This is a genomic window from Microbacterium enclense (genome assembly GCF_004022425.1).
In the GTDB taxonomy this organism is placed as follows: Bacteria; Actinomycetota; Actinomycetes; order Actinomycetales; family Microbacteriaceae; genus Microbacterium; species Microbacterium enclense_A.
In genome coordinates this window covers 1-45,092 of sequence record NZ_RBZY01000032.1, presented here as the reverse complement: position 1 = coordinate 45,092, position 45,092 = coordinate 1, and the positions used below count along the sequence as shown (strand labels likewise).

Below are 45,092 nucleotides of genomic sequence, written 5' to 3'. Positions count from 1 at the left end.
GGCCGCCAGGGTCGCGGCGGCCGCCAGACCGTTCGGACCGCTGCCCACGACCACCGCACGCGTCACTTCGGGACCCGTTCGCCCCGCCTGCGCGAGACCGTGCGGACGCTGTTCGTCACGTCCGCCACCCGGCCCTCCGCGTCGGCACGCCAATACTGCTCGAGCGGAATGGGGCCGTCCGCGAGCCACGGCTGTGCCGCCACGGCATCCGCCACGCGCCATCTTCCCCGCTCGATCACACCGCGGGCCGCGTCGATCACTTTGTACTCCTGGAAGTTCGCGTGGATGGCCTGAGACTCCACCCATACGACCACGAATTCGCCGGGTTCGAAATGGCAGCGGCTCTGCAGGGCGCGGATGAGCGACTCGTCGTGGAGGTGACCGTCGCCGAAGTTGAACCCGATCACCGAGTTGCAGGCGAACTCCCCCTCGCGGATCGTGCGGGTCTCGATGTCGGGCAGCGCGCGGTAGAGCACCGAGAAGAGGCCGCGACCCTGGCTGTGCATCGAGCGCCACGCCAGCGTCTGCTGCATCGTGATCTCGGCGATCTCGGGCGCGTAGCCGAGCTGCGTGAGCTGGTCGACCTGGTTCGAGGTCGGCCTGATGACGGCATCCAGCTTCTTCTCCGCCCCGGGTGTGAAGGTCCACAGCGCCGACGCCCAGTTGCCCGCGTACTGACGCATCGACGGCAGGAACGAGACCTTGTCGGGGCGGAGGTTGCCGAGCACGGGGAAGAACAGCAGGGCCGCAACGATCCCGGCGAGCAGCCACCCGTTCGAGAAGTCGGTGACTGCGTATCCCGCCTGCGCGGGGAAGCCGAGGAAGAGGAACACCGCGGCGTAGCAGAACAGGGTGTTCCACTCCAGCGGGACGGCGAGCGGGAAGGTCGAGAAGATGAAGAGGTGGAAGCCCACGATGAGGACGACCGCCGCGAGCGTGACCCAGAAATTCTGCGAGAACAGCAGCACGAGCGGAACGGCGATCTCGACCGTGGTCCCCATCGCGTGCGCCATGAACTGCGCGAGCTTCGACGGGCGCACGTCCCGAGGGAAGTCGCGGTACAGGGCGCGCTTGAGCCATCTCGGCGGCCAGAACGGCGTGTTGCTGAGCATCGGCGGGATGACATTGACGAAGTGCTTTCCGAACTTCGAGATGCCCGCACAGACCCACACGGCAACGATGAGCAGTTTCAGCGCGATGATCATGTCCACGAACGACAGCACCGAGAAGAACACCAACGCCGGCAGGTACTGCTCGATGCGCGACGCGACCGCGATCGTCTTGTCGCGCACGCCCACGATCACCAGGAGCGCGATCGCGACGATCACGGGGGTGGTCTGTACCAACCCGCTCGTGTTCTCGGGGAGCGCCGCAGCGAGCGCAGGGGTCACCGTGCCGGGGAGCACGAGCGCCGTGGCGAGCGCCGCGAGAAACCCGAGGTAGACGACGACGTCGAAGATCGTCCGGGTGTCGCCGGCCGTCCCCGGCACCCAGGCCCACGGCCGCAGCCGGATCGTGCCCGGCCGCGCCCAGAACTGGATGCCGCCGGTCATGGGCTTGAATTTGCCGGCCGTCGGCCCCCACGATCCGGCGAGGCCGATCGCTTCGAGCAGCATGGTCCAGATGATCGCCTTCTGGTAGACGATCGGCTGGTTCCACCACTGGTCGACCTGCCAGAACCATCCCACACCGCTTGTCGCCGTGATGATGATGCTGCCGATGAGGAACCACAGCACGGCGATCTTGACGAGGTAGGTCGCGGCGATCATGCGGGGCGATCCGAATCCGTACTCCACCCAGTGCAGGGTCAGGGCCTTGATCCGCTCGCGCAGCGGCTGGTGCAGGAACGTGGTCGTGTCGAGGGGCGGGAAGTCCGCGGTCTTGAATCCCATGATCAACTCCTTCGGTGACGGGATGAGGGCAAGAGAAGTGTTCAGACGGCGGCCGCGGCGAGCGCCCGGCGCATCGCCGGTTTGTCGACCTTGCCGACCGGGTTGCGTACGAGATCCGTGACGATGCGAATCTCGGCGGGCACCTTGATCTTGGTGAGACCCTGCGCGCAGTGGGAGCGCAGTTCGTCCTCGGTGACCGCCTCGCCGGGGTGGAGGACGACGTCCGCGATCGGGACCTCGCCGTACACGGGGTCGGGACGCCCGATGACCGCGGCCTCGAGCACCGCTGGATGCGTGGCGAGGAAGGCCTCGATCTCCTTGGGGTACAGGTTCTCGCCGCCGCGGATGATCATGTCCTTTGCCCGATCGACGAGCGTCAGGTAGGCATCTTCGTCGAGGATGCCGATGTCGCCCGTCCGCAGCCACCCTCCGCGGAGCACCTCCGCGGTGGCATCCGGTCGTCCGAGGTACCCGCGCATGACCGTGGGGCTGAGGACGGCCACCTCGCCGCGCACGCCCGGGGGCAGGAGATGTCCCTCCTCGTCGAGGATCGCGATCTGCTGGCCGGGCAGAGCTCGACCGACGGTGCCCGGCTTCCGCTCGCCCCACAACGGATTGCACGCCGAGGCGCAGGTCGCCTCGGTGAGGCCGTATCCCTCGAGGATGGGGATGCCGAAGCGTTCCTCGCTGAGGGCGAGCAACTCAGGGCTGGCCGGGGCGGCGCCGCAGATCGCGAGTCGCAGCGAGGGCAGGCGGGGGATCTGTTCACGCGGTACCTCGGCGAGACGAGCGAAGATCGCCGGGACTGCTGAAAAGTAGGTGGGCTCGTACCGCTGTGCTGCGGCGAGGAATGTGGCGGGGGCGAACCGCTCGAGGATCGACACGCTGCCCCCCGCGCTGATGGGCGCGAGGAAACTCACGCAGAGCGAGTTAACGTGGAACAGCGGGAGGACCAGGAGAGCCTGGTCGTCGGGCCCGAGCTCGATGTGGCGACGCAGGGAGACCGCCATGGCACTGAGGTTCGCGTGGTCGAGCATGACGCCCTTGGGCTGGCCGGTCGAGCCGCTCGTATACACCAGGAGGGCGAGCGTGTCGGGGCTGAGGGTCGGGTCCGTCAGCGGGCCGCGCAGGGTGTGCGGAAGGTCGGCCGGCGCCAGCGTCTCGACCTCGACGTTCGGTGTCCCCGCCGTGACGAGCAGACGCGCTCCCGAATCCTCGAGCTGATAGCGCAGCTCTCGTTCGGTGAAAGTGGGGTTCACGGGCGTCACCGCGGCGCCCACCCGCCACGCGCCCAGCATCGCGGCGAGGAAAGCGACGGAGTTCGGCAGCATGATCGCCACGACGTCACCCCGACCGATGCCCCGCGAGGCGAACAGCTCGGCGCAGGCGGCCGCTCGGCGCTCCAGCTCCCGGTAGCTGAGATCGACGGTGACGTCCCGCACCGCGGGCCGCGAGGTGCCCGCCGAGGGACTGCGCCACGGCAGGTGCTCCAGTCCGGAGCCGGCGCGCCGCGTCGTGGCCCGACTGTCGAATTCGTCGAAGGACATCATCGTTCACCTCCCCGCGCCGACCACTGCGTCGGGCGCGATTCGAGCGTCTTCGTGCGCGTCTTCGCGCTCCCCTCACGCTAGGAACATCGCGCGGGTGGCACAGTGGCGCGGGTGGCGAACTTCACACCGGCGAGTGTGCACGGTGCACGGGTAGGCGGACGACGAGAGAGAGCGCCGTGTCCGACCGCGCTTCCCGACGGATGGCCCGTGACGCACGGCGCCGGCGCAGACGTCAGGAGCGTCAGCGAACGGGTTGCCGGAGGATGGTGCGGAGCTTGTCGGGAGAGCTTCGGCGGACGTCGCTCAAGTAGATCTCGTGGTGCTTCCCGCTCAGGCTGAGCCCCTGACCGGGGATGAACGCGTGGTGCAGCTCGTCCAGCACGTCTGCCTCATCGTCGAAGGAACCGAGGTGCAGCGTCTGCACGCACAGTCCTTCGGCGAGGGTCTCCATCCGCACTTCTTCCGGCCGACCTGTGGATCCTGCAGCGCGCACGGTCTCGACGGCGGAACGGAACATCGCCTCGTCGATCCAGTCGGGAACCAGGAGCATCATCGTCCAGTCCCACTGCGACTTGTCCCTCGCCACGGTGAAGGCATCCATGTCGTCCGCCCACCACAGGCCCTCCAACGGAGGCACCACGTAGTCGCGGCCGAGTTCGCGTTTGCTCGCGAACTTCAGCTTGTACGCGACGGGGTACAACGCCTGCAGGGCCTGCGTGTAAGCCGGCGCCGTATTGGGGTCGCCGTGCCCGTCGATCATCAGATATCGCAGGTCGGGAATCTCCACGATCCTGAACTCGCCGACCCTGGCCTGATAACTGTCGAGAGACTTCTTGAAATCGACCTTGGCCGTCATGGTGCTCCTCCCCTCGCTCCGCCAGCCTGGCAGGCCACCGCGATCCGAGGTAGTGGCACGCGCCTTGATCGATGCCCCGTTTCCTGTCAACGCCCGCGCGCACACCGCGCTCGGCGACCTACCGTGCCGCCATGGCAGTGGAACGACTCTGGCTCATCCGACACGGCGAGAGCGAAGGCAACGTCGCGGCTTCGAGGGCCGAGCACGACGGCTCGCCGGTGATCGCGCTCGACACCCGCGACAGCGACGTGGAGCTCTCCCCCGTCGGCGTGGAGCAGGCGACGGCGCTCCGGGCGTGGGTCGATTCCCTCGACGTCCCCGTCGACGAGTACTGGGTGTCGCCCTACTGGCGCGCGCGGCAGACGCTCGCGCTCGCGCTCGGCGATCGGCCGACGTCGGTTCCCACGCTCATCGACGAGAGGTTGCGCGACCGGGAGCTCGGCATCCTGGATCTCCTCACCACCCGCGGAGTGCAGGAACTGCATCCGGAAGAAGCGGCCCGCCGGCGCCACCTGGGCAAGTTCTACCACCGGCCCCCGGGCGGAGAGTCGTGGGCCGACGTCACGCTGCGGCTCCGGTCGTTCCTCGGCGAGCGCCTCGACGCGTCGCCCGCCACCGTGTTGGTCGTAGCGCACGACGCCGTGATCATGCTGGTGCTGTACGTTCTGCTGCGGATGACCGAGGCCGAGCTGCTCGCGTTCAGCGCCAGCCACACGGTCCGCAACGCCTCGGTGACCGAGCTCGTGCGCACCGACGACGGCTGGAAGCTCGCGACGTTCTCGTCCGTCGACCACCTCGCGGCCGAGGGCGCCGACATCACCGTGCACTCGGGAGGCGACGATGTCCACCACGCCTGAAGAGGTCACGCTGGCGCTGCTGCGCGAGTGGGGTCGCCCCGACCCGGCCGGGTCGAAGAAGTCCCGCGGGCAGGTGGTCGTGGTCGGCGGATCGCCGCGCTCCCCCGGCGCCGTGCTGCTCTCCGCCGAAGCGACGCTGCGCGTCGGCGCCGGGCGCACCGCCCTCGCCGTCCCCGCCGAGATCGCGCCGTACCTCGGACCCGCGATGCCCGAGGCTGGCGTCCACTCCCTCCCCACCGGCTCCGCGCCCGTCGACGACGCCTTACGCGCCACCCTCGAATCCGCGGATGCCGTGCTCCTCGGCCCCGGATTCGACGACCCGGATGCCACCCGCGCGGCCCTGCACGCCATCGCCGAGGCCGACATCGACCGACTCGTGCTGGACGCGTTCGCGCTCGGCATCCTGGGGTCGGTCGACCGCGGCATCCTGCCCGCGGAGCTGATCCTCAACGCCAACGAGGAGGAGGCCGCGCTGCTTCTCGAACGCGACCTCACCGAGGATCGCGCCGCCGACATCCGGGAGATCGCCGAACGCTACGCGGCCGTGGTGCACTGCTTCGGCACGGTGGCACACCCGGACGGACGCACGTGGCAGGCCGAGCCGGGCAGCTCGGGCCTCGGCACCGCCGGGAGCGGCGACGTGCTGTCGGGCGCGATCACCGGGTTCGCCGCGCTGGGTATGGAACCCGAACGCGCCGCGGTGTGGGGCGGGTGGACGCACGCCCGTGCCGGCGACCGGCTGACCGAGCGGGTCGGCATCGGCTTCCTCGCGCGGGACCTGCTGCCGGAGCTGACCGCTGTGGTGCACGAGAGCTGAGGCGCTCAAGAGATAAAACGTAGGCAGATAGCTCTATCTGGGTACGATCCGTTCCGCCATCCTTCTCACCCCGTCAGAACCGCCGCGCCTCGCCCCCGAGCAGCCCCGCGTTCAGCGCCCCCCGGCGAGCGTCACCAGCACGATCGCCCCCGTCATCGCGAGCAGCTGAATCGGCTCGGTCAGGATGCCGAGACTCACGATCAGCGTCGTCGCACCGGCCGGAGGGTGCGGGGTCTTCAGCAGTGTCAGCACGACCGTCGTGAGGGCCACGGACAGCGCCCCGGCCACCAGATATCCCGGTGTGAGGCCCCCGACCGGCGCGGGCGGCTGTCCGCTCAGCCCCAAGGCGTAGAAGCAGGCCACACCGACGAGCAGCCCCACCGCGTGCCCGATCAGCGCGTTGCGCGGCCACGACGCGGGCTGCTCGGGCGACTCGAAGAACAGCATCACCGTCGGCCCGAGGCTCGGGAACAGCCACGGTTGATGCAACGCCAGGCCCATGGCGCCGGTGAGCGCGAGCACGACGAGCGACAGCGCGCCGGCGTACGCCGCCGCGCCCGCTCGCCCCTGCCGGACCCGCTCGCCGATCATCACGACGCCACCAGCAGCGCCTGCGGTGCCGCCTGCTTCAGCCGGGTCGAGAGCCAGTCCTGCTGCAGCTTCGTCTGCCGTTCGCAGTCATCGATGATCGCGAGCAGTTCCTCGTCACGCAGCGCGAGCGCGGCCTGCTTCACCACGGTCCACGTCGTGTCGACGAAGCCGACGAGCGCGTGCAGGTCCTGCAGGTCGCGCAGCAGCCCGAGCGGCCCGCTCCGGCTCTCGCTCATCGCGTCGGCGTGGAAGCGTTCGGGCTCGGCATCCGGCGTCTCCCCGTACCGCTCGACGACCGGACCCAGCCGCCGTCCGTGCTCGTCGCACTGCTTCGCGAGCGTGTGACAGAGGTGGAAGACGTCGGGCTCATCGCCGTGCCCGTCGGCGAGCTGGCGGAACGACTGCGCGAGAACCTCCTCCCCCGCGTGCAGGAGGCCGATGTACGACGCCAGATTCATGCTTCCTCCCGGGTGGCAATGCGCGGCGGCTCGACGGGCCGGAGCGACTCCTCGGCTTCGCCGTCGGGTCCGCCGACGGTGGCGGGCACGCGCGCCGGATCGACGGGACGGGATGCCGTCGTGGTCGGCGCCGGCGCGGGTCCGGTGGCATCCGCGATCTTCTCGATCTGCACCGCGGCGACCTTGAAGATCGGCTGCTTCGAGACGGGATCCCATTCGGTCATGGTCAGCTCGTTCGCGGCGGTGGGGTGCCCGTCGGGTCCGGTGCGCCCGTCCTCCCAGTACCCGTAGTGGAAGGGGGCGAAGACGCATCCCTCGCGCACCTGGCCGATCCGCGCCGGAACGACGATCTCCCCGCGCGCCGACCAGACGCGCACGAGGTCGCCTTCGTGGATGCCACGCGCCTCGGCATCCATCCTCGAAAGCTCGACCCACGCCGACGGAGCCGCCTTCTGCAGCTGCCGCGCGCGGCCGGTCTTCGTGCGCGTGTGGAACTGGTAGACGGTGCGGCCGGTGGAGTACTGCAGCGGGTATTCTTCGCTCGGCGTCTCGTGTGGAGGGTTGTACGCGGCGGCCTTGAGGATCGCGCGGCCGTCGACGCGCATGGCTCTGTAGTTCGTCGGGCCGATCGTCGCGCCGGTGAGCAGGTCGTGGCCGAAGGTCTCGGCGCGGTCGACGTCGGTGGGGAAGATGCCGTCGCCGTACAGGCGGACGGTCCCGTCGGGGTGCTCGTCGTTGCACGGCCACGGGATGCCACTTCCCCCGCGCAGCTTGTCGTAGCTCAGGCCCGTGTAGTCGCAGAGTCGCCCGCGGGTGCACTCCTGCCAGGCGCGGAAGCCGTCCTCGGGGCCAGTCCAGTCGAGCAGCGGCGAGCCGTCGTCGCGGCGGAAGTCCATGCGCCGGGCGTAGTCGAGGAAGATGTCGAGGTCGCTGCGCGCCTCCCCCGGCGGCTCGACGGCCTTCTCCGACAGGTGCACGGTGCGGTTGACGTTGGTGAACGTGCCCTGCTTCTCGCCCCAGCCCGCGGCCGGCAGCACGACGTCGGCGAGCATCGCGGTCTCGGTGAGATAGAGGTCTTGCACGACGAGGAACAACTCGGGCTTTGCGAGGATCTGCCGGATCCGCTCGGACTGCGGCATCGACACCGCGGGATTCGTGGCCTGCACCCACAAGAACTCGATGCTCCCCTGCTCGGCGTACCGGAAGATCTGCATCGCGTGCGTCGGCGGCGACCAGTGCGGAATTCTGTCGACGTGCACGCCCCACAGCTCGGCGAGCTGGCGCACGTGCTCGGGGTTCTCCCAGTTGCGGAAGCCCGGCAGGTCGCCGTCGGCACCGCACTCCCGGGCGTTCTGGGCAGTCGGCTGCCCGTTCATCTGCAGGATGCCGGCTCCCGGCCGCCCGATCTTCCCCGTGAGCAGGTGCAGGTTGTTGACCTGGCACGCGGATGCCGTGGCATCCGACGCTTGATAGAACCCCTGCAGCACCGTGGAGAGGACGCGCGGCGACTGGGCGTAGATCCGGGCCGCGGCTCGGACGTCGTCGGCATCCACCCCGCAGGTCTCGGCGACGGCCTCGGGTGTCCACGGCTCGACCGTGGACTTCAGCTCGTCGAAGCCGATCGTGTGCGCGGCGATGTAGTTGTAGTCGACCCAGTCGTTCACGAGCAGCTCGCGGATGAGCCCGTTCATCAGGGCGAGGTTCGTGCCCGGGCGCACCGCGAGGTGCACCTCGGCGCGGCGCGCGACCTCGGTCAGCCGCGGGTCGACGCACACCACTAGCGGCGGATTGAGCCCGGCGAGCCGGTCGAGCACGCGCGTCCAGAGCACCGTCTGCGTCTCGGCCATGTTGTGGCCGAAGAGGAAGATCGCGTCGCATTCGTCGATGTCGGCGTAGCTTCCGGGTTGGCCGTCCGACCCAAAGCTTTCCTTCATGCATGCCGCGGCCGTCGCCGTGCACAGCCGGGTGTTGCCGTCCATGTGCGGGGTTCCGAGGCCCGCTTTGCCGATGATGCCGAGGGCGTAGTACTCCTCGAGGAACAGCTGACCCGACGTGTAGAAGCCGAGACTGAGCGGGCCTTTCTCTTGCAGCAGGTGCTGGCTGCGCTCGACGATGCGCGACATCGCGCTGTCCCAGTCGGTCTCGACCAACTCGCCGTTTTCGCGGATCAGCGGGCGGGTGAGTCGGTCGGGGCTCGCCATGCCCTGCCAGCTGCCGAACAGGCCCTTCGGTCCGAGGCGGCCGTGGTTGACGATGTCGACCGCGCGGCCGCGGACGCCGACCATTCGGCCGTCCTTCACGGCGATGTCGGTGGCGCAGCCGTTGCTACACAGCACGCAGGCGGACTGGACCCAGCGGTCGACGTCGAGCTCGGTGAGCCCGTCGGCGAGCTTCAGGTCGACGCGGACCGGCCACCGCTCCCCTCGCGCGAACGTGTGCGCGTGCCCCAGATGTGCTCGATGCGATCGACCATGATCGTTCCCTCCCTGCGGTCCGCGGGAGAACGTACGGCGGAGGATCGCGATCACCGAGAGCCTCGACAGGCGGTGGGCGCAGTGCCAAGGTTCGCCCGGCTGACAGACTCTTTCGTGGTTCACCGCCACGAATGGGAGACGCCTGCATGGAGATCGAGCCCGGCATCTACGAGCACTTCAAGGGCCAGCGGTACGAGGTGTTCGGAATCGCTCGGCACTCCGAGACCGAGGAAGTCTTCGTGTCGTACCGGAAGCTCTACGACGACTACTCGTACTGGGTGCGCCCGGTGGAGATGTTCCTGGGAGATGTCGAGCGGGACGGGTACGCGGGGCCGCGGTTTCGGCGGGTGGGGTGAAGGAGCGCGCACTGGCCCCACCCCCTAAACGCGGTGGTGCAGTCAGACGAAAAGCTCTAGGACGGCGTCTCGATTCCAGCCCCCTGGAGGAACTTGCGGACCTTTGCGGAGGGCTTTTCGCTAGACCTGGCTGCCCCTGAACTGCTGGCTACACCGTCGGACGCAACGTTTAACGCCTCAATCTATGGGATCAGCTCCCGGACCGATTGATGCCGCATCTCCGCCTGCGAATTGATGCACTTCTGAACAATGCGGTCCACTTGGGTACCGCTACGGTGTCGGGATCGGCCTCGATCTCGCCCGATGCGATCGGCTCATCAAGGTCCCGCGCCGTTATACGTCCACGGTAGACGGGAGCCGGCGCGGTGCCTCATCCTTTCGCGGACGAAACGCGGCCCGCCAAGAAGGCTGATTCCTACCGCGGATTCTGCGTTTCCTATGGACACGCTGAGCGAATCTTGCGTAAGACCAACCTCGGAATCACACGTTTGTAATTCCTTGCGCTTGCGAGTCTGGACGGGAGATCCGGACTGACCTAGCTTGATCGACACGGAACGTAGAACGACCCCGGGACAGTCCTGGGGGCTGCCGGTCCGGGGTCAATCACCACACTTGCCAGAGAGCGGTCTTACGACTCTATACCGGACCTGAACGCGCCAGATGCGCTGGGAGGGTGAGCCACGAGAGCTACGTCCGGGAAGGTAAGACAATGGGCAAGACGAGCCCCTGGCATTCCATCCTTCGGAATGTGCACCACAACAACACCAACTGCAACACCGGGAACAACATCGAGCGCGAGAACCGCCGCTCGGGCACGGGCGGCAAGCCGCTGTGTTCCGAGTGCGCCGGTCTGAGCTAGTTCCCTCGCAGGCGAGCGTTGGGAGCATCCCTCCCAACGCTCGCCCACGGGTGAGTGTGGACCACATGTGAGCAGCACAGCCGGGCTGCCCTCACCGCATGCTCGTGGCAGCGCTGGACCCGAATAGGCCGCACGCGGCACCCGGCGATGCCGACCCGCTCGACCGCGCACGCTGTACCACGCGACACGACCCCACCTTCGCTCGTGTTCCCGCGGGTCCCCGGCTGCCACGCGCAGATCCGCCGCTGAGTTGAGGGCCTGCCCCGTATGGTGGCTCTATGAACGGTGGAACAGAGCAGGGATGGGAGACGATCAGCCGCGCAGAAGTGGATGCGGGCCGGGTTCGACTGGTCGATCACACCGTCGTGCTCGGGGACGGGACCCGGTCGAGCTACGAGGTGGACGAAAGTATTCCGTTTGCCGTGGCCACGCTTGTCGTCGATGACGAGCACATCCTCCTGACTCGTCAATATCGGTATCCACTTGACCGGTGGATCTACGATCTCCCCGGTGGGGCCGGTGCCGAAAATGAGACTCCAGAGGCCGCGGCAGGCCGTGAACTGGAGGAGGAGCTCGGACTCATCCCGAACAAGCTGACCCGACTCCACACGTTCTACATGAATCCAGCGCGCGCACCTTTGCCCACCCACCTCTTCCTCTGCGACACCGGCACAGCAGCAGGAACCGTCGACACCTCAGACCCGGCAGAACAGGTCGACCAAGCCCGCGTGAAGCTGGCTGAACTGGACGCGGCGATCGCGAGCGGAGAGATCGTAGACCCATCACTAATCGTGGCTCGCGCCTGCGCGGCCGCGAGAGGCCTCCTGCCACCCCTGATGATTAGTAACACGCCCTAGTTCCTTTAGCTAGGTCCAGCTCGATCTCGCAACTGTGCCGTACCGCTTCTCGCTTCGAGTCGTACGTGCCGTGCGTGACTTGCTCCCCGTTCGGCAGTCGATACCGAACCTGGATGCGCCCGCTCGGAAGGTGCGATAGCTGACGCTGGGTGCCGTCTTGCCCATGATTCTCACAGTCGTGACCCGCGCGGGGCCGGGCGACGCTACAGCATCGCCGAAAGCCGTTCTCGGTAACGGCAAGGCACGCGATAACCCCGATCCCAAAAAAGGCCGGGTCGCGGTGCGAAAGTAGGTGGAGGTCCTATCAGCCGTTGACGGTGGAAACTGGTCGACGGTACTTCAGGAGCTCACACGCTTGGAGATTGTGAATGCGAACTCAACATCTACGTCGCCACCGTTCGTAGATTATGAAGTAGTCGACCACATCTGCCAACAGCAACGACGTCTCGCGCCTCAGCAAATTGAGGAACTCGTTCAGCTGTTCAAAGCAGGCAAGAACACTACGGAGCTCGCCAGTCACTTCCGTTGTAGCCGCTCGACGGTGAGCAAGCATATTCGCAACTCGGGGCTTTCAGTACGAGAAAAGCGCTTCAGTGAAGCGGACTTGACCCGCATGCAGCAGCTATATGAGTCTGGATTGTCGCTCGACAGGGTGGGTCAAGCCCTCGGGACGTCGGGTACCACGGTGACCAAGTACCTATGCGCTAATGGCGTGAGAGTCAGGGGCAGGCACGAATGGGAACAGGACTGACCTGCGGTCACTCTCTTCGCGGCGAAGACGAACGCGCGCCACGAGCGGCCAGTCTGTGTCAGAGGGGCTGCCAGGAGGTTAGACGAAGTTGTTGCGCAGGTGACCGTGAAGAGAGAAGTATCAGCGGATGAGCACGCACAGCCGCGGCCCCGCTAAGAAGCGTACGCCTCCGACGTGGGAGCAATTTAAGACTGCGGTTCGGAGACACGACCGTGACAGCCTTCTGTTGGTTTTGGCGAGCCTCAGTGCTGCAGACGCCCGAGACGAGATGCCGGAAGTAGCGGCCAGGTACGGGCTAAACCCGTGGAACCTTGCCAGTGTTGCGCGAACCGCGCTCGCATGGGGCGGATTTCAACGACCCGTCGCAACCCCGGAGAACGCTGCCTATCTCGGAATGGTGGATGCGAACATCGGCGACGAGGCGGTGGTCACCGGGGACGTCAAGGACGAGAGCGAGCGGCTTTCGAAGGTGCTCACTCGCATCTTCTTCGAACAGTTTCCGGGCCAACGCCACGCGCCTGCTGAGGTGGCGCGATCTATCCTCCTCTTCGGGTCAGCAGGCGAGCAGCCCCCAGACTTCGCCCCAGAGGCTATGGTTCCCGGCTGGTTTGAGGAAATCACCAGTGGCATGTCGATCGACGACTACGTCGCTTCGGTGTTTTTGATCTTCGTCGGGGCCAGGATGAACAGGGGCATATTCGATCTTCGCTGGTTAGAGGGTGCGCATTTCGCTGAGCTCGGTGAGGTGATCGACCTAGATGCCGTGCGACGGACGTTCAATGAGTATCTCGTGACCACGCCGAAAGCGTTCAAGGCAGAGAACCGAAAGTGGCAAGACCCGCTCCCGTCTCCTCAGAAGAAGTACGCGTTCAATCCTCTCCAGGACAAACCCTTCATCGAGATAGAGGCAGGCACAACGGTAGCGCCGTGGGTGCAAGCAATCCTGATGAAGGCTCTTCCCCCGTCGATCTACTTCATGGGCCTACGCGCCTACAGGAACGCGTTCTCACGCGACCTCGGCCATATCTATCAGCACTACGTCGGCAGGCAACTTCGACAGATAGGGGGACTATCATCCGTCATTCCCGAGGTGGCATATGGGCCAAAAACCTCGCGGCGTGATTCCTGCGACTGGTTTCTTGATCTACCCGGGGTGCTTGTGCTCATCGAATGCAAGGCTCGGCAACCGATTGAGTCGCTTCGTGTCGGCGGCGATGACTGGATGCGGTCTATCGAGGAGAGTATCCATAAGGGCATCAATCAAGTTAACCGTTCGAATGCCGACATCGAAAAGATTGCCGCCTTGAACCCCGAAATCGATGTCGAGAAGCCGCGCGTGGGCCTTGTTATCACGCTTGAACCTTTCTACATCAACAACAACCCCTTACTGCAGGAAGAGCTTCCGGCGGCCGACGTTCCGGTGGCCATCATCTCCGTGGGGGAACTTGAGATGCTCGTGTGCGCGGATGCGGACGAAATCGCACGCGTGCTGCTCGAGGCCCCACGATTAGCTGCCAACGAAATCATGCGACTGGCTCCGGCCCTTGACGTCCCGACCAACTCGGAGAATAGCCTGTTGATGCAGACATGGGATTCGCTGCCGTTCTTCCGGCGGCTTGAGAGCTACGTAACCGAAACGACTCCATCGACAACCCCGGACCCGTGATCACGTGATGCCGTGCTCGCATCGACCGTCCAAAAGTCGGCAGCCGCGGGATCGGCTCAACGTCTGCGGGTACACGGTGTATATGCTGCGCGTCCGTCCGGTTCTTCGAAGGACGTAGCGCGGCCGCGATACCATTCGACCGATGAGCACCGAGGAACTGACCGCGGCGGAGGCCGCGTTAGAGGCCGCGCGGCTTGGGCTGATTGGCACGATCACCGTTGGTGTACTCGCGACGCTGGGAACGCTGGCCGGAACCTTGCTTGCGCCGTTCCTCATACGTCGGTCGGAGGCGAAGAGCACAGCAGCCCAGCGACGGCGTGACGAGCTGGCCGAGGTTATACCCCAGGTAATCTCGAGGGGAATGCGTGGCGCAGGCTCAAATGCGAGCGCCGACGCGATGGTGGCATCGATGGAGGCCCATGCTCGGCTGGGCGTTCTTCTTCGCCCGGACGAGTGGCAGATTGCGGCCATTGCCAAGGACGCCCTCTCGAGCGGCGACGGCAGCACGGCGGCGATGAAGTCTGCGGGCACCGCCGCCACGCTGATTCCGATGTGGGCGCGTGGTGAGATCACCTCGGAGCAGGCGGCGGCGATCTACGAGCGCGATGGCGGCAAGAAGGTGACACGTCCGACCCCGCCGTGATCAGACCCGATGTTCTCAAAGCGGGCGGGGCGGTCTCGCCATAGGCGGATGACGGCAACAGGAGATTACTCATCAACATCGTCGATGGTTACCGCCCCATCGATGACAGCCCGCACCTCGTCCTCCAACGTATGGAGCCCGCGCGCGCCAAGCTCATTCATGAACGCGTCCGCCTCCTCAGCGAGCTCCGCATCTCCACTCGTGATCGCGTTCGCGATCACCACGGGAACCGCGTGGCGGCTCATGTCGTAGTACACGCGACTTCCCGCACTGCGTTGGTGGAGGAGAAGTTTGAGCACGGCGAGCGCAGTCGCGGGGTCGTCTTTCGATGACTCGGCCAACTCCTTAGAGATCATGTACCGTTCGGTCGCGATGCTGGGTTCGAGCTCGAGAGCCGCTCGCAGGCGCGGCAGCCACCAATCGGACGAGAATGCTTGCCCCTTGGCGAGCCAGAAGATGCCCTCAAGTTCTTGGCTCTCATCTGGGTGCGCCTGAGCGTGAGCGATCCGCTCATCCCACAGGCGCCCGAACCGGTCACGAATCTCATCGTCCACGTGCGTTGCGCGCGAGAAAGACCAGGCCACTTTGCCGAGAGCTTCGGCGCGAGTCTTCGGACTCATTTCCGAGAAGAACGCTTGGAACAGCTGGCCTTGAGTCGTGCGGTGCCCGAAGATCACGGCGTCTATGACCCATTCGCCGATTCGCGTTAGCGGCTCACTTTCACCGCTCCATCCGGCGCGCAGCGAATTACCGACTCGGAGGGCCGCTTGCATTGCGTCATCAAAGAGGTCGTACAGGTCGGGATGGTATCCGTGCGTTGCCATCGCCGTGGTTAGCACCACCTGCTGGTCGGTGGAGATCTCCGATTGCGTGCCCACGAGCAGCTGCAGGCGAGTGTCGAGCCAAGGGCGCGCGTGGAGGTAAAGTTGCCCAAGTTTCTCCCCGATGGCTGCGCGTCCGGCACCATGGCGATCGACCCTGGCGAGCTCTTTGTCCAGCGCGGCTAGCGCCTCCTGCTTCCACGGGGTGTCGCCGGGGTGTGTGGCCGCGACGGCGAGGGCACGAATCCGACTGGGCCATTGCCAGTTGAGAGACATGGTGAGCGGATCCCAGCCGCCGCCGCTAGGGATGTACGCGTCATACTCAGTCCACGCCGATTCATCGTCGGCGTCTCGCATGAGCAAACGGGCGAAGCGCTCGGCGTACACGTCGTTCATCGCCGGAGTTTCGCGTGGCTTCACGAGTTGCTTCAGCAGGTCAACGGCCGCGTCCTTAGCGCCGCGGAAGTTTTTGTCGTCATCGAAGTCATCGCCCTCGGCTGGCAGGGTGGACTCCAGATCATGCCCGAGGACGAACTCAACGAGTTCAGCGACTTGTCGCCAATCGAGTTCCAGATCAGCCTTGAGCGCGGCATCCCAACCTTGCAGAATCGCGCGAAGGTAGGTCGGGCGCAGCTTCTCACCAAGCGCAGGAACCCCGTGAAACGCCATAGGGTACGTTGCCAGCAGCGCCGCAAGCGCTCGCCCCTGGCCCTCGTGAGAAGGATTAGGCCCCCACCGGCCGTCCGTATCGTGCCAGCCCGCGAGACAGGCGACAAGTTCCAGCGGTGCCATCTCTGCCATTTCCTCTTGGCTCGTGTGAGCGTTAGGACCGGTCCAAGTCGTCACCTGACCAAGTGGTTCCAGTGGCTTCTCGATCTCGCCGTGAGTCGCGTCCAACTTGGCTAGCTCTTCTTGCAGTTCAGGAGGGAGCGCGTCGTGGCCGATGGCAGCGAGCCAACCGTGGCGGTAGCGATCGGCCTTGTCCTGGATCTCCGCTTCTGCCTGTCCAGGGTCGGTGCCTTCGGGCACAAGTCGCTCGCGCATCCATGCCAGGTCGGCACGGTAAGCCTGTTCAAGAAATGGTGTGATGACCGAACTCACTGAGTAGTCGATCTGCGTCGCGATACGCGCGAGGTGTGCGTACTCGACCCGCAGGTACTCATCATCAGACTCGGACTCGCTCAGCAGGCGACGTGCCGCCGCGACGAATCGATGAGCGTCACCGCCACTCTCTACTTCACGGTGCATGCACTCACGGACGACATAGATGGCGATCTTGCGAAGTAGCTTGACCCTTGGTTTTAGGAACAACTCGATCGTCTCGTCGGGCTCGCGGCTCGCGGCGATCATGCCCTGGTCGCGGGCGGCATCGATGAGTGCGTCCTCGGGTCGGTCGTAACCGCTTCGCGGCTCCGCAATCGAGGGTCGGTCCATTCCGCTGAAGTCCTGCGCGCCGGACGCGTGGCCGTTGATGGCCACATAGCTGCGCAGCCACCCGATGAGCGCTTTCAACGCGTCAGCACCAAGCGCCGGCACGATCTTCGGCAATGCGTCGGCGTACCAATAGTCGTCGAGGCCAACTACAGGCTTGTGGGGCTCATCGGCGCTATCAGCTCGGCGCGGCTCGAAGAGCGTATTGGCGAGCCACCGCCCTTCTTTGCGGCGCCCCCCTTCAAGAAGTGTGACAGCGAACGCGACGAGATCGTGAGAGTCCGTGCGCCAGCCGAACCCGGACGCCTGCCACTTTCTAAGGAGCGGAATGAGCCGAACAGCCTCATCCGCTGGTATGCGCGCGCCGATCTCAAACACGGCCCGCCTGACCCACGGGTTTGAGCTGTGTTCGAGGGCGAGGAACACATCAACGACGTCGGCCGGAACTTCCGAGGAAATGCGCGTGAGATACGAAATCTCCGGCCAGTACGGGTCGTAGATGTATCCGTCGCTCGTTGGACGCGGCTCAGGTGGCTTCGAGAATGCGCCCGCATTAAGAAGGGGACGCACCCAAAGGGGATTCTTCAAGCCCTCGAAGAAGACCTGCCGCAGTTGCACGGTAGGTATCTTGAGGAGAGCCGATTCGACCACTTCTGGTGTCGGCGCCTTGTATCTACTCATCAGCTGACCCCTCCGTGGCATTGATCTCGGCGAGCAAGTCTTGGACTGCATGTTTTCTAGCAAAGAAGGCCGTGATCACACCATCGAACAGCTCCTCGAAGATGGCGATGTTCGCAAGCATTTCGTGATCACTAGGCAGCGACGCGGGATCAACTTCATGATCATGCAAATGCGCCCACTTGACGAAGAATGCTTTTGCCTCGACCCATCGCTCCACGGCGGCATGGCCGTCGTTACCGTCGTCGGTGAGCAGGGCAGCGACGTCGCCGCGAACTCGACGTTTCTCATGAACCGCCGCTTTGAAGAGCTTTACCATAGCCGAGGCGACCTCAGCGGGCACGACTACCTGGCTGTCGCCCTCACGTTCAAGGTCGAGCTCGGGATGGCGTACCAGAAGCTCCGGAAGCTTCTTGATCTGATCCGATGACGTCGGCTTGAACACCGGCGTCGTCGGGCGCCCCATTGCGCTGAGCACGCGATTCATCACCTCTCGCATCGCGTGTGAGATGAGGGAGACTCGTGTGCGCTCACCCATCCATTCCGGTCTTGACTCAAGAAGCGCGAGTGCGGATTCATACGCGTTGGCCAGTTCAGGGCGCCGTTCATCGAGCGCGGCGACAAGTCGCAGCCGACGCTCGTCCAACCGGGGTCGGCGCTCCGCGTTCACGCCTCGCGACCATTCTGAGAGTATGTCCGTCGGATATTCATCAACGCTTCCTACTTTGCGTCATTGTACTTTTATCGTCAAGACCCGTTGCTTCGCCCGCAGGCTATGCATCAATACGTCGGAGGTCACCCGACACTTCGTGACGCCACTCTCGACCATCAATTAGATACGTAACGGACCCCGAGTATCGGGGCACCGGTTGATCGCTCAGCTCATCCGGTCCTGCTGGAACTTCTTCGATTTCAACCAGGCTGTGCCAGGTCTCGCCTGGTTGCACGCGGATAGGGAAGGAAAGAGGTCGCTTCAGGCGTAGGAGTTCGTCGAGCTCTATGTTGTAGATGCTCACTCGCTGATCCGAATCGTTGTGAACTCGAATGTGAAGGCTGGTCATCACTTGATCCGGGATATTCCCATACCCGCCACCGCCTCGTAGCTCCAAGACGACCTTCTTGGCCACCGAACGAATCAGGACTTCACGAGCGTCAGCCGCTGCGACGTGCTCCTGCTCGCGGCGCTGGATGTCAGCGTCGCGTGACGCTTGGTCAGCGCGGAATGTCTGCACAGCCCACAACAATGCGAGGACCGTGGCTATCCCCCCGAACCAGGTACCAGCAGCCTCTACCCAGTTCGGATCGGAGCCCCCGATAAGCAGTGTGGTTGCGGACACCCCGACCGCTCCGCCCCCGAGCGCCCACATCGAGCGCGCGATCCATGAGCTACGTCGCCGTCCCATTACTGCACCGTAGCGAAAATAGAGCGCGTGCTCGGGAGCCGTGTCAGACTCGTGACATGGAGACAGCTCGACCATGTTCCAGTGAGCACCACGCGTGATGCCTGCGGTCCCTGCCTCCTCATTCCCCCATGATTCTCGACTGCTCGACACTCGTGAAGCCGATTCGCATATCGAAGTCGCGAACGTCCTACTCAAGGACGTCGGCGCCCGTCTGCAGGCCCTCGAGTCGTATCTCGAGGCGGCCCGCACATCTCCCGCTGCAGGGAGCAAGCTGGCGGCTGCGGACGACCTCACACCGTACAACCCTTTGAGCTTCCAGGTGCGGAGCTGTCTGAGCGTTGGTGTGGACTCGATCCGCATGGTGTGCCGATTCATCGAGGTCGCGAAGGAGCTCCCGATGTTGGCTCACTATGCACCGCTCCGCGTTGCAGTGGAATCAACCTCGCTCGGGATTTGGCTTCTCGGCAGCGGCACGAAGCAGAAGCGTGCATGGCAATCGCTTCGGCTGTCGTACCGGAACAATGAGGATCTGGAAGGGCTGGAGTCTGTTCTCGAAGCCGCCAACGAGACCAGGCCCGATCGACAATGGGTTCGCGAACGGTTGCGAGGCCTGCAGGCCGATCTTCCGGACTACCGCAACCACGACCTCACCAAGTTCCCGAACAACACCGACCTTGTGATCGAGGCGGACCGCCGCGTCGCGGCAAAGCGGATGGCGTTGAACGGACTACAGGTCTGGAAGTCATGTAGCGGTGTGGCTCACGCGAATGACGACGTGATCCGCACACTCCTAGAGCGGGTGCCCATCGAGCGCACGGAACGTGGATACATCTTCCACATGACCTCGAGGATGCTGCTCACGGCTGCCTTTGCCGTCACCGCGGTTGAGAACGCCGAGGTACTCCGGGACCAGATCGAGGAAGCGTCAGCATCCGCCGGATCGACCTCGGGAGCACGAAGGGGCGGATGAACGGTCCCGAGTCCGCCGGATCAGGAATCTGGCCAGTCCTCGGGATCGCCCGGGTAGTCCTCGCCGTGTTGCGCGTAGATGTCCTCAGCCGAGAGATGTGAGTCAACTGGCTCAGGCAGGATGCTCGGCACGTACTGCTCGTCGTCCGGGTGATGGTAGAGGCGCTTTCGTGCGTTGAGGGCGGTGCTGAGGTTGACCGCTCGTTCGTCCTTTGTGGTGCCGGGCCGTGCAAGGTCCCAGGCACCGGTCATGACCTCCTCGACACTGACGCCGCCTCTGATGAACGGTTCGGGAGAGGAGAGGAGGAGGGCGTGGCGTCTATCCACGGGGAAGGCGAGGCCGCGCGCGGTCTGCAAACCCATCCGCATGTGAGGCGGCATCTTCGGGTCCGGAATCATGTAGACGGGAGCATCCGACGTGATCAGACCACGGCGTTCAAATCGCACGAGCGCCCACGGCCGACCGTGAATGTACTTGAGAAGTCTCGGGAGCAGGTAGCCGAGGTGGCCGATATGTGTAGCCGCGGAGATGGTGACGTCGAGGGCACCGTCGGCGCTGAGCTGCTCCCACGTCTTCTTTGCCTCGGCCGCGGAGAGATCCTCACCGTGAGCCGCCGCAAGACGCTGGAGTCCGTGAGGTCCTGACGCACTGATGATCAGCCGCGCCACTGCAAGTGCTGTCTGCTTCAGCTGCTCACGTTGGGCCGGGCCACGGAGAAGCTGCAGGGTGATGAAGGTGGCAAGCGTCTCGCGGTCCACCGGATGGAGCGGCCACATGTTCTCCTGCGTGACCTGCCGAAACACCTGCGACGCCTCAGCTTCGATGCGGCCAAGCGCCCGCTCGAAGACGTCCCCACCCTCGGGATGGCTCTCGACGGTGTAGTAGTCGTTCTCGACCGTCGCGCTTGTCACACTCTGTGTGAACCGGTTATCGCCGGGGAGGTCGACGACTCGGAGGAGACGGGCCTTTGCGAAGCCTTCGAGGTAGAACCGCGGAACGACGTGGTGGCGTCTCGGAGGCCGCGAGGTGCCCACGGTGGGCGAAGCCGATCAGTGGCTGGCTTCGTATGCCTCGATGACTGGCTGCGGGACTCGACCACGGGAGCTCACGGTGCAGCCGTTCTCGTTCGCCCACGCCCGGATGGCCGCGAGGTCAGCCGACCGACCGGTCGACCGCGTAGCGCCCGACCGCGTAGGGCTCGCCGTGCCCGAGGTGGGGCGAGCGGCTGCGATGAACGGGCCGAGCGCGTCTCGAAGCTTCGCCGCGTTGGCATCCGACAAGTCGATCTCATGCGAGCGGCCCTCGAGCGAGAACCGAAGAGAAACGCCGTCGCCTTCTTCGAGGATGCTGCCGTCGAGATCGTCAATCAGCTGGGTGATCTGCTTCTTCGCCATATCCGACACCTTAGCGACGGCACCGCGCCGTACCGCTGACCGCGCCGGCGATGGTCAGAGGCGAGTCGAGGAGCACAGCGACCACCTCAGCGAACCGAAGTCGCATATTCTTTATCGCCGACAGTTTTCCAGTAGATGACAACAGGATCTCCATCGGGTACGAGTTTATCGCCTCCTGTCATGCTCGTACATCGGGATCGCGGGGATTCGGATGGCGTCCCACTTCGCAAATCCCGCGTAATCGACAATGAGGCCGGATGACGAGTGCGTCGGCCGGGGCACATCGGTATCACCACGGGAGCTGTCGACGTAGCGACCGCGCTTTGAGACGGTTTGACGGCGCCTGCCGACGGCGGAGGCGTCTCCGCCGGAGACCCGCAGGCCGAGCTGGTGAAGCTGACCGCTATAACTGTAGCGACGGCGAGTACGCCGCGAATGGTTCGTGCTTTCGCTAGCACTGCGTTGCTCATTCCTTTCGGCGCCTAGGAACTGCACCGCGCCAAGCCCGATTCCGTTCTCTTCACGAGTTGGAACTCAATTCAGTCGAGCGTGGATGAAGCGTTTCTCCGCGCCTGATCGAGAATCTCGGGCGGCTGCTTGCCCCAGACGATCTTGTCGTCACCCGCGGTCAGGTTGACGATGCTGTACACGCGGTAATCGTTCACCTTGGACCATTCGAGCGTCCATTTTGGATAGATCGTGTTGCCCAGTCCGTCGTCGGTCGCGTACTCGAGCACGTAGAGGTTCCGGCCGTCGGACAGCCATCCTCCAGCGCTCTGCCGCGTGATATTGGACATATTGCGAAACGGATCGGACACCTCCAGGCTGGTTCCGCGGTCGGAATCGAACACCGTTCCCAGCAGCTTGAAGCCGCTCGAGTCGGTTCCTGACGTGAGGCAAGACCTCCCGCCCCGTGTAACGCTCACGTAAACTCCCCCTCTCCCCCATTCCCGCCCCCGGTGAGCACATCGTTACCCCGCCGCCCCACCCGACGCGGTCCCGGGTAACGCCTCCTTCCTACGCTGGCGGCACGCCTCGTCGATGCGGGGCGCTGCACCTCCCCCATCGCTGACCGGAGGATCCCTGTGACCGTCACCGACCCGCGCCCCGAAACTGCAACGCCGCCCGCGGCCGCCACGCAAGAAGCTGCGCCGCAACTCGTCCACCGCCCCGGCCGCTGGATCGATAACTGGAACCCCGAGAACGCCGCCCAGTGGGCCACCGAGGGCAAGGCCATCGCCGCCCGCAACCTGCGGTGGTCGATCTTCGCCGAGTTCCTCGGGTTCGTCGTGTGGCAGCTGTGGTCTGTCGTGGTCGTTTCACTGCCGGCGGCGGGCTTCCAGCTGTCGACGGGCGAGATCTTCTGGCTCATCTCGATGCCGAGCCTCGTTGGGGCGACACTGCGGATCCCCTACACGTTCATGGTTCCGCGCTTCGGCGGCCGCAACTGGACGATCGTCTCCGCCGGCCTGCTCCTCATCCCGAGCATCGGCCTGGCCCTCGCGGTGTCGAACCCCGCGACCCCGTTCGGAGTCCTCCTCCTCATCGCCGCTCTCGCGGGCTTCGGCGGCGGCAACTTCGCCAGCTCCATGGCGAACATCACGTTCTTCTACCCCGCCGCGCAGAAGGGCTACGCCCTCGGACTCAACGCCGCCGGCGGCAACCTCGGCGCCTCGGTCGCGCAGTTCCTCGTCCCGATCGTCATCACGGTCGGTGCCGCCGCGACCCTGAACCTGCCGCTCGCGGGTCTGATCTGGGTTCCGCTGATCCTCGTCGCGATGGTCGGTGCGTACTTCCGCATGGACAACCTCTCGGCCGCGAAGGCCGACATCGCGGCATCCCTCGCCGCTCTGAAAGAGCCGCACCTGTGGATCCTCGCCGTCCTCTACATCGGCACGTTCGGCTCGTTCATCGGCTTCGCGGGCGTCTTCCCGAAGCTGCTGGCCGACACGTTCCCCGACTTCACGGGCTTCACGATCGGCACGGCCACGGTGACCCTCGCGTTCCTCGGCGCCCTCGTCGGATCGCTCGCCCGCCCCTACGGCGGCAAGCTCGCCGACCGCTTCGGCGGTACCCGCATCACCATCGGCGCGTTCACGGCGATGGGTCTCGGCATCCTGAGCGTCGTCCTGACCCTGCCGCTGCAGAACTTCGCGATCTTCCTGCTCTGCTTCCTGGTGCTCTTCGCCGCTGCGGGCATCGGCAACGGCTCGACCTACCGCATGATCCCGACGATCTTCGCCCTCCGCGCGAAGGACGGCGTCGGCGCCCAGCGCAAGGCCGCCGCGGCCCTCGGACTCATCTCGGCGATCGGCGCGTACGGCGGGTTCTTCATCCCGCAGCTGCTCGGCCTGTCGAAGACGTCGTTCGGCTCGTACGTCCCCGCGCTCACGTGGTTCATCGGCGCGTACGTCGTCTTCCTCGCGATCACCGCGGGCGTCTACCTGACGATGTCGAAGAAGACCGGCACCCGCATCTGATGCTCACCATGAGCTCCGTCGACACCCACTGCCCCTACTGCGCGCTGCAGTGCGCCATGACCGTCCTCCACGACAGCGAGACGGCGGTCACCGGGCGCGACTTCCCCACCAACCGGGGAGGACTCTGCGCCAAGGGCTGGACGTCGGCGGAGCTCTTGGCATCCCCCTACCGACTCCGGATGCCACTCCTCCGCCAGACCGACGGAACCCTCGCCGAAGTCACGTGGGACGAAGCCCTGGATGCCACGGCCGCCACGTTCCGCAACACGAAAGCCGCCCACGGACCCGACGCCAACGCCATCTTCGGCGGCGGCGGTCTCACGAACGAGAAGGCGTACCAGCTCGGCAAGTTCGCCCGCGTCGCGCTCGGCACCTCTCGCATCGACTACAACGGTCGCTTCTGCATGTCGTCGGCGGCAGCGGCATCCAATCGGGCCTTCGGAATGGACCGCGGCCTGCCGTTTCCGGTGACCGACCTCGACGACGCGCGGACGATCCTGCTCCTCGGCTCCAACGTCGCCGCGACCATGCCGCCGTTCCTCGCGCACCTCGCCGGAGCGCGGGCGAACGGCGGCCTCATCGTCGTCGACCCGCGCCGCTCCGCGACCGCACGCCTCACCGAGGACGGCGCCGGCCTCCACCTGCAGCCCGCGCCCGGCACCGACCTGCCGCTGCTCCTCGGCTTGACGCACATCGCGATCGCCGAGGGGCTCGCCGACCGCACATATATAGAGGAGCGCACCACGGGCTTCGACGCGGTCCGCCGCAGCGTCGCGCAGTGGTGGCCCGAGCGCACGTCGGCCACCACGGGCGTCCCGGTCGCGCAGCTCCGCGAGACCGCGCGGCGCCTCGCCGCGGGCGGCGCGTACATCTTGACCGGACGCGGCGTCGAGCAGCACGTCGACGGCACCGCGACCGCCACGGCCGCGATCAACCTCGCGCTCGTCCTCGGGCTCGTCGGCCGCGAGGGCTCGGGCTACGGCACCCTCACCGGGCAGGGCAACGGCCAGGGCGGCCGCGAGCACGGGCAGAAGGCCGACCAGCTCCCCGGCTACCGCTCGATCCGCGACCCCGAAGCCCGCCGGCAGGTCGCCGGAGTGTGGGGCATCGCTCCGGACGAGATCCCGGATGCCGGCATCCCGGCCACCGCCCTGCTCGGCGAACTCGGCGAACCGGTGAAGACGCTGATGGTCGCCGGGTCGAATGTCGTCGTGTCGGCACCCGACGTCGAGGCCGTGCGGGCCGGGCTCAACGCCCTCGACACCCTCATCGTGTGCGACTTCTTCCTCAGCGAGACCGCCGAGCTCGCCGACATCGTGCTGCCCGTGCTGCAGTGGGCCGAGGAGGAGGGCACGATGACCTCGCTCGAGGGCCGGGTGATCCGGCGGCGGCGAGCGGTGGCACCGCCCGACGGCGCACGCAGCGAGCTGTGGATCCTCGCCGAGCTCGCGCGGCGCCTGGGCGCGGCATCCACCTGGCCCATCGATCCGGCCGAGGTGTTCGACGAACTCGCCCGCGCGTCCGAGGGCGGCATCGCCGACTACTCGGGCCTCTCGCACGCCCTGCTCGACACCGGTGTCGAGGCGTACTGGCCGTTCCGCTCCGGAAGCACCCCGCGCCCCTTCATCGAGCGCTTCGCCCACCCCGACGGCCGCGCGCGTCTCATTCCCGTGGATGCCACGCCCCCGACGCCCACCGATGGCGGCGGCGAGCTCACCCTCGTCACCGGCCGCTACCTGCAGCAGTACCAGTCCGGGACGCAGACGCGCCGGGTCGCCGAGCTGAACGCTGCGCGCCCCGAGGCGCGGCTCGAGATCCATCCGGCGACGGCGTCGGGGCTCGGCATCCGGGAAGGCGATCTCGTCGCGGTCTCGAACGCGCGCGGCACCGTGCGAGCGCGGGCGAGCGTGACGACCGACATCCGGCACGACACCGTGTTCCTGCCGTTCCACTACGCCGGCGACGAATGCGCCAACCGGCTCACCGAGTCGATCGTCGACCCCACGTCGGCGATGCCGGAGTTCAAACGCACGCGCGTGCGTGTGTCGATCGAGGGAGGCGCACATGTCTGAACGGGTGATCCTGGTCGGCTACGGGCCGGTCGGAGCGCGGCTCGTCGAGGGGCTGCTGCCCGCGGTCCGCGACGGACGCATCGACCTCACCGTCGTCGGCGCCGAGACGCACGACGTCTACAACCGCGTGCTCCTCGCGGAGTATGCCGTTCGGCGCATGGACCGCGAGGGCCTCGACATGGGCGACCGCCGCGCGGCCGAAGACGTCGGCGTGCGGTTCCATCTCGGCAGCGCGGTGGTCGGGATCGACCGTCACCCCCGGGTCGTGCGCCTGAACGATGGCATCCGGATGCCATACGACCGGCTCGTGCTCGCCACCGGCGCCCGCGCGAACGTGCCGACGCTCGCCGGAATGGAACGAGCGCGCCGCGACCGCGTCGCACGTCCCGGAGCACCCGAGACGCTCGACCTCGGGACCGCTCCGCTCCCGCGCGGGGTCGTGGCCCTGCGTGACCTCGCCGACGCCGAACAGGTACGCGCCGCGGTGACCTCCGGGCGGCGGATCGTCGTTCTCGGCGCGGGCGTGCTCGGAATGGAGCTGGCCCTCGCCGCGGCCGAGGCCGGTGCCGAGGTGACGGTGGCGTACCACTCCGCCGCTCCCATGAACCGGACGCTCGACGAGAACGGTGGACGCGTGCTGGCGGCCGCGGCGAGCGCGGCGGGCGTCACGATGGCGCATCACGCGCGCGCCGAGAGCATCGTGCACCGCTACGACGACCACGGTCGGGCCTGGTTCGACGGGCTCACGTGCGCCGACGGCCGAGTGCTCGCGGGCGACCTGCTCGTGCTGTCGTGCGGAGTCGGCGCCCGCACCGAACTCGCCGTCCACGCCGGGCTCGCCACCTCGACCGGCATCCTGGTCGATGCCGCGTCGCGGTCGTGGAGCGACGAGCGGGTGTACGCGATCGGCGACTGCGCGCACGTCGCCGACCCGGCGGACGCCGACGCGCACGGCCGCGTGCCGGGCGGGCCGAGCGGCCTCGTGGGGCCGGGGTGGCGTCAGGCCGACCGGCTCGCGGCGCTGCTGTCGACGGACACCGCGGCGGCCGCGCCGGCTGAACGTCCCGCGGTGGTCATGCTCAAAGCCGAAGGCATCGACGTCGTCGCCGGCGGCGAAGTCGACGCCGATCCCTTCGCGCACGCGCCCGGATGCCACGGCCCCCAGGTCACGATCTGGGCGGACCCCGCTCGGGGTGCCTACGTCAAGCTCGTCACCGTCGACGGGGTGCTGACCGGCTTCGTCTCGGTCGGGATGCCGCGCACCGGCGCGGAGCTGACGCTGCTGTTCGAACGCGGGTCGGAGCTGCCCGCCGACCGGTCGTCATTGCTGCGGCTGGACGCGGACGACGCCGGCATGACGGTGAGCGCCGACCCGTTCGCCGCGGATGCAACGGTGTGCTGGTGCAACGGCGTCAGCGCGGGCGCGATTCGCGACGCCGCCGCGGCCGGAGAGCCGACGCTCGCCTGCGTCAAGGCATCCACTCGTGCCGGAACCGGATGCGGCGGATGCGTGGGCCGCATCACCGAGCTGTTGGCACGCGAGGCCGTCCCGGCGTGAGGGTCCGTTCCGCGCGCGGGTAGCGCGCGGACAGGGCGCTCAGGGCCGGTCGCCGCCGCGTGCCTCTCGCCACCTCTCCCACACCACCGCGGCGACCCGCGGATCGGCGCCGATCGGGGCCGAGGTCACATCGGCATCCGCGCTCTCGATGACGCGTGAGAAGTGCCCGGGCGCGAGCACGTAACTCGCCGCAACCGTCCGGTGCCCGTTCGCGCGCGCAGACGCCACGGCATCGGGGATGCGCGGCTCGGAGGCGGCGGCATAGGCCGCGACGACGGGGCCTCGCACCCCGGCATCCGCCATCATCGCCGCCATGCCCTCGACATCGACCACCGCGCCGGGCCGCGTGGAACCGGCGGCCGCCAGGATGACGGTGTCGTCGGATCCGGCTCCAGCGTCGCGGACGCGGTCGGCGAGGATCTCGGCGAGCAGCCGGTGCGGGCCGAGGGGCGCCGCGACGGGAAGACCGTCTGCCGCCTCCCGCAGATCGACCTCGGTGTGGTAGCCGGTCGACAGCAGCAGCGGCACGATCACGATGTCGGACGTGCGCTCGCGCGCCGACTCGACCACATCCGCGACGAACGGCCCGTGCACGTCGACGTAGGCCTCGAGTACCTCGACGTCGTCGGGCGCCGTGGCGCGCAGGAGGTCGAGCAACTCCCGGACGACGACGCGTCCCTCTTCGAATCGCGTCCCGTGGGCGCACGCGATGAGCACAGCGGTCACGAGTCCTCCTCGTCGATCACATCGAGCCGATATCCGCGCTTGTAGACCGTGCGGATCAGGTCGGTTCCGTTCAGCGCCTCCCGCGTCCGGGCCACCGCGACCTCCACCGCGTGAGCGGACGCCCCCGCAGTGGTCAGCACGGCGACCAGGTCTGCGCGCGACACGACGGCCCCGGGTTGGATCGCCAGGGCGCGCAGGAGCTCCACCCCCGTGCGTTGCAGCGCGGTGAACGTCCCGTCGAGCACGATCCCCGAGGAGCGGATGCCGAGTCGACCGGCCGTGGTCGGGATAAGCGGAGCGGCGGGTCCGCCGTAGTGCGTGACCACGGCGCGCACGAGTGCGCCGAGGCGACCGCGGTCGGGGATGAGGGGGGTGATCCCCGCCTCGATCAGGGGACCCGCCGTGATGGGGCCGACGGCGGCGACCAGTACCTGCCCCCGCGCGGCACGGGACACCACTCCGTCGAGCGCATCGGCCCGTTCGGCCGCGAGGATCCATTCGCGGGCTGCGGGCGCCGAGGTGAAGAGGACGGCGTCGATCTCTCCGCGCGCGACCTGCTGCGTCGACGCCGCGACGACCTCCGGGTCGGGCGGCGGGCCCCACCGGTAGATGGTCAGGCTCGTCACCCGGGCCCCCGCGGCTTCGAATGCTTCGTCGAGGCCGTCGGCCCCCGAGCCGTGGTGTTGGACGGCGACGTGCAGGCCATCCATGCCCTCGGCGACGAGGAAGTCGCGCAACTCCGCCGACGTCTCGCTCTCGGCCACCCAATCGGCTTCGAACCCCGCCTGCTGAATAGCCCCCCGCGCCTTGGGGCCGCGCGCGACGATACGCGCGGCATCGAGAACGGGCGCGAGGGCGTCATGCAGTCCCGCCTCGTCGGCCGTCTCCATCCATGCACGAAATCCCACGCCCGTGGTGGCGACGACGACGTCGGGCGGGTCGTCGACGAGGGCTCGGGTCTGGGCGATCAGTTCCTCGTCGTCGACGTGGGGCACGATCGTCAACGCCGGAGCGACGCGAACCCGCGCGCCGTGGCGTTCGAGCGCGGCCGACAACTCCCCCGACCGCCGATCGACGGGGAGCAGCACGGTGCATCCGAGGAGCACCGTGCTGATCGCGCGAGGCGGTGCCGTCACCCGATGCCCGGGGAGGGCGCCGCCCCGACGGGCTCGGCGGCCGAGGCCGGCAGGAGCAGATCGGGGCGGGCGACGTCGCCGAAGACGAGCACCGCGGGATTGGCCAGGCCGTGCGCCTCGGCATCCTGAACAGCCGCGCCGAGCGTCGTGCGGATCGTGCGCTGCGCCGGCGTGTGGCCGTTCTCGACGAAGGCGACCGGCCGTGACGCCGGGGCGCCCGCCGCGAGCGCTGCGGCAGCGAAGCGAGGAAGTGCGCTCACGCCCATCAACGCGACGACGGTGGCGCGGTCATCCCGAAGCGCCGCGAGCGTGGCCTCGCCGGGGTGCTCCTGACCGTTCACAACATGAAGGGTACCGGCGACGCCCCGGTGGGTCACCGGGACTCCGGCTGCCGCGGGCACCGCGATCACGCTCGAGATACCGGGCACGACCTCGACCGGAATTCCGGCGGCGCGGCAGGCGATGACCTCTTCTCCGCCCCGCCCGTAGACGAACGGGTCGCCGCCCTTCAGCCGGACGACGCGAAGTCCCCGGGCCGCGCGATCGACGAGGATCGCGTTGATCTCGTCCTGCGGCACGGGGTGGTGCTGTGGACGCTTTCCGACGTCGACGAGCTCGACGTCGTCGCCGAGCTCGGCGAGGACGCCCGTGGGTCCGAGCCGGTCGTGCACGACGACGTCGGCCTCGGCGAGCAGCGCACGGGCGCGGACGGTCAGCAGGTCGATCGGGCCAGGGCCGCCGCCGACGAGCGCCACGCTCCCCACGAGCGGGCGACGTCGGCGGCGGAGCGGAAGGGCGCCTTCGGCGAGGCGCTGGGCGATGGCGTCGCGCACGGCGACGGTGCGGCGCGGGTCGGCGCCCGCGGTCGAGACGACGCCGACCATCACGTCGCCGCTCGTGGTCTCGGCGGCGAGGCGCGCCGTGCCCTTGCCCCCGTGCCCGGCGTTGACGCACCACACCCGGCGCGCCTCGGCGGCGGCGACCACCGCGGCATCCACGGACGCCGACCCGGTCGCCGTGTGGCAGAACCAGGCATCGTCGAGGTCTTCGGGCGCGAAGGGGCGCTCGTGCCACTCGATGTCGCCGGCCGCGGCGAGCGCCGCGAGACCCTCGGTCGCGACCGGAGCGACAAGACGCACGACGGCGCCCGCCGCGCGCAGCCGCGCGATACGCCGTTCGGCGACGGAGCCTGCGCCGACGCAGACGACGAGCCGGTCGGTGAGGTCCAGTCCTGCGAGAGCGATCATCGGGGGTCTCCTGAGATTCGGACGAACACGACGCCGTCGGTCACCGCGACCGGGTGCACCCGGACGCTCAGCGGTTCCTTGCCCTGCGTATCGAGGCACGCTCCGGTGCGCAGGTCGAAGACCTGCTTGTACATGGGGGATGCCACGGTCGGCACGCCCGCACGGTCGCCGACGATACCGCGCGAGAGCACGGCCGCTCCGCTGAACGGGTCGATCTGGTCGGTGGCGTAGATGCGACCGTCGAACGTGCGGAACAGCGCGATCTGTCGACCGTCGATGAGGGCGGCGGCCCCGCGCTCGACGAGCAGGTCGTCGACGCGGCACACGCGGGTCCACGGATCGGTGGTCATGGTCTCGGCCTCGGGGGTGGTGGCATCCAGGATCGTCACGAGCGCACCGCCAGGGTCGTGCCGCCGATGAAGACCGTGCCCGAGGTGCGCTCCTCTTCGGTGGCCGGTCGGGCCTGGCCGCGCTCGGCGACGTAGGCGAGCGAGGGGTCGGCGACCTCGGGGGCGTTGACGAAGCTCTGGAAGCGCTTGAGCTTCTCGGGGTCGGCGAGGGTCGCCGCCCACTCGTCCTCGTACGCGTCGATGTGGGATGCCATCGCTCGGTCGAGATCGTCGGCGACGCCGAGCGTGTCGTCGAACACGACGCCCTTCAGTGCCTCGAGGCCGCCCTCGTACTCCTCGACCCACGGGGCCGTCCGCTGCAGCCGATCGGCGGTGCGGATGTAGAACATCAGGAAGCGGTCGATGGCCCGGAGCAGTCCGTCGTCGTCGAGTCCCTCGGCGAACAGGACCGCGTGGCGGGGCGTGAAGCCGCCGTTGCCGCCGACGTAGAGATTCCAGCCCGCCTCGGTGGCGATCACGCCGATGTCCTTACCGCGGGCCTCGGCGCACTCGCGCGCGCATCCCGAGACGCCGAACTTCAGCTTGTGCGGCGAGCGCAAGCCGCGGTACCGCAACTCGAGCTGCACGGCCATGCCGACCGAGTCCTGCACGCCGTACCGGCACCAGGTCGAGCCGACGCACGACTTCACGGTGCGCAGCGACTTGCCGTACGCGTGGCCCGATTCGAACCCGGCGTCGACCAGGCGCTTCCAGATCGCGGGCAGCTGATCGAGACGGGCGCCGAACAGGTCGATGCGCTGACCGCCCGTGATCTTCGTGTAGAGACCGAAGTCGCGCGCGACCTCGCCGATCACGACGAGTCCCTCGGGCGTGATCTCGCCGCCGGGGATGCGCGGAACGACGCTGTAGCTGCCGTCGCGCTGGATGTTGGCCATCACGTGGTCGTTGGTGTCCTGCATCGTCGCGAGTTCGCCCGAGAGCACGTGCTCCGAGTAGAGGCTCGCCAGGATGCTCGCGAGTGCCGGCTTGCAGATGTCGCAGCCGCGACCGGTGCCGAAGCGTTCGACGATGGCGGTGAAGGTCTTCAGCCCCGAGACGCGCACGGCGTCGAAGAGCTGCGCGCGAGTGAACGAGAAGTGCTCGCACAGACCGTTCGAGACTTCCTTTCCGGATGCCGCGAGCTCCGCGGCCACGAGCTTCTTCAAGAGCGTGAAGCACGAACCGCATGCCGCTCCCGCCTTCGTGCACGCTTTGACCTCGGCGGCATCCGCGCAGTCGTGCTCGGTCACGGCATCCCGGACCGTCCCGGCGGTCACGCCGTTGCACGAGCACACGATGGCATCCGCGGGCAGGTCGCCCTGCGGGGCGGGCGCGAGGTCGGACGGCATGAGGTAGGCGGCAGGGTCTCCCCCGAGAGCGCGGCCGACGAGCGGGCGCAGCGCGGTGTAGGCCGAAGCGTCGCCGACCAGGATGCCGCCGAGCAGCGTCTGCGCGTCGTCGCTCAGCACGAGCTTCTTGTAGACCCCCGACACGGGGTCGGCATAGGTGACATCGAGGGCGTTCGGAGTCTCGGCGAACGCGTCCCCGAAGCTCGCGACCTCGACGCCCGAGAGCTTGAGCTTGGCGGACGTGTCGAAGCCGGGGAAGGCGGCCTCACCACCGAGCAGACGGGTCGCGGCGACCTCGGCCATCGCGTACCCCGGGGCCACGAGACCGATGCATTGCCCCTCGAAGCTCGCGACCTCACCGATGGCGAGGATCGCCGGGTCGGAGGTGTCGCAGCCCCCATCGATGACGACACCACCCCGCGGGTCGACCCGAAGGCCGGCGGCGCGGGCGAGTTCATCGCGCGGCCGCACGCCGACCGTGAAGACGACGATGTCGACCGGCTCCCAGCTGCCGTCGCGCAGCTCCAGTCCGCACACGGCCCCCGACCGGTCGGCATCCACCCGGGTCGTCACCGAGGACGTGCGGACGTCGATGCCCCGCGCCTCGATCAGACGCTCCAGCGCCTTGGCCCCGCCGAGATCGAGCTGCGCCGACATCAGACGCTCGTTCGACTGGAGAACGAAGGGGGCGACGCCCTCGGCCTGCAGCGCTCCCGCAGCCTCCAGCCCGAGCAGCCCGCCACCGACCACCGCGCCGCGCAGGGGGCGACCGAGCTGCGCGGTACGCCGAGCCACCCACACCCGGATCCCTGCGACGTCATCGAGCGTGCGGTAGACGAAGCAGCCCTCGTGATCGAAGCCGTCCAGCGCCAGACGGGCGGCGAAGGAACCGGTGGCGAGGACCAGGCGGTCATAGCGATGGGTCGCACCGTCCGCGGTGGCGACCTCACAATTCTCCCGGTCGATCCTCACCACGCGCGAGCCGGTACGCACGCTCACCCGCTCGTGCGTGAGCACCCGTGCGTCGAGAGCGAGGTCCTCGGCCGTCTTGCCGCCGAAGTAGCCCGTGAGACCCACGCGATCGTACGGCTCGTACTTCTCGTCGCCGAGCACCGTGACCGACCAGCGGCCCTCGGGGTCGCGGGCGGTCAGGCTCTCCACGAAGCGGTGCGCCACCATTCCCGCACCGACCACGACGACCGAACCGGACGAGGAGCTCGAAGAGACCATGCCTCGACCGTAAGCAGGCGAGGTTTCGCCGAGCTCGTCCCCCGCGTTACCTGCGGCGAACGTTTATCTCACGGCGGCGCTCGGCCCGTGTGAGCTTTTTCCGTCGGCGTCACCGCGTCGCACCGGTTGCTTGCGGGAACTGTCGACGGCACCGGGGCGCTCTTCCCGGTCACCGCTCTCGCGGGAGACCCCCGGATAGGCTTCCCCACATGACCGACGTGCCCGCTCCTCCCGGCCGCACCGCTGTCGTTGCCGCCGCGATCGCGCTGTTCGCCGAGCGCGGCTACGACCAGACGTCGGTCGAGCAGATCGCGCAAGCGGCGGGAGTGTCGCGGTCGACGTTCTTCCGGCAGTTCGGCGGCAAGGAAGACGTCGTGTTCGCCGACCACGAGGCGCTCCTCGACGAGACCCGCGCCTTCCTGTCGCAGCCGCACGACGACCCGTGGGCCGCGGTCTGCGACGCGTGCATCCGCGTGTTCCGACACTTCGCCGCCGACCCCGAGCTCGCCCGCCGCCGCTACGCGATCGTGCGCGAGGTGCCGGTCTTGCGCGACCGCGAGATCGTGACGGTGTTCCGGTACGAGCGCCTCTTCGACCAGTACCTGCGCGAAGCGCTCCCCGGCCTCGACCCCCTGGATGCCGTCGGCTTCGCGGCCCTCGTCACGGCCGTCCACAACCACGTGCTGCGCCGCCTCATGCGCGGCGCGCGGGTGCCGGCATCCACTCTCCGTCGTGCTCTCGACGACGTGCTCCGGCGCTACGGCGTGCACCCCGACGGCGACGACGCCGCGGGCGACGACCTCATCGTCGCCGCCTTCCCCCGCCGCATGCCGGCGGCCGAGGTCACGCGCCGCCTGCGCGCGAGCCTGCCGCAGTAGGCCGCGGCGGCGCCAACACCGGTTGAGTGTCCAAGACTCGCGGATGCCGCGCCGGCCCGTCCGCGTGTTTTGGACACCGAAACCCTACGGACGGCGACCCCACCGAGGGTGGTCGGCGCGTCACCCGGGGGCCGGGTCGCCCCCCTCACTTCAGTGTCCAAGACACGCGGATGCCGCACCGGCGCGTCCGCGTGTTTTGGACACCGAATCCCTTGCGCCGCACGACGCGCGCCGGTGCCGATCTACGCGCGGCGCGCCAGCGCGGGGTCGCCGCCCGGGAGGTACGCGCGCAGGGCCGTCCCCTCGGCCACCTCGTCCCACCCCGCGGCCGGGACGACAGCGCGCACCCGCTCGACCCATTCCGCAAACGACCCTGCGGCGCCGAAGGTCGAGCTCACCGGCCAGTCGCTGGCGATCATCGCCCGCTCCGGACCGAAGGCCTCGACGGCGTGCGCGAGGAAGCCGGCCGCGTGGCGATCGACCTCGCCGACGTCGCGCGCTTCGGGGGTCAATCCCGAAAGCTTCACGAAGGTCCGCGGCCGATCAGCCAGCACGGCGAGCGACCGCGCCCACGCCGCTCCCGCGGGGCTGTCGATCCCGGCATCCATCGGGGGTTTGCCGACGTGGTCCACGACGACCGTCAGCCCGGGCACGTCGCGGAGCATCGCGATCAACGCCGGCAGCTGCGCATGGCGGAGGCACGCGTCGAACGTGCCGCCGCGGGCGGCCAGCGCCGTGAGCCCGGGCACGAGGGCCGGGAAGGTCGCCACATCGAGGTCTTGCAGCAAATGCCGGATGCCAGTGACGTGCGGCAGCGTCGCCAACTCGTCGAGCTGGTCGGTGATCGCGGACAGCGGAGCCGCGAGATCGGCCCCGGCCACGATCGCGCGGAGCGCGGGCCACTCGAGACCCTCGACCCAGCGCGCTTCGGCCACCGGATCGGTGTCGCCGTCGGCGGCCTGGACGAACACTGCGCCGCGGACACCCGGCGCGTCGGCCTCGTAGTGTTCGGGGAGCATCGCGTGGCGCACCGGGGTGCCTTCGAGCCACTCGTACGTCAGCGCCGAAGGGTCCCAGAGGTGAACATGGGCGTCGATCATGCCGTCCCCGCCCGCACGCGTAGCCGTGTCACGCCGCCGTCCACGTCGAGGATCGTACCGGTGGTCGACGTGGCATCCGGGTCGGCGAGGTAGGCGATCGCGCGCGCGACTTCCTCGGGCTGCACCAGCCGTCGGGTGGCCTGACGGGCTTCCAGAGCGCGGCGTTCGGCGACAGGGTCGTCGAACCCCTCGAGCATGCGGGTGACGAAGGGCGTCTCGACCGTGCCGGGGCTGACCGCGTTCACGCGGATGCCCTCGCTGACGTGGTCGGTGGCCATCGCGAGGGTGAGCGCGTAGACGGCACCCTTGGATGCCGAATACAGCGCGCGGTCGGGTAGACCGTTGAGCGCCGCAATCGAGCACACGTTCACGATCGCCGGGTGCTCGGACCGCCGCAGCCACGGCAGAGACGCCGCGCTCACGCGAGCCATACCCACGACGTTGACATCGAGCACGCGCGCCCACTCGTCTTCGTCGAACGCTTCGACGCTGCCGACGGCGCTGATCCCGGCGTTGTTGACCAGGACGTCGACGCGGCCCTCCTCGGCGCCGACCTCGGCGAGCGCCGCCGCCACCGATGCCCCGTTGCGCACATCGCACGTCAGGCGGCGGGTGCCCTCGGCGGTCTCCCCCTCCGCCGCGTCGAGACACCACACGGAGGCGCCCCGATCCCGCAGCAGCAGGGCGGTCGCCAAGCCGATGCCCGAGCCCCCGCCCGTGACGACGGCGACGAGTCCGGCGAGCGGCGCGGTCACGCCTGCACCATCCTCTGACGGGCGGTTCCGAGGCCGTCGATCCCCAACTCCACGACGTCGCCGTCGCGCAGGTACCGGGGTTCCGGCATCCCGAGTCCGACTCCCGCCGGTGTGCCGGTGTTGATGAGGTCTCCGGGCCGCAGAACCATGAACTGCGAGAGGTAGCGCACCACCTCGAGCACCGGGAACACCATGTCGGCGGTGGACCCGTCCTGGCGCATCTCGCCGTTGACGCTCGCCCACAGCCGCAGCGACTGCGGATCCGGAACCTCGGATGCCGGCACGAACCACGGTCCGCACGGGTTGAAGGTCTCGCAGCTCTTGCCCTTGTCCCACTGGCCGCCACGCTCGAGCTGGAACTCGCGCTCGCTGACATCGTGCGAGAGGACGTACCCCGCGATGCAATCCGCGGCGCTCTCGGTCGAGTCGAGGTACCGCGCGGTGCGGCCGATGACGACGCCCAGCTCCACCTCCCAGTCGGTCTTGACCGACCCGCGCGGAATGAGCACGTCGTCGAAGGGGCCGACGACCGTCGAGGGGTCTTTCATGAAGACGACCGGCTCCGCGGGCAGCGCGGCGCCGGTCTCGGCGGCGTGATCGCGGTAGTTCAGGCCGATGCACACGACCTTGCCGGGCTGCGCGAGGGGCGCCGCCCATCGCTCGGTCGACTCCGCGTCGAAGGCAGCGAGGGTCGAGGGATCGATCCCGGCGAGTCGTTCCAGCCCGCCGTCCTCGAAGAACCGGCCGTCGAGGTCGCCGAGTTCTGCGGGGACGAGGTACGGGTGTCCGTCGATCTCGACGATCGGGCGTTCGGAGCCCGGGGCTCCTCTCCTGGCGAACCTCATGCGTCGGCGTCCTCTCCGTCGGTGTCCGGGCGCGCGTCTCTCGCGCGCCTCACTGCGCGACCACCCCGGTCGCGGTCAGCTCTCGCCACATCTCCTCGGGCACGCGGGCGCGGTAGCGCTCCACCGTCGATTCGGCCTGCGCGGCGGTGCGGATCCCCACGACGACCGATACGACCTCGTCGCGGCGCAGCGGGTAGGCGATGGCCGCCGACGGGAGATCGACCCCGTACCGCTCGCAGATGTCGGCGATGCGGTGGGCACGCTCGAGCAGGTCGGAGGAGGCGCGTGTGTAGTCGTAGGTCGCGTCCGGCGCCGGACGCGGGTGGCTGAGCAGGCCGGAGTTGTACACGGCCGCCGCCACGACCCCGACCCCTCGTTCGGCAGCGAGCGGCAGCAGGCGCTCCGCGGCCGCGTCGTCGAGGAGCGTGTATCGACCGGCGACCATGACGATGTCGACGTCGCAGCGCTCGACGAAGTCGGCGAGCATGGACGCCTGGTTCATGCCGGCCCCGACGGCGCGCACGACCCCCTGCTCGCGCAACTCGATGAGAGCACCGACGCCGGTGGTCGACGCGGCATCCCAGTGCGCGTCGGGATCGTGCAGGTACGCGATGTCGATGCGGTCCACGCCGAGGCGGTCCAGGCTCTCCTCGACCGAGCGCATCACGCCGTCACGCGAGAAGTCCCACCGCCGGACGACCGCGGCCGGGACGGCGAAACCGTCGTCGTCGAGACGGTGCGCGGTCTCGGGAGAGTCCACGAGCAGGCGGCCGACCTTGGTGGAGAGGACGTACTCCTCGCGCGGACGATCGCGCAGGGCCGCGCCCAGTCGGCGCTCGGACAGGCCGAGTCCGTAGTGCGGAGCGGTGTCGAAGTACCGGATGCCGGCATCCCACGCCGTGTCGACAGTCAGACGAGCCGTGTCGTCGTCGACCTCGCGCCCCAGGTTGCCGATCTGTGCGCCGCCGAATCCGATCTCGGTGAGAGCCGGCGTTTTCGGGGTGGATCGCGTACGCATTTTCATCTCCGTCGTCCGTGGACATCGCTGTCGTCTCACCGGGATCGAGACTAACATATGATGTATGTTCTTTAGGGGCTCAGGTCGAGCCCGCCGCAGGAGAAAGTCAAGGGCGATATGAAGGTCACCGGCTACCGCGTGCTGCGCACGTTCCGCGAGTGGGGGCGCCCCATCGGGGACGTCAACGGGCACATCGCGTCCGGCATCACCGAGGAGTCCGTCGTCCTGGTCGACACCGATGCCGGCATCACCGGCGTCGGCACCGGTCACGTCGCCGACCTCGCCCGCCTCTTCCCCGCCATCGACGGCGAGGATCCTCGCGCGGTCACCGCCCTGTACGACCGGATGCTCGCGCGAGTATTCAAGGCGGGGCACGCCGGCGCCACCTTCGGCAGCATCGGCGCTTTCGACATGGCCCTGTGGGACATCAAGGCCAAGGCCGCGGGAGAACCGCTCTGGCGTCTCCTCGGCGCGCGCGACCGCTTCGTCACCGGCTACGCGTCGGGCCTGGACATCGCCCTCTCCGACGATGAACTCGCGGGGTTCTACGCCGAGATGGCCGACCTGGGATTCAGCAGCGGCAAGCTCAAGGGGGGCGTCGACCTGGACGCCGACCGCCGCCGCCTGCACATCATCCGTGACGCCATGGGCCGCAACTCCCGACGGCCGGCGGTCATGTTCGACGCGAACGAGTCGTGGAACCTCAAGCAAGCCGTGCGCTACGTCAGCGAACTGGAGCGCGACATCGACCTGACCTGGGTGGAAGAGCCCCTGCGCCGCTGGGACGCCGACGGACACGCGCGGCTGACCCGCAGCATCCGGGCGGCCGTGGCCACCGGCGAGAACCTGACGGGCCTCGAGCAGTTCCGCCCCCTGATGGATGCCGGTGGCGTGGACGTCGTGCAGGTCGGATGCACCTGGGGCGTGACGCACTTCCTCCGCGTCGCCATGCTCGCTCACGGCCGCGACCTGCCGATCAGCCCGGTCGGCGTGACCGCCAACCAGGCCGTGGCCCACGCCGCCGTCGCCGTCCCGAACCACCTCAGTGCAGAGGTGCAGGATCTCGGCTCGCCGTTCGGCCTGCACATCGACCAGCAGTTCGCCGACGGCGGCATCGTCCTCGGCGACACTCCCGGACACGGTGTGAGCGTCGACGAGGCGGCGATCGCCGAGGCCGGCGAACGCGGCGGGAGCTGGCTCGTCGGCGCCGGCCCGCACGTGCGCCCCGACCGTGCGGGGCTGCGCCTCGTCCCCGAAAGCGACCGGCACGACCTTCCCGGGAGCACTGAGGGCCGCGGCTAGGCTGACCGCATGAGTGAGGAGACCGCGCCCGCCGACACCACGTCGGCCCTGCGCAGCTCGACCCCGCGTACCCCGACGGCCCGCCTCGGCGTCGCCGTGGTGCACGATCTGGTCGAAGCCATCGTGAAGGGCGACGTCCCGCCCGGCGACACCCTGCCCCCGGAAGAGAAGCTGGCGCAGCACTTCGCCGTCAGCCGCACCGTCATCCGCGAGTCGGTCAAGCGAATCGAGGAGAAGGGGCTCATCAGCGTCGCCCCCGGGCGCGGCACCACCGTGCAGCCGAAGACGTCGTGGAACGTCCTGGACCCGGTGGTCCTGGCCGTCCTCCTCGAGAACGATTCGTCCCTCGGCGTGCTCGACGAGATCTCGATCATCCGCGCCGCACTCGAGGGATCGATGTCGGCCGCGACCGCGCAGCACGGAACACCGGAGCAGATCGCGGAGATCACGGCATCCCTCGCGCGCATGGAGGAATCGGTCGAAGACCCCGAGGTCTTCCCGGATGCCGACCTCGACTTCCACTTCCTCGTCATGACACTCTCTGGCAACGAACTGGCCAGCAGCATCACGAAGATCCTCTTCACGCGTGCGCGGCAGTCGGCGCGCTTCGTCGGCAACCAGTCGACCGACGCGTTCCACCTCACGCTCGAGGAACACCGCCGCGTGCATGACGCCATCGCGGCGGGCGACCCCGTCGAGGCCGAGGCCGCGATGCGGGCGCACATCCTCGACGCCTGGCAGCGCCGACGCTTCCCCACCGCTCGCGAACGCTGACCGCGACCGCCGCGCGCGAGCACTGAGCCCGCCGGCATCCCGGATCAGTCCAGGTGCCAGGCCTCGGTCATGATCTGCCAGTTGGGCTCGGACCCGTCGTCGTCGAACGGCACCTGGCACGGACCCGTCCGCGCCCACCACTCCTGCGTGACCGGGTCGGCGGCCATCTTCGCGTCGTCGGCAGCGAGATCGTCGCCGACGTACTCGTAGTAGCCGAAGAGCACGTCACCGCGCACGAAGATCGAGAAGTTGCGGATGTTCCCCTCGCGGAGCGTCTGCTCCACGCCGGGCCAGACCGCCCGGTGGAGAGCGAGATACTCCTCGCGCTTCTCGGGAACCATCCGGCAGACCATCGCCACCCGCAGCACGCTCACTCCTTCGTCCCGCCGGCGGTCATGCCCGTGACGAGGAACCGCTGCGAGAACAGGAAGATCAGCAGCACGGGGAGAACCGAGACGAGCGTCGCCAGCGCCAGCACGGGAAGCTCGATCGTCACCGACCCGGCCGACGTGGGGTTGAACAGCGGCACGTTCGACAACAGCTCCGCGAGCCCGACCTGGATGGGGGCACGGCGCCCCGGCACCATCACGAACGGCAGGAAGTAGTTGTTCCAGTTGCCGACGACGTTGAAGAAGCCGACGAGGGCGATGACCGGGGTCGCCAGGGGCATGGCGACGCGCCAGAACACCCGCCACTCCCCCGCGCCGTCGATGCGGGCGGCATCCAGGAGGTCCTTCGAGATGCTCGTGGAGAAGTAGATGTACGTGAGGTACACGCCGAAGGGGAAGAACGAGAACGGGAGGATGACCGCCAACGGATTCCCGATCAACCGCACCGCGCTCAACTCGAGGAAGGTCGGCAGCACGAGGGCGGTGCTCGGGATCAGCATGATCACGAGCGTCACCGCGAGGAGCGCTCGGCGGAGCCGGAAGTCGATCATCGCCAGCGCGTACCCGGCGGGGATGGTCACCAACAGCGTCAGGACCAGGGCGGCACCGGTGTAGAGCGCCGCGTTGCCGAGCCAGGTCCAGACGATGCCGTTCTGGAACGCCATGAGGGTGTTCCAGTTCTCCGCCAGCGTCGAGAAGGCGCCGAAGTCGAACGGACCGCCCAGGAGCAGCTCGCGCGGCGTCTTGGTCGGCGCGAGGATGAGCCACGCCAGCGGGAGGATGAAGAACACGGCGAAGAAGATCGCGACGACGGCCGCGAGGGCACGCCCCAGCCACTCTCCGGGCGTCAGGGTCCGACGGCGTCGACGCGACGTGCGGGCGTACTCGTCGGCACGCAGCAGGGTCGCGGTTTCAGTCGCGCTCAAAGAGTCCTCCTCGGAAGACGAAGAAGGCAGCCAGGATCAGGGCGACGGCCAGGAGGATGAGAGAGATGGCCGCCGAGCCGTTGAAGTCGTTCTGCCGGAAGGCGTAGAGATAGGCGAGCTGGTTGAGCGAGTAGTCCTGCGGGACGACCCCCTTGCTCGCTTGAGACAAGACGCGGGGTTCGACGAACAGCTGGCTGCCCGCCGCGATCGACATCACGACCATGTACGAGATCCACTTCCGCAGCAGCGGTAGCTGGATGTACCAGGCGGTCTTCACGGGTCCCGCGCCGTCGATGCGCGACGCCTCCATGATCTCGGGACTGATGTTGTTCAGCGCGCCGTACATGATGACGATCCACTGCCCCGCCCCGGTCCAGAACGACACGATCGTGAAGATGACGGGGAGGTTGTCGAGGGAGACGGTCGCCACGAACGAGTCGAATCCGAGCGCCCGGAGGATTCCGGACACGGGGCTGACCGTCGGGTCGAGGAGGAACAGCCAGAGCAGCACGCTGGAGGCGCCGGCGAGCGCCCCGGGGATGTAGTAGACGAATCGGGCGGAGGTCGACAGCCACCGCGACGCGAAATTGTGAACGATCAGCGCGAGGAGCACCACGAACACGATCTGGAACACGAGCCAGATGACGAGGTAGGTCGAGACGTGCTGCACCGCCGGCCAGAAGCGGTAGTCCGCGAAGACGCGCACGAAGTTGTCGACACCGGCGAACCGACCGGCCTGCGTGAACGCGAGATACACCGCGTACAGCGCCGGCCCCAGCCCGAACAGGAGCAACAGGATGCCGTAGCCCGAGCTGAAGGCGTACGCCATCGCGGACTGGGAACGATTCGGGTTTCGACGCCGTTGCTCGCCTCTCCGCCGGCGCGTTTCGGCGCCGGCGGAGAGGGGCGTCATCGTTGAAGTGACGATGGCCTGGCCTTTCGTGGGATCGAGCGGGGTCAGCGCGTGACGGTGTAGCCCTGCACCTGGGCTTCGTTGAGGATCTCGGCCTGCCAGTCGCCGGCCACGTCACCGATGGTCCGGCCCGCGGCGAGCGCCGGCAGTACCACCTTGCTGTACGCGGTCTCGGCGCTGAAGCTCGGGAAGCCCCACCCGCTCCACACCTGTCCGGCGGCGTCGATCACGGTCTGCTCGAAGTCGCCGACGAAGTAGCCGTCCGCGGCCTGCTGCGCGATCCACTTCTCACCCGCGTCCGCATAGGCGGGGTAGCCGGGCGCGAGATCGACCTGGTATTCGTCCGAGCTCGTCGCGAACTCCATGAAGGTCTTCGCGGCGTCGAGGTTCTTGGAGTGGCTGGAGGCGAGCCAGGTGCCACCACCGACGTTGCCGGTTCCGATGTCCTCGCCCTCCCAGTGCAGCGGGGTGCCCGCGCCGAGCTGGCCGGCGGGAACGTTCAGGCTGTCCGGGTTCTGGAACAGGGCGCCGGTGAACCAGACGGGTCCGGGCATGCCGAGGAGCTTGCCCTGCGCCTGCTGGATGAAGTCCGAGCCGAACACCGACGCCGTGGACAGCGTGCCGTTGTCGACCATGTGGTCGAGCATCTCGGTCATGCGCTGAGAGTTGGGCGCGTCGAAGTCCGACGTGAAATCGTTGCCGTCGAGCTGGAAGATCGGTGCCTGAGCGCCCCAGTAGTAGACGTACGAGCCGAGGAAGCCGTCACCGACCGAGCCCAACAGGTAGCCGGGGTGCTCTTGCGCGACCCGGTCACTGAGCTGCTCGTACTCCTCCCACGTGGTGGGGACGTCGTACCCGAACTGGTCGAACAGCGCCTGGTCATACCAGAACACGACCTGGGCGAGGTCGTTGCGGAGGCCGTAGGTGGTGCCGTCGATGGTGAGCGGGTCGAGGGATCCGGGCGTGAAGCCCTCGAGGAAGTCGTCCTCGAACCAGCCCTTGTTCACGGGCGCGGCGAAAGCCTGCTGGCCGTTCGACTCGCGCGAGGCCCAGGAGGCGTCGTTGTTCTGCGTCGAGAACACGACGTCCGGCCAGCCTTCGCCGGCCTGGTCGAACAGCGCGATGCGGGTCTGCAGGCTCGCCGATCCGCTGGCGTTGCCGTCGTAGGTCTCGACGTTGACCTCGATGTCGGGGTGCGCGGTACGGAAGGCCTCGATGACGGGTTCGCGGGTGGCATCCACCCACACGGTGATCGGGCTGCCCGGTTCCTGCTCTGCCTGGCTGAAGCCCAGCGAGGTGTCTCCTCCGCCGGCGTCGGGGCTGCAGCCGCTCAGGGCGACGGCCGTCACCCCGGCGATGGCCAGGGCGCCGAAACGGGCGAATCGGATGAAGCGACGGTGCTGTGTTGCCATTTCCAGTCCTCACTTGGTCGACGTCGTTGACGACTCACCGCTTTGCGGCGCGATCTCATTAGATCATACATGTGACCTATGAGGAAAACCCCCGTACAGTGAAGGGGCGGATGTGGACCCCATCCGCTCTCACCGGAGAGGACCCCGCCGTGCGCGCACTTCAGTACATCTCGGCTCGAACCGTTAATCCCGTCGACATCGATCCCACGGCCCCGGGCACGGGACAGGTCCAGATCCGGGTGGCCTACACCGGCCTCTGCGGCACCGACCTCCACATCTTCCACGGCGACATGGACGCGCGCGTGACCCACCCCCTCGTCTTCGGCCACGAGATGAGCGGTGTCATCACCGCCGTCGGCTCCGACGTGGCGGGATGGATGCCAGGAGACCGCGTCACGGTCATGCCCCTGGACTGGGACGGCACGTGCCCCGCATGCCTCGCGGGCAACGAGCACATCTGCCAGAACCTCGACTTCATCGGGATCGACTCCCCCGGGGCCCTGCAGGAGCTGTGGAACGTGCCCGCCGGGACTCTCGTGCGCCTGCCCGAGGAACTGACACTGCGCGCCGGCGCCCTCGTCGAGCCCGTCGCCGTCGCCGTGCACGACGTCCGCCGCTCCGAGCTCACCGCGGGTGACACCGCTGTGGTCATCGGCGGCGGCCCGATCGGCGTGCTCATCGCGAGCGTGGCCCGCAACGAGGGCGCCGACGTCGTCGTCATCGAACCGGATGCCGGCCGCCGGGCGACCATCGACGGTCTCGGCTTCCGAACCCTCGACCCGCTGGCGACCGATCAGGCGCAGTGGGTGCAGGAATGGACAGGAGGGGCGGGCGCGGACGTCGTGTTCGAGGTGTCGGGCGCTGCCGCGGCCGTGCGGGGAATGACCGCTCTCGCCAAGGTGCGCGGAACCATCGTCGTCGTCGCCATCCATCCCCAGCCCCGAGAGGTCGACCTCCAGCGCGTGTTCTGGCGCGAACTGCGCCTGCTCGGCGCGCGTGTCTACCAACGACGCGACTTCGAGACCGCGGTCGAGCTGCTCGCCGCCGGCGCCATCCCCGCGGACACCCTCATCACCGATGTCGTTCCCCTGGAGCGGACCGGAGACGCGTTCACCGCGTTGGAAGCGGGGCAGGCTCTGAAGCTCCTCGTCGCGGTCGGGGGCGACCAGTGAGCGCCACCCTCTTCGACTTGACGGGCCGCGCCGCGCTCGTCACCGGCGCGAGCCGCGGCATCGGCCTGGCGATGGCATCCGCCCTCGCGGACGCGGG

The 45,092-nt window shown here is 68.0% G+C and carries 39 protein-coding genes and 1 pseudogene; 16 read left to right on the top strand and 24 right to left on the bottom strand.

What is annotated here, in order from left to right; genetic code table 11:
* Positions 1-62: 62 nt before the first annotated feature.
* The 3 genes from D8Y23_RS10115 to D8Y23_RS10105 form a co-directional block, all read right to left on the bottom strand.
* A complete protein-coding gene (locus D8Y23_RS10115) occupies positions 63-1,892 on the bottom strand; it encodes a DUF3556 domain-containing protein (protein WP_128218012.1) in 1,830 nt (609 codons plus the stop codon).
* A 41-nt stretch (positions 1,893-1,933) separates the two neighbouring features.
* Entirely contained in the window at positions 1,934-3,442 is a 1,509-nt protein-coding gene (locus tag D8Y23_RS10110; protein ID WP_205796995.1) for a class I adenylate-forming enzyme family protein, read from the bottom strand.
* 241 nt (positions 3,443-3,683) lie between these two features.
* Positions 3,684-4,298, bottom strand: a complete 615-nt coding sequence (locus tag D8Y23_RS10105; protein ID WP_128218011.1) for a GyrI-like domain-containing protein — start codon at positions 4,296-4,298, stop codon at positions 3,684-3,686.
* Between the two features lie 131 nt (positions 4,299-4,429).
* On the opposite strand from D8Y23_RS10105, the gene D8Y23_RS10100 reads away from it, so the two are divergent.
* Together D8Y23_RS10100 and D8Y23_RS10095 are read left to right on the top strand one after the other, a co-directional pair.
* Positions 4,430-5,155: a histidine phosphatase family protein gene (locus D8Y23_RS10100; RefSeq protein WP_128218010.1), complete on the top strand. Its 726-nt coding sequence runs from the start codon at positions 4,430-4,432 to the stop codon at positions 5,153-5,155.
* Positions 5,139-5,972, top strand: coding sequence for an ADP-dependent NAD(P)H-hydrate dehydratase (locus D8Y23_RS10095; RefSeq protein ID WP_128218009.1), 834 nt, complete (start codon positions 5,139-5,141; stop codon positions 5,970-5,972). Before D8Y23_RS10100 ends, D8Y23_RS10095 begins: the two co-directional genes overlap by 17 nt.
* 111 nt (positions 5,973-6,083) lie before the next feature.
* On the opposite strand, the gene D8Y23_RS10090 is transcribed toward D8Y23_RS10095, so the two are convergent.
* Genes D8Y23_RS10090 through D8Y23_RS10080 form a run of 3 tightly spaced genes read right to left on the bottom strand, consistent with a single transcriptional unit; the run spans position 6,084 to position 9,549 of the window.
* Complete coding sequence (locus D8Y23_RS10090; protein ID WP_205796999.1) at positions 6,084-6,563, bottom strand: HPP family protein; 480 nt, start codon at positions 6,561-6,563, stop codon at positions 6,084-6,086.
* The gene (locus D8Y23_RS10085; protein WP_128218007.1) at positions 6,563-7,021 is read right to left on the bottom strand and encodes a hypothetical protein; all 459 of its coding nucleotides are present in this window, start codon (positions 7,019-7,021) and stop codon (positions 6,563-6,565) included. Before D8Y23_RS10085 ends, D8Y23_RS10090 begins: the two co-directional genes overlap by 1 nt.
* Positions 7,018-9,549: a molybdopterin oxidoreductase family protein gene (locus D8Y23_RS10080; protein WP_428844476.1), complete on the bottom strand. Its 2,532-nt coding sequence runs from the start codon at positions 9,547-9,549 to the stop codon at positions 7,018-7,020. The genes D8Y23_RS10085 and D8Y23_RS10080 overlap by 4 nt, the downstream gene beginning before the upstream one ends.
* A 92-nt stretch (positions 9,550-9,641) precedes the next feature.
* Between D8Y23_RS10080 and D8Y23_RS10075 the strand changes: the two genes are divergently transcribed.
* From D8Y23_RS10075 to D8Y23_RS10060, 5 genes are all read left to right on the top strand, one after another.
* Entirely contained in the window at positions 9,642-9,851 is a 210-nt protein-coding gene (locus D8Y23_RS10075; protein WP_128218006.1) for a DUF1653 domain-containing protein, read from the top strand.
* Between the two features lie 709 nt (positions 9,852-10,560).
* The gene (locus D8Y23_RS16810) at positions 10,561-10,710 is read left to right on the top strand and encodes a hypothetical protein (protein WP_164878200.1); all 150 of its coding nucleotides are present in this window, start codon (positions 10,561-10,563) and stop codon (positions 10,708-10,710) included.
* 278 nt (positions 10,711-10,988) lie between these two features.
* Complete coding sequence (locus D8Y23_RS10070; protein WP_128218005.1) at positions 10,989-11,567, top strand: NUDIX hydrolase; 579 nt, start codon at positions 10,989-10,991, stop codon at positions 11,565-11,567.
* A gap of 878 nt (positions 11,568-12,445) precedes the next feature.
* Positions 12,446-13,984 (top strand): hypothetical protein, encoded by a 1,539-nt coding sequence (locus tag D8Y23_RS10065; RefSeq protein ID WP_128218004.1) that lies wholly within the window; start codon positions 12,446-12,448, stop codon positions 13,982-13,984.
* Positions 13,985-14,126: 142 nt separating this feature from the next.
* Positions 14,127-14,627 carry a hypothetical protein gene (locus D8Y23_RS10060; RefSeq protein ID WP_128218003.1) on the top strand — a complete coding sequence of 167 codons (501 nt, stop codon included), beginning with the start codon at positions 14,127-14,129 and terminating at the stop codon, positions 14,625-14,627.
* Positions 14,628-14,692: 65 nt separating this feature from the next.
* On the opposite strand, the gene D8Y23_RS10055 is transcribed toward D8Y23_RS10060, so the two are convergent.
* A complete protein-coding gene (locus tag D8Y23_RS10055; protein WP_128218002.1) occupies positions 14,693-17,560 on the bottom strand; it encodes a hypothetical protein in 2,868 nt (955 codons plus the stop codon).
* The gene (locus D8Y23_RS10050; protein WP_128218001.1) at positions 17,553-18,227 is read right to left on the bottom strand and encodes a hypothetical protein; all 675 of its coding nucleotides are present in this window, start codon (positions 18,225-18,227) and stop codon (positions 17,553-17,555) included. Before D8Y23_RS10050 ends, D8Y23_RS10055 begins: the two co-directional genes overlap by 8 nt.
* Positions 18,228-19,057: 830 nt before the next feature.
* Between D8Y23_RS10050 and D8Y23_RS10045 the strand changes: the two genes are divergently transcribed.
* Positions 19,058-19,930: a hypothetical protein gene (locus D8Y23_RS10045; RefSeq protein ID WP_164878199.1), complete on the top strand. Its 873-nt coding sequence runs from the start codon at positions 19,058-19,060 to the stop codon at positions 19,928-19,930.
* A 20-nt stretch (positions 19,931-19,950) separates the two neighbouring features.
* Here D8Y23_RS10045 and D8Y23_RS10040 read toward each other — a convergent pair whose 3' ends face one another.
* From D8Y23_RS10040 to D8Y23_RS10030, 3 genes are all read right to left on the bottom strand, one after another.
* A complete protein-coding gene (locus D8Y23_RS10040) occupies positions 19,951-20,964 on the bottom strand; it encodes a DUF4238 domain-containing protein (protein ID WP_128217999.1) in 1,014 nt (337 codons plus the stop codon).
* Between the two features lie 15 nt (positions 20,965-20,979).
* Positions 20,980-21,324 carry a histone-like nucleoid-structuring protein Lsr2 gene (locus D8Y23_RS10035; protein ID WP_128217998.1) on the bottom strand — a complete coding sequence of 115 codons (345 nt, stop codon included), beginning with the start codon at positions 21,322-21,324 and terminating at the stop codon, positions 20,980-20,982.
* A gap of 539 nt (positions 21,325-21,863) precedes the next feature.
* The gene (locus D8Y23_RS10030; protein WP_128217997.1) at positions 21,864-22,175 is read right to left on the bottom strand and encodes a hypothetical protein; all 312 of its coding nucleotides are present in this window, start codon (positions 22,173-22,175) and stop codon (positions 21,864-21,866) included.
* A gap of 234 nt (positions 22,176-22,409) precedes the next feature.
* Here D8Y23_RS10030 and D8Y23_RS10025 point away from each other — a divergent pair, with 234 nt between their 5' ends.
* Genes D8Y23_RS10025 through D8Y23_RS10015 form a run of 3 tightly spaced genes read left to right on the top strand, consistent with a single transcriptional unit; the run spans position 22,410 to position 27,434 of the window.
* Positions 22,410-23,804 carry an MFS transporter gene (locus D8Y23_RS10025; RefSeq protein WP_128217996.1) on the top strand — a complete coding sequence of 465 codons (1,395 nt, stop codon included), beginning with the start codon at positions 22,410-22,412 and terminating at the stop codon, positions 23,802-23,804.
* An 8-nt stretch (positions 23,805-23,812) separates the two neighbouring features.
* Positions 23,813-25,876 (top strand): molybdopterin oxidoreductase family protein, encoded by a 2,064-nt coding sequence (locus tag D8Y23_RS10020; RefSeq protein ID WP_128217995.1) that lies wholly within the window; start codon positions 23,813-23,815, stop codon positions 25,874-25,876.
* On the top strand, positions 25,869-27,434 hold the full coding sequence (locus D8Y23_RS10015; RefSeq protein ID WP_128217994.1) for an FAD-dependent oxidoreductase: 1,566 nt from the start codon (positions 25,869-25,871) through the stop codon (positions 27,432-27,434). The genes D8Y23_RS10020 and D8Y23_RS10015 overlap by 8 nt, the downstream gene beginning before the upstream one ends.
* A 39-nt stretch (positions 27,435-27,473) precedes the next feature.
* Here D8Y23_RS10015 and D8Y23_RS16805 read toward each other — a convergent pair whose 3' ends face one another.
* From D8Y23_RS16805 to nirB, 5 genes are read right to left on the bottom strand one after another with little or no spacing between them, the layout of a single operon-like run.
* The gene (locus tag D8Y23_RS16805) at positions 27,474-28,160 is read right to left on the bottom strand and encodes a sirohydrochlorin chelatase (RefSeq protein ID WP_164878198.1); all 687 of its coding nucleotides are present in this window, start codon (positions 28,158-28,160) and stop codon (positions 27,474-27,476) included.
* Positions 28,157-29,296, bottom strand: coding sequence for a uroporphyrinogen-III synthase (locus tag D8Y23_RS10000; RefSeq protein ID WP_128217993.1), 1,140 nt, complete (start codon positions 29,294-29,296; stop codon positions 28,157-28,159). The genes D8Y23_RS16805 and D8Y23_RS10000 overlap by 4 nt, the downstream gene beginning before the upstream one ends.
* Positions 29,293-30,543 (bottom strand): uroporphyrinogen-III C-methyltransferase, encoded by a 1,251-nt coding sequence (cobA, locus tag D8Y23_RS09995; protein WP_128217992.1) that lies wholly within the window; start codon positions 30,541-30,543, stop codon positions 29,293-29,295. Before cobA ends, D8Y23_RS10000 begins: the two co-directional genes overlap by 4 nt.
* Positions 30,540-30,932, bottom strand: a complete 393-nt coding sequence (nirD, locus tag D8Y23_RS09990; RefSeq protein ID WP_428844475.1) for a nitrite reductase small subunit NirD — start codon at positions 30,930-30,932, stop codon at positions 30,540-30,542. Before nirD ends, cobA begins: the two co-directional genes overlap by 4 nt.
* The gene (nirB, locus tag D8Y23_RS09985) at positions 30,929-33,511 is read right to left on the bottom strand and encodes a nitrite reductase large subunit NirB (protein ID WP_128217991.1); all 2,583 of its coding nucleotides are present in this window, start codon (positions 33,509-33,511) and stop codon (positions 30,929-30,931) included. Before nirB ends, nirD begins: the two co-directional genes overlap by 4 nt.
* Before the next feature lie 209 nt (positions 33,512-33,720).
* Between nirB and D8Y23_RS09980 the strand changes: the two genes are divergently transcribed.
* Positions 33,721-34,389, top strand: coding sequence for a TetR/AcrR family transcriptional regulator (locus tag D8Y23_RS09980; protein ID WP_128217990.1), 669 nt, complete (start codon positions 33,721-33,723; stop codon positions 34,387-34,389).
* Between the two features lie 242 nt (positions 34,390-34,631).
* On the opposite strand, the gene D8Y23_RS09975 is transcribed toward D8Y23_RS09980, so the two are convergent.
* From D8Y23_RS09975 to D8Y23_RS09960, 4 genes are read right to left on the bottom strand one after another with little or no spacing between them, the layout of a single operon-like run.
* Positions 34,632-35,489, bottom strand: a complete 858-nt coding sequence (locus D8Y23_RS09975; protein WP_128217989.1) for an amidohydrolase family protein — start codon at positions 35,487-35,489, stop codon at positions 34,632-34,634.
* Entirely contained in the window at positions 35,486-36,244 is a 759-nt protein-coding gene (locus tag D8Y23_RS09970) for an SDR family NAD(P)-dependent oxidoreductase (RefSeq protein ID WP_128217988.1), read from the bottom strand. The genes D8Y23_RS09975 and D8Y23_RS09970 overlap by 4 nt, the downstream gene beginning before the upstream one ends.
* On the bottom strand, positions 36,241-37,089 hold the full coding sequence (locus D8Y23_RS09965; RefSeq protein ID WP_128217987.1) for a fumarylacetoacetate hydrolase family protein: 849 nt from the start codon (positions 37,087-37,089) through the stop codon (positions 36,241-36,243). Before D8Y23_RS09965 ends, D8Y23_RS09970 begins: the two co-directional genes overlap by 4 nt.
* A gap of 49 nt (positions 37,090-37,138) precedes the next feature.
* Positions 37,139-38,107, bottom strand: coding sequence for an aldo/keto reductase (locus D8Y23_RS09960; protein ID WP_128217986.1), 969 nt, complete (start codon positions 38,105-38,107; stop codon positions 37,139-37,141).
* Positions 38,108-38,224: 117 nt separating this feature from the next.
* On the opposite strand from D8Y23_RS09960, the gene D8Y23_RS09955 reads away from it, so the two are divergent.
* Together D8Y23_RS09955 and D8Y23_RS09950 are read left to right on the top strand one after the other, a co-directional pair.
* Positions 38,225-39,409 carry a mandelate racemase/muconate lactonizing enzyme family protein gene (locus D8Y23_RS09955; protein WP_128217985.1) on the top strand — a complete coding sequence of 395 codons (1,185 nt, stop codon included), beginning with the start codon at positions 38,225-38,227 and terminating at the stop codon, positions 39,407-39,409.
* Between the two features lie 9 nt (positions 39,410-39,418).
* On the top strand, positions 39,419-40,183 hold the full coding sequence (locus D8Y23_RS09950) for a FadR/GntR family transcriptional regulator (RefSeq protein ID WP_128217984.1): 765 nt from the start codon (positions 39,419-39,421) through the stop codon (positions 40,181-40,183).
* A gap of 44 nt (positions 40,184-40,227) precedes the next feature.
* Here D8Y23_RS09950 and D8Y23_RS09945 read toward each other — a convergent pair whose 3' ends face one another.
* From D8Y23_RS09945 to D8Y23_RS09930, 4 genes are all read right to left on the bottom strand, one after another.
* Positions 40,228-40,551, bottom strand: a complete 324-nt coding sequence (locus D8Y23_RS09945) for an L-rhamnose mutarotase (RefSeq protein WP_240663864.1) — start codon at positions 40,549-40,551, stop codon at positions 40,228-40,230.
* 2 nt (positions 40,552-40,553) lie between these two features.
* The gene (locus D8Y23_RS09940; protein WP_240663863.1) at positions 40,554-41,498 is read right to left on the bottom strand and encodes a carbohydrate ABC transporter permease; all 945 of its coding nucleotides are present in this window, start codon (positions 41,496-41,498) and stop codon (positions 40,554-40,556) included.
* Complete coding sequence (locus D8Y23_RS09935; protein WP_240663862.1) at positions 41,485-42,327, bottom strand: carbohydrate ABC transporter permease; 843 nt, start codon at positions 42,325-42,327, stop codon at positions 41,485-41,487. Before D8Y23_RS09935 ends, D8Y23_RS09940 begins: the two co-directional genes overlap by 14 nt.
* A gap of 128 nt (positions 42,328-42,455) precedes the next feature.
* On the bottom strand, positions 42,456-43,823 hold the full coding sequence (locus D8Y23_RS09930) for an ABC transporter substrate-binding protein (protein WP_128217982.1): 1,368 nt from the start codon (positions 43,821-43,823) through the stop codon (positions 42,456-42,458).
* Positions 43,824-43,972: 149 nt separating this feature from the next.
* Between D8Y23_RS09930 and D8Y23_RS09925 the strand changes: the two genes are divergently transcribed.
* Positions 43,973-44,995 (top strand): zinc-dependent alcohol dehydrogenase, encoded by a 1,023-nt coding sequence (locus D8Y23_RS09925; protein ID WP_240663861.1) that lies wholly within the window; start codon positions 43,973-43,975, stop codon positions 44,993-44,995.
* Positions 44,992-45,092, top strand: a pseudogene (locus tag D8Y23_RS17105) (gluconate 5-dehydrogenase); the annotation flags it as partial. The gene D8Y23_RS09925 and the pseudogene D8Y23_RS17105, both read left to right, overlap by 4 nt.

Excerpts from the sequence above, each read along its gene's own strand:
- D8Y23_RS09980 (WP_128217990.1), top strand. The coding sequence starts at position 33,721 with ATGACCGACGTGCCCGCTCCTCCCGGCCGCACCGCTGTCGTTGCCGCC.
- D8Y23_RS10075 (WP_128218006.1), top strand. The coding sequence starts at position 9,642 with ATGGAGATCGAGCCCGGCATCTACGAGCACTTCAAGGGCCAGCGGTAC.
- D8Y23_RS09950 (WP_128217984.1), top strand. The coding sequence starts at position 39,419 with ATGAGTGAGGAGACCGCGCCCGCCGACACCACGTCGGCCCTGCGCAGC.
- D8Y23_RS09930 (WP_128217982.1), bottom strand. The coding sequence starts at position 43,823 with ATGGCAACACAGCACCGTCGCTTCATCCGATTCGCCCGTTTCGGCGCC.
- D8Y23_RS10015 (WP_128217994.1), top strand. The coding sequence starts at position 25,869 with ATGTCTGAACGGGTGATCCTGGTCGGCTACGGGCCGGTCGGAGCGCGG.
- cobA (WP_128217992.1), bottom strand. The coding sequence starts at position 30,543 with ATGATCGCTCTCGCAGGACTGGACCTCACCGACCGGCTCGTCGTCTGC.
- D8Y23_RS09965 (WP_128217987.1), bottom strand. The coding sequence starts at position 37,089 with ATGAGGTTCGCCAGGAGAGGAGCCCCGGGCTCCGAACGCCCGATCGTC.
- D8Y23_RS10090 (WP_205796999.1), bottom strand. The coding sequence starts at position 6,563 with ATGATCGGCGAGCGGGTCCGGCAGGGGCGAGCGGGCGCGGCGGCGTAC.
- D8Y23_RS10065 (WP_128218004.1), top strand. The coding sequence starts at position 12,446 with ATGAGCACGCACAGCCGCGGCCCCGCTAAGAAGCGTACGCCTCCGACG.
- D8Y23_RS10110 (WP_205796995.1), bottom strand. The coding sequence starts at position 3,442 with ATGATGTCCTTCGACGAATTCGACAGTCGGGCCACGACGCGGCGCGCC.
- D8Y23_RS10035 (WP_128217998.1), bottom strand. The coding sequence starts at position 21,324 with ATGGCGAAGAAGCAGATCACCCAGCTGATTGACGATCTCGACGGCAGC.
- D8Y23_RS09935 (WP_240663862.1), bottom strand. The coding sequence starts at position 42,327 with ATGGCGTACGCCTTCAGCTCGGGCTACGGCATCCTGTTGCTCCTGTTC.
- D8Y23_RS10095 (WP_128218009.1), top strand. The coding sequence starts at position 5,139 with ATGTCCACCACGCCTGAAGAGGTCACGCTGGCGCTGCTGCGCGAGTGG.
- D8Y23_RS09960 (WP_128217986.1), bottom strand. The coding sequence starts at position 38,107 with ATGCGTACGCGATCCACCCCGAAAACGCCGGCTCTCACCGAGATCGGA.
- nirB (WP_128217991.1), bottom strand. The coding sequence starts at position 33,511 with ATGGTCTCTTCGAGCTCCTCGTCCGGTTCGGTCGTCGTGGTCGGTGCG.
- D8Y23_RS10020 (WP_128217995.1), top strand. The coding sequence starts at position 23,813 with ATGAGCTCCGTCGACACCCACTGCCCCTACTGCGCGCTGCAGTGCGCC.
- D8Y23_RS10070 (WP_128218005.1), top strand. The coding sequence starts at position 10,989 with ATGAACGGTGGAACAGAGCAGGGATGGGAGACGATCAGCCGCGCAGAA.
- D8Y23_RS10060 (WP_128218003.1), top strand. The coding sequence starts at position 14,127 with ATGAGCACCGAGGAACTGACCGCGGCGGAGGCCGCGTTAGAGGCCGCG.
- D8Y23_RS09975 (WP_128217989.1), bottom strand. The coding sequence starts at position 35,489 with ATGATCGACGCCCATGTTCACCTCTGGGACCCTTCGGCGCTGACGTAC.
- D8Y23_RS10115 (WP_128218012.1), bottom strand. The coding sequence starts at position 1,892 with ATGGGATTCAAGACCGCGGACTTCCCGCCCCTCGACACGACCACGTTC.
- D8Y23_RS10085 (WP_128218007.1), bottom strand. The coding sequence starts at position 7,021 with ATGAATCTGGCGTCGTACATCGGCCTCCTGCACGCGGGGGAGGAGGTT.
- D8Y23_RS10100 (WP_128218010.1), top strand. The coding sequence starts at position 4,430 with ATGGCAGTGGAACGACTCTGGCTCATCCGACACGGCGAGAGCGAAGGC.
- D8Y23_RS09955 (WP_128217985.1), top strand. The coding sequence starts at position 38,225 with ATGAAGGTCACCGGCTACCGCGTGCTGCGCACGTTCCGCGAGTGGGGG.
- D8Y23_RS10045 (WP_164878199.1), top strand. The coding sequence starts at position 19,058 with ATGCCTGCGGTCCCTGCCTCCTCATTCCCCCATGATTCTCGACTGCTC.
- D8Y23_RS10105 (WP_128218011.1), bottom strand. The coding sequence starts at position 4,298 with ATGACGGCCAAGGTCGATTTCAAGAAGTCTCTCGACAGTTATCAGGCC.
- D8Y23_RS16810 (WP_164878200.1), top strand. The coding sequence starts at position 10,561 with ATGGGCAAGACGAGCCCCTGGCATTCCATCCTTCGGAATGTGCACCAC.
- D8Y23_RS10055 (WP_128218002.1), bottom strand. The coding sequence starts at position 17,560 with ATGAGTAGATACAAGGCGCCGACACCAGAAGTGGTCGAATCGGCTCTC.